The 54,984-nt window shown below is 63.4% G+C and carries 57 protein-coding genes, 2 tRNA genes and 2 pseudogenes (1 of these 61 only partly in view); 38 read left to right on the top strand and 23 right to left on the bottom strand.

Annotated features, from left to right (window positions below; genetic code table 11):
* Both parE and K359_RS53800 read right to left on the bottom strand, forming a co-directional pair.
* A protein-coding gene (gene parE / locus K359_RS0134365; protein WP_029083364.1) for a DNA topoisomerase IV subunit B crosses the window boundary here: on the bottom strand, positions 1-1,813 show its 5' portion. It extends 248 nt beyond the left edge of the window; the window shows 1,813 of its 2,061 coding nt (coding positions 1-1,813); the start codon lies at positions 1,811-1,813; its stop codon lies beyond the left edge, outside the window.
* Between the two features lie 186 nt (positions 1,814-1,999).
* Entirely contained in the window at positions 2,000-2,308 is a 309-nt protein-coding gene (locus K359_RS53800) for a hypothetical protein (protein ID WP_245284808.1), read from the bottom strand.
* A 188-nt stretch (positions 2,309-2,496) separates the two neighbouring features.
* Here K359_RS53800 and K359_RS0134355 point away from each other — a divergent pair, with 188 nt between their 5' ends.
* From K359_RS0134355 to K359_RS53795, 5 genes are all read left to right on the top strand, one after another.
* On the top strand, positions 2,497-3,027 hold the full coding sequence (locus K359_RS0134355) for a DedA family protein (protein ID WP_029083363.1): 531 nt from the start codon (positions 2,497-2,499) through the stop codon (positions 3,025-3,027).
* A 152-nt stretch (positions 3,028-3,179) separates the two neighbouring features.
* On the top strand, positions 3,180-4,169 hold the full coding sequence (locus tag K359_RS0134350; protein WP_029083362.1) for an MBL fold metallo-hydrolase: 990 nt from the start codon (positions 3,180-3,182) through the stop codon (positions 4,167-4,169).
* Between the two features lie 220 nt (positions 4,170-4,389).
* Positions 4,390-5,067 (top strand): FMN-binding negative transcriptional regulator, encoded by a 678-nt coding sequence (locus tag K359_RS0134345; RefSeq protein ID WP_029083361.1) that lies wholly within the window; start codon positions 4,390-4,392, stop codon positions 5,065-5,067.
* Complete coding sequence (gene argC / locus K359_RS0134340) at positions 5,064-6,044, top strand: N-acetyl-gamma-glutamyl-phosphate reductase (protein ID WP_029083360.1); 981 nt, start codon at positions 5,064-5,066, stop codon at positions 6,042-6,044. Before K359_RS0134345 ends, argC begins: the two co-directional genes overlap by 4 nt.
* Before the next feature lie 14 nt (positions 6,045-6,058).
* Positions 6,059-6,676, top strand: coding sequence for a bifunctional 2-polyprenyl-6-hydroxyphenol methylase/3-demethylubiquinol 3-O-methyltransferase UbiG (locus K359_RS53795; RefSeq protein ID WP_051346564.1), 618 nt, complete (start codon positions 6,059-6,061; stop codon positions 6,674-6,676).
* Positions 6,677-6,783: 107 nt separating this feature from the next.
* On the opposite strand, the gene K359_RS0134330 is transcribed toward K359_RS53795, so the two are convergent.
* Positions 6,784-7,182, bottom strand: a complete 399-nt coding sequence (locus K359_RS0134330; RefSeq protein WP_029083359.1) for an MAPEG family protein — start codon at positions 7,180-7,182, stop codon at positions 6,784-6,786.
* 73 nt (positions 7,183-7,255) lie between these two features.
* The gene (locus K359_RS0134325) at positions 7,256-9,055 is read right to left on the bottom strand and encodes an alpha/beta hydrolase (RefSeq protein WP_029083358.1); all 1,800 of its coding nucleotides are present in this window, start codon (positions 9,053-9,055) and stop codon (positions 7,256-7,258) included.
* A gap of 292 nt (positions 9,056-9,347) precedes the next feature.
* On the opposite strand from K359_RS0134325, the gene K359_RS0134320 reads away from it, so the two are divergent.
* The 7 genes from K359_RS0134320 to K359_RS0134290 all read left to right on the top strand — a co-directional run bounded on the left by K359_RS0134320 (position 9,348) and on the right by K359_RS0134290 (position 17,205).
* Complete coding sequence (locus K359_RS0134320; protein ID WP_051346563.1) at positions 9,348-9,659, top strand: hypothetical protein; 312 nt, start codon at positions 9,348-9,350, stop codon at positions 9,657-9,659.
* Between the two features lie 214 nt (positions 9,660-9,873).
* Positions 9,874-11,094 carry an LL-diaminopimelate aminotransferase gene (locus K359_RS0134315; protein ID WP_029083356.1) on the top strand — a complete coding sequence of 407 codons (1,221 nt, stop codon included), beginning with the start codon at positions 9,874-9,876 and terminating at the stop codon, positions 11,092-11,094.
* A 22-nt stretch (positions 11,095-11,116) separates the two neighbouring features.
* Positions 11,117-12,436, top strand: coding sequence for a homoserine dehydrogenase (locus K359_RS0134310; protein WP_029083355.1), 1,320 nt, complete (start codon positions 11,117-11,119; stop codon positions 12,434-12,436).
* A 79-nt stretch (positions 12,437-12,515) separates the two neighbouring features.
* Entirely contained in the window at positions 12,516-13,514 is a 999-nt protein-coding gene (glpX, locus tag K359_RS0134305; RefSeq protein WP_029083354.1) for a class II fructose-bisphosphatase, read from the top strand.
* Positions 13,515-13,657: 143 nt separating this feature from the next.
* Positions 13,658-14,377 (top strand): haloacid dehalogenase type II, encoded by a 720-nt coding sequence (locus K359_RS0134300; protein WP_029083353.1) that lies wholly within the window; start codon positions 13,658-13,660, stop codon positions 14,375-14,377.
* 155 nt (positions 14,378-14,532) lie between these two features.
* Positions 14,533-16,374, top strand: a complete 1,842-nt coding sequence (gene recJ, locus K359_RS0134295) for a single-stranded-DNA-specific exonuclease RecJ (protein WP_029083352.1) — start codon at positions 14,533-14,535, stop codon at positions 16,372-16,374.
* Positions 16,375-16,392: 18 nt separating this feature from the next.
* Complete coding sequence (locus K359_RS0134290) at positions 16,393-17,205, top strand: SDR family NAD(P)-dependent oxidoreductase (protein ID WP_029083351.1); 813 nt, start codon at positions 16,393-16,395, stop codon at positions 17,203-17,205.
* A gap of 101 nt (positions 17,206-17,306) precedes the next feature.
* On the opposite strand, the gene K359_RS0134285 is transcribed toward K359_RS0134290, so the two are convergent.
* Positions 17,307-18,542: a lytic murein transglycosylase gene (locus tag K359_RS0134285; protein WP_029083350.1), complete on the bottom strand. Its 1,236-nt coding sequence runs from the start codon at positions 18,540-18,542 to the stop codon at positions 17,307-17,309.
* A 55-nt stretch (positions 18,543-18,597) separates the two neighbouring features.
* Positions 18,598-19,170, bottom strand: a complete 573-nt coding sequence (locus K359_RS0134280) for a MarR family winged helix-turn-helix transcriptional regulator (protein WP_029083349.1) — start codon at positions 19,168-19,170, stop codon at positions 18,598-18,600.
* A gap of 93 nt (positions 19,171-19,263) precedes the next feature.
* On the opposite strand from K359_RS0134280, the gene K359_RS0134275 reads away from it, so the two are divergent.
* The 3 genes from K359_RS0134275 to K359_RS0134265 all read left to right on the top strand — a co-directional run bounded on the left by K359_RS0134275 (position 19,264) and on the right by K359_RS0134265 (position 21,400).
* Positions 19,264-19,737: a carboxymuconolactone decarboxylase family protein gene (locus K359_RS0134275; RefSeq protein ID WP_029083348.1), complete on the top strand. Its 474-nt coding sequence runs from the start codon at positions 19,264-19,266 to the stop codon at positions 19,735-19,737.
* A gap of 51 nt (positions 19,738-19,788) precedes the next feature.
* A complete protein-coding gene (locus K359_RS0134270) occupies positions 19,789-20,295 on the top strand; it encodes a cupin domain-containing protein (RefSeq protein WP_029083347.1) in 507 nt (168 codons plus the stop codon).
* Between the two features lie 211 nt (positions 20,296-20,506).
* Positions 20,507-21,400 carry a dihydrodipicolinate synthase family protein gene (locus K359_RS0134265; protein ID WP_029083346.1) on the top strand — a complete coding sequence of 298 codons (894 nt, stop codon included), beginning with the start codon at positions 20,507-20,509 and terminating at the stop codon, positions 21,398-21,400.
* Positions 21,401-21,424: 24 nt separating this feature from the next.
* Here the strand turns inward: K359_RS0134265 and K359_RS0134260 are convergent, their stop codons facing one another.
* The 3 genes from K359_RS0134260 to K359_RS0134250 form a co-directional block, all read right to left on the bottom strand.
* Positions 21,425-23,011, bottom strand: a complete 1,587-nt coding sequence (locus K359_RS0134260; RefSeq protein WP_029083345.1) for a peptidoglycan DD-metalloendopeptidase family protein — start codon at positions 23,009-23,011, stop codon at positions 21,425-21,427.
* A 144-nt stretch (positions 23,012-23,155) separates the two neighbouring features.
* Positions 23,156-23,722, bottom strand: a complete 567-nt coding sequence (efp, locus tag K359_RS0134255; RefSeq protein WP_029083344.1) for an elongation factor P — start codon at positions 23,720-23,722, stop codon at positions 23,156-23,158.
* 165 nt (positions 23,723-23,887) lie between these two features.
* The gene (locus tag K359_RS0134250) at positions 23,888-24,613 is read right to left on the bottom strand and encodes a hypothetical protein (protein WP_029083343.1); all 726 of its coding nucleotides are present in this window, start codon (positions 24,611-24,613) and stop codon (positions 23,888-23,890) included.
* A gap of 243 nt (positions 24,614-24,856) precedes the next feature.
* Here K359_RS0134250 and epmA point away from each other — a divergent pair, with 243 nt between their 5' ends.
* From epmA to K359_RS0134230, 4 genes are read left to right on the top strand one after another with little or no spacing between them, the layout of a single operon-like run.
* Complete coding sequence (gene epmA / locus K359_RS0134245) at positions 24,857-25,909, top strand: EF-P lysine aminoacylase EpmA (RefSeq protein WP_029083342.1); 1,053 nt, start codon at positions 24,857-24,859, stop codon at positions 25,907-25,909.
* The gene (locus K359_RS0134240; RefSeq protein WP_029083341.1) at positions 25,906-26,997 is read left to right on the top strand and encodes a lysine-2,3-aminomutase-like protein; all 1,092 of its coding nucleotides are present in this window, start codon (positions 25,906-25,908) and stop codon (positions 26,995-26,997) included. The genes epmA and K359_RS0134240 overlap by 4 nt, the downstream gene beginning before the upstream one ends.
* Positions 26,966-27,217, top strand: a complete 252-nt coding sequence (locus K359_RS0134235) for a hypothetical protein (RefSeq protein WP_245284807.1) — start codon at positions 26,966-26,968, stop codon at positions 27,215-27,217. Before K359_RS0134240 ends, K359_RS0134235 begins: the two co-directional genes overlap by 32 nt.
* Positions 27,218-27,242: 25 nt before the next feature.
* Complete coding sequence (locus K359_RS0134230; RefSeq protein ID WP_029083339.1) at positions 27,243-27,509, top strand: hypothetical protein; 267 nt, start codon at positions 27,243-27,245, stop codon at positions 27,507-27,509.
* A 113-nt stretch (positions 27,510-27,622) separates the two neighbouring features.
* Here the strand turns inward: K359_RS0134230 and K359_RS0134225 are convergent, their stop codons facing one another.
* The 5 genes from K359_RS0134225 to K359_RS0134205 form a co-directional block, all read right to left on the bottom strand.
* Positions 27,623-28,483 (bottom strand): DMT family transporter, encoded by an 861-nt coding sequence (locus tag K359_RS0134225; protein ID WP_029083338.1) that lies wholly within the window; start codon positions 28,481-28,483, stop codon positions 27,623-27,625.
* 70 nt (positions 28,484-28,553) lie between these two features.
* Positions 28,554-29,150, bottom strand: a complete 597-nt coding sequence (locus K359_RS0134220; protein WP_029083337.1) for a TetR/AcrR family transcriptional regulator — start codon at positions 29,148-29,150, stop codon at positions 28,554-28,556.
* 194 nt (positions 29,151-29,344) lie between these two features.
* A complete protein-coding gene (locus tag K359_RS0134215) occupies positions 29,345-30,430 on the bottom strand; it encodes a 3-deoxy-7-phosphoheptulonate synthase (protein ID WP_029083336.1) in 1,086 nt (361 codons plus the stop codon).
* Between the two features lie 239 nt (positions 30,431-30,669).
* Positions 30,670-31,242, bottom strand: coding sequence for an HdeD family acid-resistance protein (locus K359_RS0134210; protein ID WP_029083335.1), 573 nt, complete (start codon positions 31,240-31,242; stop codon positions 30,670-30,672).
* A 50-nt stretch (positions 31,243-31,292) separates the two neighbouring features.
* Positions 31,293-32,330, bottom strand: a complete 1,038-nt coding sequence (locus K359_RS0134205; protein ID WP_029083334.1) for a PrsW family glutamic-type intramembrane protease — start codon at positions 32,328-32,330, stop codon at positions 31,293-31,295.
* Between the two features lie 674 nt (positions 32,331-33,004).
* Between K359_RS0134205 and K359_RS0134195 the strand changes: the two genes are divergently transcribed.
* Entirely contained in the window at positions 33,005-33,889 is an 885-nt protein-coding gene (locus K359_RS0134195; RefSeq protein ID WP_245284806.1) for a sulfite exporter TauE/SafE family protein, read from the top strand.
* Between the two features lie 28 nt (positions 33,890-33,917).
* On the opposite strand, the pseudogene K359_RS53790 reads toward K359_RS0134195, so the two are convergent.
* A pseudogene (locus tag K359_RS53790) lies at positions 33,918-35,150 on the bottom strand (Zn-dependent hydrolase).
* A 163-nt stretch (positions 35,151-35,313) separates the two neighbouring features.
* Between K359_RS53790 and K359_RS0134185 the strand changes: the two are divergent.
* The 4 genes from K359_RS0134185 to K359_RS0134165 all read left to right on the top strand — a co-directional run bounded on the left by K359_RS0134185 (position 35,314) and on the right by K359_RS0134165 (position 36,816).
* Entirely contained in the window at positions 35,314-35,661 is a 348-nt protein-coding gene (locus K359_RS0134185) for a hypothetical protein (protein WP_156928799.1), read from the top strand.
* Between the two features lie 377 nt (positions 35,662-36,038).
* Positions 36,039-36,113, top strand: a tRNA-Glu gene (locus K359_RS0134175).
* 168 nt (positions 36,114-36,281) lie between these two features.
* Complete coding sequence (locus tag K359_RS0134170) at positions 36,282-36,539, top strand: PilZ domain-containing protein (RefSeq protein WP_029083331.1); 258 nt, start codon at positions 36,282-36,284, stop codon at positions 36,537-36,539.
* A gap of 31 nt (positions 36,540-36,570) precedes the next feature.
* Positions 36,571-36,816 carry a hypothetical protein gene (locus tag K359_RS0134165; protein WP_029083330.1) on the top strand — a complete coding sequence of 82 codons (246 nt, stop codon included), beginning with the start codon at positions 36,571-36,573 and terminating at the stop codon, positions 36,814-36,816.
* A 12-nt stretch (positions 36,817-36,828) separates the two neighbouring features.
* Here the strand turns inward: K359_RS0134165 and K359_RS0134160 are convergent, their stop codons facing one another.
* The 3 genes from K359_RS0134160 to K359_RS61805 form a co-directional block, all read right to left on the bottom strand.
* Positions 36,829-37,470 (bottom strand): glutathione S-transferase family protein, encoded by a 642-nt coding sequence (locus K359_RS0134160; protein ID WP_029083329.1) that lies wholly within the window; start codon positions 37,468-37,470, stop codon positions 36,829-36,831.
* Between the two features lie 368 nt (positions 37,471-37,838).
* Positions 37,839-38,291: a VOC family protein gene (locus K359_RS0134155; RefSeq protein ID WP_029083328.1), complete on the bottom strand. Its 453-nt coding sequence runs from the start codon at positions 38,289-38,291 to the stop codon at positions 37,839-37,841.
* An 866-nt stretch (positions 38,292-39,157) separates the two neighbouring features.
* Entirely contained in the window at positions 39,158-39,331 is a 174-nt protein-coding gene (locus K359_RS61805; RefSeq protein WP_156928798.1) for a hypothetical protein, read from the bottom strand.
* Between the two features lie 166 nt (positions 39,332-39,497).
* Here K359_RS61805 and K359_RS0134145 point away from each other — a divergent pair, with 166 nt between their 5' ends.
* The 3 genes from K359_RS0134145 (at position 39,498) to K359_RS0134130 (ending at position 40,864) form a co-directional block, all read left to right on the top strand.
* On the top strand, positions 39,498-39,845 hold the full coding sequence (locus K359_RS0134145; protein WP_029083326.1) for a GrlR family regulatory protein: 348 nt from the start codon (positions 39,498-39,500) through the stop codon (positions 39,843-39,845).
* A gap of 244 nt (positions 39,846-40,089) precedes the next feature.
* The gene (locus K359_RS61800) at positions 40,090-40,275 is read left to right on the top strand and encodes a hypothetical protein (protein WP_035977618.1); all 186 of its coding nucleotides are present in this window, start codon (positions 40,090-40,092) and stop codon (positions 40,273-40,275) included.
* A 313-nt stretch (positions 40,276-40,588) separates the two neighbouring features.
* A complete protein-coding gene (locus tag K359_RS0134130; RefSeq protein WP_029083324.1) occupies positions 40,589-40,864 on the top strand; it encodes a hypothetical protein in 276 nt (91 codons plus the stop codon).
* Positions 40,865-41,009: 145 nt separating this feature from the next.
* Here the strand turns inward: K359_RS0134130 and K359_RS63525 are convergent, their stop codons facing one another.
* A complete protein-coding gene (locus K359_RS63525) occupies positions 41,010-41,171 on the bottom strand; it encodes a hypothetical protein (RefSeq protein ID WP_165123459.1) in 162 nt (53 codons plus the stop codon).
* A gap of 285 nt (positions 41,172-41,456) precedes the next feature.
* Here K359_RS63525 and K359_RS0134115 point away from each other — a divergent pair, with 285 nt between their 5' ends.
* From K359_RS0134115 to K359_RS53785, 6 genes and pseudogenes are all read left to right on the top strand, one after another.
* Positions 41,457-42,218: a Sir2 family NAD-dependent protein deacetylase gene (locus K359_RS0134115; RefSeq protein WP_029083323.1), complete on the top strand. Its 762-nt coding sequence runs from the start codon at positions 41,457-41,459 to the stop codon at positions 42,216-42,218.
* A gap of 211 nt (positions 42,219-42,429) precedes the next feature.
* The gene (locus K359_RS0134110) at positions 42,430-43,095 is read left to right on the top strand and encodes a cold-shock protein (protein ID WP_029083322.1); all 666 of its coding nucleotides are present in this window, start codon (positions 42,430-42,432) and stop codon (positions 43,093-43,095) included.
* A gap of 181 nt (positions 43,096-43,276) precedes the next feature.
* Positions 43,277-43,756 (top strand): DUF192 domain-containing protein, encoded by a 480-nt coding sequence (locus K359_RS0134105; protein WP_029083321.1) that lies wholly within the window; start codon positions 43,277-43,279, stop codon positions 43,754-43,756.
* A gap of 120 nt (positions 43,757-43,876) precedes the next feature.
* Positions 43,877-43,953, top strand: a tRNA-Pro gene (locus K359_RS0134100).
* A gap of 469 nt (positions 43,954-44,422) precedes the next feature.
* Positions 44,423-45,199, top strand: coding sequence for a cyclase family protein (locus K359_RS0134095; RefSeq protein WP_029083320.1), 777 nt, complete (start codon positions 44,423-44,425; stop codon positions 45,197-45,199).
* A gap of 17 nt (positions 45,200-45,216) precedes the next feature.
* Positions 45,217-45,667 (top strand): annotated as a pseudogene (locus tag K359_RS53785) (GNAT family N-acetyltransferase).
* A gap of 819 nt (positions 45,668-46,486) precedes the next feature.
* Here K359_RS53785 and K359_RS53780 read toward each other — a convergent pair.
* Complete coding sequence (locus K359_RS53780) at positions 46,487-48,193, bottom strand: adenylate/guanylate cyclase domain-containing protein (RefSeq protein WP_051346561.1); 1,707 nt, start codon at positions 48,191-48,193, stop codon at positions 46,487-46,489.
* 172 nt (positions 48,194-48,365) lie between these two features.
* Between K359_RS53780 and K359_RS0134080 the strand changes: the two genes are divergently transcribed.
* Positions 48,366-49,316, top strand: a complete 951-nt coding sequence (locus K359_RS0134080; protein ID WP_029083319.1) for a hypothetical protein — start codon at positions 48,366-48,368, stop codon at positions 49,314-49,316.
* Between the two features lie 232 nt (positions 49,317-49,548).
* Here K359_RS0134080 and K359_RS0134070 read toward each other — a convergent pair whose 3' ends face one another.
* The 3 genes from K359_RS0134070 to K359_RS0134060 all read right to left on the bottom strand — a co-directional run bounded on the left by K359_RS0134070 (position 49,549) and on the right by K359_RS0134060 (position 51,735).
* Complete coding sequence (locus K359_RS0134070) at positions 49,549-49,914, bottom strand: hypothetical protein (RefSeq protein WP_029083318.1); 366 nt, start codon at positions 49,912-49,914, stop codon at positions 49,549-49,551.
* The gene (locus K359_RS0134065; protein ID WP_156928796.1) at positions 49,911-50,345 is read right to left on the bottom strand and encodes a hypothetical protein; all 435 of its coding nucleotides are present in this window, start codon (positions 50,343-50,345) and stop codon (positions 49,911-49,913) included. Before K359_RS0134065 ends, K359_RS0134070 begins: the two co-directional genes overlap by 4 nt.
* A gap of 61 nt (positions 50,346-50,406) precedes the next feature.
* A complete protein-coding gene (locus K359_RS0134060; protein ID WP_245284805.1) occupies positions 50,407-51,735 on the bottom strand; it encodes a metallophosphoesterase in 1,329 nt (442 codons plus the stop codon).
* A 345-nt stretch (positions 51,736-52,080) separates the two neighbouring features.
* On the opposite strand from K359_RS0134060, the gene K359_RS0134055 reads away from it, so the two are divergent.
* The 4 genes from K359_RS0134055 to K359_RS53765 all read left to right on the top strand — a co-directional run.
* On the top strand, positions 52,081-52,968 hold the full coding sequence (locus tag K359_RS0134055) for a S9 family peptidase (protein WP_029083315.1): 888 nt from the start codon (positions 52,081-52,083) through the stop codon (positions 52,966-52,968).
* A 91-nt stretch (positions 52,969-53,059) separates the two neighbouring features.
* Complete coding sequence (locus K359_RS53775; protein ID WP_165123497.1) at positions 53,060-53,647, top strand: invasion associated locus B family protein; 588 nt, start codon at positions 53,060-53,062, stop codon at positions 53,645-53,647.
* A gap of 394 nt (positions 53,648-54,041) precedes the next feature.
* Positions 54,042-54,506, top strand: coding sequence for a hypothetical protein (locus K359_RS53770; RefSeq protein ID WP_371261218.1), 465 nt, complete (start codon positions 54,042-54,044; stop codon positions 54,504-54,506).
* A gap of 220 nt (positions 54,507-54,726) precedes the next feature.
* Positions 54,727-54,984, top strand: a 258-nt coding sequence (locus tag K359_RS53765; protein ID WP_035977617.1) for an IS5/IS1182 family transposase, incomplete at its 3' end; no start/stop codon positions are given.

The raw sequence follows: 54,984 nt of genomic DNA, 5'->3' as shown, positions 1-54,984 counted from the left end.
CGCTCTTCAGCAATCGATCTTTATCTGCGTCGTCGCGGGCATAGACGGATCTGGTGCCGTGGGTCAGCTTGTAGAGCGGCGGCACCGCCAGATAGAGATGCCCCTCGTCGATCAGCCGCGGTATCTGCCGGTAGAAGAAGGTGATCAGCAGCGATGCGATGTGCGCGCCGTCGACGTCGGCGTCGGTCATGATGATGATGCGCTGATAGCGGAGATCCTCTTCGCGGTAATGCGCGAGCGTGCCGCAGCCGATCGCCTGCACGAGATCGGAGAGCTGCGCGTTGGCGGTCAGCTTGTCCTTGCCCGCAGACGCGACGTTGAGGATCTTGCCGCGCAGCGGCAGCACGGCCTGCGTCTTGCGATCGCGCGCCTGCTTGGCGCTGCCGCCGGCCGAGTCACCTTCGACGATGAACAGTTCGGAGCCTTCGGTGCCGGCGTCGGAGCAATCGGCGAGCTTGCCGGGCAGACGCAGCTTCTTGCCGGCGGTCTTGCGCGCGGTTTCTTTCTCCTGGCGGCGGCGCAGCCGTTCCTCGGCGCGATCGATCACGAAATCGAGCAGCCGGTTGGCCTGGTTCGGATTGCCTGACAGCCAGTGGTCGAACGGGTCCTTGATCGCCTGTTCGACGATGCGCTGCGCTTCGGCGGTAGCGAGGCGATCCTTGGTCTGACCCTGGAATTCAGGCTCGCGCACGAACACCGAGAGCATGACGGCCGCGCCGACCATCACGTCTTCCGAGGTGATGGAGGCTGCGCGTTTGCCCTGGCCTGCACGTTCGGCATGATCCTTCAAGCCGCGCAGCAGCGCGCTGCGCAGGCCCGATTCATGCGTGCCGCCGTCGGGTGTCGGCACCGTGTTGGTGTAGGACGACAGGAAGCCGTCGGCATCGGCGGTCCAGGCCACCGCCCATTCGCAGGCGCCATGCGCGCCGCTGCGGCCGGACTTGCCGGAGAAGATATCCTGATGCACCAGCGTGTCGGCGTGGATCGCCGCAGCCAGATAATCCTTCAGGCCGCCGGGGAAGTGGAATTTGGCTTCCGCCGGGACGTCTTCGACGCCCTTCAACAGCTCCTGGTCGCAGCGCCAGCGAATCTCGACACCGCCGAACAGATACGCCTTCGAACGCGTCATCTTGAACAGACGTTGCGGCTTGAAGGCCGCCTTGGCGCCGAAGATGTCGGTGTCCGGCTTGAAGCGGATACGGGTGCCGCGGCGGTTGTTGATCTTGCCGAGGTCTTCGAGCTTGCCCTTGGGATGGCCGCGCTCGAAGGTCATGCGGTGCAACTGCCCGCTGCGCGCAACCTCGACCTCGAGCCGCGAGGAGAGCGCGTTGACCACGGAGACGCCGACACCGTGCAGACCGCCAGAGGTCTCGTAGACCTTGGAGTCGAACTTGCCGCCCGAATGCAGCGTACACATGATGACTTCGAGCGCCGACTTCTTCGGGAATTTCTTGTGCGCGTCGACCGGAATGCCGCGGCCATTGTCGGTCACGGTCAGGAAGCCGTCGGCGGTCAGCTCGACCTCGATGAAGGTGGCGTGCCCGGCAAGCGCCTCGTCCATCGAATTGTCGATCACTTCGGCGAACAGGTGATGCAACGCCTTTTCATCGGTGCCGCCGATATACATGCCGGGGCGCCGGCGGACCGGCTCGAGCCCTTCCAGCACCTCGATATCATCAGCGGTATAGCTGGCTTCGGCGCCTGAGGTCGGCCGGGAAGCAGCCTTCGCCGGGGCGCGGCCCTTCGGTTCCGGGGCTCCGAACAGATCTTCAGCGGATTTGCTTTTGGCGTTCGACTTCAATGCTTTGGCCATGGTTCTTCAAGTGGCGCGCCAGTTTTGGCGCAGCGAATCGGTTGCTCTGACTATGCCACGGATGGGCTGCCTATGGGGACGGCCGCACCCCGGGGGCCCGGCCGCCTCTGTAGATAGGAGCCCGCGATTACGCTTTCGAGGTGCGGAACACAACGACCGTGAACAGGGCCATGGCGACAACCACCGTCAGGGATCCGACGATCGGCGCCGCCTCGAACGAGGTCCCCTTGAGCAGCACCGCTGCCACGCTGCCGGGAACAGGATGCCGCCGACGATGTGCAGCCAGCCCTGGATCTTCGCCAGCAGCATGGTGCCCGCGGCCGGCACCAGCCGGTAGTACAGGCCGAACAGGAACAACAGCACGCCGCCCACGAGGTTGAGATGCGCGTGCGCCGGTCCTAACGTGAAGTCGTGCTCGATACCCATGGCAATGCCCGCGAGCATTCCGAACAACAGGACGAGAACGCTCACGCACATCATCAGCGATCCGATCATCCAGGATTTCCTTTTTCTTGTGAGGGGGATGCCAGCCAGCCTGGACCGCAGGGGCCTTACGGGAAATCACGTTCGATCCCCGCCTTTGTGACTTGATGTCACGCAATCGGCCGGCTTACCTGTTCTTAGGCTGCGTGCCGCTACAAAGGTTCATTCGAGGTTCAACGGAGCGGAAGGCACTCGACGAGATGGAAGATATTACGCGGGCCCTGGCCGAATTCGTCCGCCATCACCAGGTCTGGGCCGCTCCGATCGTCATGCTGCTGGCGTTCGCTGAATCGCTCGCCTTCATTTCATTGCTGGTGCCCGCCTGGGGCGCGCTGGTTGCGATCGGCGCGTTGATCGGCGTCAGCGGCATCAGCTTCTGGCCGATCTGGATCGCCGGCGGCATTGGCGCCGCGCTCGGTGACTGGGTCTCCTATTGGTTCGGCTACCGCTACAAGGAGCAGGTCGCGCAGATGTGGCCGTTGTCGCGCTATCCGGAAATCCTGCCGCGCGGCGAGGCCTTCGTGAAGAGCTGGGGCGTGCCCAGCATCTTCATCGGCCGCTTCTTCGGCCCGCTGCGCGCCTCGGTGCCGCTGGCGGCCGGCATTTTCGAGATGTCGTACTGGCAATTCCAGGTCGCCAATTTCGTCTCCGCGCTGGTCTGGTCGGCCGCGCTGCTGCTGTTCGGCGACGTCATTGGCCAAGCTATCGAGTGGATGTGGCGGGCGGTGTAGTGCACCTCGGAATAACGCCCCGATGCAGGGGTTAGGCGGGAGAGCCGCGCTCGCGGTTCTGTCATCGCACGAGCATCGAGACGCTGATACAACTTCACCGCCGCAAGCGCGACATCCACCGATCGCATCACCGTTTCACTGGGAGTCATGATATGGAATTGACACGACGTCACGCTCTCGCCGGCGCTGCCGGCATCGCCGCCGCACCGTTATTATCAGCCGGTCCCGCGGCCGCCACGGCACCCGCCGCCGACAAGCAGGCGCCGAGCTTCTATCGCTACAAGGTCGGCGACATCACGGTCACCGCGGTGTCCGACGGCAAGAACGTCTTCAAGCTGGAAGACGCCTTCATTCCCAATGCGAAGCGGGACGAAATCAACGCGGCGCTGGAGAAGGCGTTCATGCCGCGCGACATGGTGACGATCTGGTTCGCGCCGCTGGTGCTCAACACCGGCGGCAAGCTCGTCGTGATCGACACCGGCAACGGCGCGCTGGCGAAGGCCAGCTCGAAGGGCGCCAACGGCCTGTTCGCCGACAATTTCGTCGCGGCCGGCTTCGACCCCAAGGCTGTCGACATGGTCGTGATCTCGCATTTCCATGGCGACCATGTGAACGGCCTCTTGACCGCCGAAGGCACGCCGGCATTCCCGAATGCCGAAGTGCTGGTGCCGGCGACCGAATGGAAGTTCTGGATGGACGACGGCGAGATGAGCCGGGCGCCGGCCGGCCGCATGCAGGGCCTGTTCAAGAACAACCGCAACATCTTCGAGGCCGGCCTGAAGAAGAAGGTCACGCCCTACGAATGGGGCAAGGAGATCGCGCCGGGCCTGACCTCGGTCGAAACCGTCGGCCATACGCCGGGCCACACCTCCTACGTGCTGGCCTCGGGCCCGGACAAGGTCTTCATCCAGTCCGACGTCACCAACAATCCGCTTTTGTTCGCGACCAATCCTGGCTGGCATGCCTTCTTCGACCAGGACGCCGACGTGGCGGAGAAGACCCGCCGCCGCGTCTACGACATGATCGTTGCGGAGCGGCTGCAGGTGCAAGGCTTCCACTATCCGTTCCCGGGCCTCGGCAACGTGGTGAAGGACGGCATAGGCTACCGGCTCGTGCCGGCGCCGTGGAATCCGGTGATCTGAACGGTTTTTCTTGACGACAAGAGGGCGCGGCCTTATAGCCGCGCCCATGATCAACGCCGCGACCATTATCATTGCCCGCCGCCGCCGCATTCTCGCGGTATGGGCGGTCGCTCGCGTTTAAGACCATCGCCTCTGCCGCCGGATCCTGTCCCGCGGCGCTCTCCTCAAAAAGACACGCGGTTCGATCTGGCGGCTCCTTCGTCATGCAGGAGCTTCGACCATGTATACGCCACCGCCTTTCAAGCCCGACCGTGCCGCAAGCCTCGCCTTTGCGGAAGCGCGCGGTTTTGGCTTGGCCTGCGCGTCGGACGGCACCAAGCCGATCGCCTCCGCGCTGCCGTTCTACCTGAGCTACGCCGCCGACGGCACACCGCGGGCGCTGTTTCATGTTGCCCGTCACAATCCGCTGGTAAAGCTGGCGGGCGGGGCGGCTTGCGAGGTGCCTTGGCTGCTGGCCGTCACCGGCGCGGATGCCTATGTGTCGCCGGACTGGTACGTTTCGCCCGACCAGGTGCCGACCTGGCTCTATCAGGCCGTGCATCTGACCGGGCCGGTGCGGATGTTGTCGGGTGAGGAACTTGCGGTTCAGATCGACGCGCTGAGCGCCAAGTTCGAGGACCGGCTGTTGCCGAAGAAGCCGTGGACGTCGGCTAAGATGACCGCCGCGCGGCTCGATGCCATGAAGAAGGCGATCGTGGGCCTTGAGATGACGGTGGAAGAGGTGGAGGGCAGCTTCAAGCTGAACCAGCACAAGTCCGAGACCGACTATGCGGCGGTCGCGGGCAACCTTGCCGCGCAGGCGAACGCCGGCGCGCAGCAGATCGCGCATCTGATGCGGCAGGCTAGGCCGGATGTCTTTGCTATCAAAACCAACGAGCTCGAAAGGAGCGTGCCATGACCCTCACCGACACCAACCAACCGAAAATCAAGAGCGGTGCGACCAAGGCCACCGTGTTCGTCGATGGCGCATCCGGCACCACTGGTCTCGGCATCCAGGAGCGGCTGCACGCGATCGGCGACGTCGCGGTGAAGCACATCGCCGAGGACAAGCGGAAGGATGCCGGTGCCAAGCGCGCGCTGATGGAGGAGGTGGATCTCGTGATCCTCTGCCTGCCCGACGAGGCCGCCAAGGAGACCGTCGCACTGATCGACACCATGGGCAATTCAGCGCCGAAAGTGCTCGACGCGTCGACGGCCTATCGGGTCGCGCCCGACTGGGCCTATGGCTTCGCCGAGCTCGCGCCTGACCAGGCCGACAAGATTCGCAACGCGAAAAAGGTCTCCAATCCGGGCTGCTATCCGACCGGCGCGATCGCGCTGCTGCGGCCGATCGTCGATGCCGGCCTGCTGCCGGCGGATTACCCCGTCACCGTCAACGCGGTGAGCGGCTATTCGGGCGGCGGCAAGTCGATGATCGCAAGCTTCGAGGACGGCTTGGCGCCGGCCTTCGAGCTCTATGGCCTCGGCTTCGAGCACAAGCACGTGCCGGAGATGCAACTGTATTCGCATCTGACGCGGCGGCCGATCTTCATCCCGTCGGTCGGCAACTACCGGCAGGGCATGCTGGTCTCGGTGCCGCTGCAGCTCGACGCGCTGCCGGGCAAGCCGACCGGTTCTGATCTGCAGGCTGTTTTGGCGAAGTGGTACGCCGGCAGCAAATACGTCTCGGTGATGCCGCTGCAGAACGAGGCCAGCAAGGGCGGAAAGATCGAGCCGGAGGCGCTCAACGAGACCAACCAGCTCGAGCTCTATGTCTTCGCCAGCGACAAGCACCATCAGGCGGTGCTGGTCGCCCGCCTCGACAATCTGGGCAAGGGTGCGTCGGGCGCTGCCGTGCAGAACATGCGGCTGATGCTCGGACTGGCCGACAGCTAACTGCGAGGCGCATCGTGGACGACGCCACGCTGCAATTCTACCGGCGCAATGCCGAGGCCTATGCCGGGTGGGCGAAAGCACCGTCCGCCCGGCTCAAGGGCTTTCTCGGCCTGTTGCCGAGAGGCGGCGCGATCCTCGAACTCGGCTGCGGCGCCGGCAATCATGCCGCGGTCATGCTCGCCGAAGGCTTTGTGCTGCGTGCGACCGATGGTTCACCCGAGATGGCCGAGGTCGCGGCGCGCCGCATCAATCATCCGGTCGAGGCGATGCTGTTCGACCAGCTCGACGATCTGGACGTCTATGACGGCGTCTGGGCCAGCGCGTGCCTGCTGCACGTGCCGCGCGACGAACTGGCCGGCATCATCAGCCGCATCCACCGGGCGCTGAAGTCCGGCGGTATCTTCTACGCGAGCTACAAGATCGGCCATGGCGATGGCCGCGACAGCATCGGCCGCTACTACAATTACCCCGCGGCCGACTGGCTGGCGGCGACCTACGCATCGTCAGGGGCGTGGACCCAAGTCTCGTCCGACACCAGCGAGGTCAAGAGTTTTGACGAGGCGCCCGCGACGATGCTGCATATCGTCGTGCGCAAGGGCTTAAGGAATAGCGCCGGCGCGACTAGAGCATGATCCGGAAAAGTGTGAAGCGGTTTTCCGAAGCGATCATGCTCAAGAAAAGAGTTGAAGCGCGATGACTTCATCGTGCTTCAGCACCGCGGCCGGCGCGAATTGATAGCTCAGACGATCTTGAAGATCGCGAGCGCGAGCACCGCTTGCGCGATGAAGCCGACCGTGAAGGCCAGGGTGCGGAACACCGGCAGGCCGAGCGTGTAGACGACCAGATGCGCGACGCGGGCCCAGAAATAGACGGCGCAGGCGAGCACGGTCCATTTGGTGGAATAGTCGGCGGCGTTGAGGATCAGGACCAGCGGCGCGAAGATCACGAGGTTCTCGACCGCGTTGTCGTGCGCGAACATCAGCCGGTTCGCCCATTCGGCGTGCGGCTTGTCGTTGCGCGAGGGATTGCCCATCGCGCCGGAGAGGCCGCGCACCTGGCAGCGGTTGATGATGTAGGGAACCCACAGCAGCCCGGTCAGGATCACCGTCAGCGACAGCCAGAACAGTTCGCGCGTCATCGTCTCCCCCTCACGTCAATTCGATTCCCGACCGTCGGGATCGCCTGTTTATAGCTGAGCGGGAGACCGCGCGCTACGCGCGGACACGGACATAGCTGCCCGGGGCGTCCTCGAGCGCCGGCATCCCGACCGTGCGCGCCGGCACCGTCTCAGGATCATGGCTCTCCAGCCAGCCGCGCCAATCGGGCCACCACGAGCCCTTGTGCTCCTCGGCGCCCTTTAGCCAGTCGGCGAGCTTGATGTCCTTGATGTTGTCGTTGGTCCAGTACTGGTACTTCTTCGACGCGGGCGGATTGACCACGCCGGCGATATGGCCGGAGCCGGACAGCACATATTTCACCGGGCCGCCGAAGAACTGCGAGCCGTACAGCACCGATTCCGCCGGCGCGATGTGATCTTCGCGTGCGGCGAGGTTGTAGACCGGCACCTTCACCTTCGACAGATCGAGCAGCGTGTTGTCGAGCACCATGGTGCCGGTCGACAGCCGGTTCTCCAGATAGCAGTTGCGCAGATAGTAGGAGTGGTTCGACGACGGCATCCGGGTCGCATCCGAATTCCAGTGCAGCAGGTCGAACGAGGAGGGCGACTGGCCCTTCAAATAGTTGTTCACGACATACGACCAGATCAGGTCGTTCGAGCGCAGCATGTTGAAGGCCATCGCCATCTTGCTGCCCTCGAGCACGCCGGATTCCTGCATGTCGCGTTCCAGCGCCGAGATCTGGTCCTCGTCGACGAATACCAGGAGGTCGCCGGCGTGGCTGAAGTCCACCTGCGCGGCAAAGAACGTCGCCGACGTCACGCGCTGGCGGCGCTTCTCGGCGAGGTAGGCGAGCGTTGAGGCGAGCAGGGTGCCGCCGACGCAATAGCCGGCGGTGTGCACCTTCAGCTCGCCGGTGGCCTTCTCGATCACGTCCATCGCGGTGAGCGGGCCTCCGGTCATGTAGTCGGCCCAGGTCTTCTTGCCGAGTTCCTTGTCCGGATTAACCCAGGAGATCACGAACACCGTGATGCCCTGGTCGACGCACCATTTGATGTAGGATTTCTCAGGGCGCAGATCGAGGATGTAGAACTTGTTGATCCACGGCGGCACGATCAGGAGCGGCGTACGCAGCACGTTCTCGGTCGCCGGCGAATACTGGATCAGCTGCATCAGCTCGTTCTGGTAGATCACCTTGCCCGGCGTCGTCGCCATATTGACGCCGACCTCGAGATTGGCCGAATCGGACTGGCGGATCCGCAGCGTGCCGTGGCCGGCCTCGATATCCTCGGCCAGCATCTTCATGCCGCGCACCAGATTGTCGCCGTTGCTCTCGACGGTGGCGCGCAGCACCTCCGGATTGGTCAGCACGAAATTCGACGGCGCCAGCGCGTTGCTGATCTGCTGGACATAGAACTCCGCCTTCTTGCGGGTATGCGGATCGATCCCGTCGGCGTCGTGAACCAGTTGCTGCGCCCATTTCGCGGTCAGCAGATAGAGCTGCAGGATGAAGTCGAAGAACTGGTTCGACTTCCACTCCGGATCCTGGAACCGCTTGTCGCGCGGTGCCGGCGTGATCGCGGGCTTGGCATCGGCTTCGCCGGCCATGCGGCGCACTGCCGCGCCCCAGAGATCGAGGTAGTCCTTGCCGAGCTGCATCTGCAGCGAAGAGGCGCGCTCCTTGTCGGACAGCCAGTATTCGGCGATCACGCTGAAGGTCTTGATGACCTCACCGAGCTCATTCGGCGGCTTGTCGCGGACTTCCCCGGTCTGGCGCGGCTTGAGATAGGCTGCAAGCGCCTGGCCGCTGCTCTCCATCGCCCGGGCGATGTTCATGGCGAAGGCTTCGGCGTTGAATTTCGGGGCGCCTTGGGTGTCGGTACTGACGTTGCTCATCTGAGGGACAATATCGCGTGGTTTGGAGGGCGTCATCGCGCGGTGCGGCAACGGGAATCGGTCAAAATCCAATGTTTCGCTCTGCTGCAGTGCGATAAAAAATTCTTTGTTCTGACATATTGAAGCCTCAGGGGTCGCATTTCCTGTTCCCGCTTTAAGCGTTTCGGGCGACAATGGTTTGAAACGCTAAAGCCGGGATTAACGCAGCGGGGACGTTGCAAAGCTCATACCAGTGCGACCCGTGTCGGCAACGTGCGACATGCGCGCTAGCTTGTTGGGGACATATCGGCACATGCCGATCGATTGGATGAAAAGGGCGCTCGCTGCAGCAGCGCTGCTCGCGTCGTTGACGGCGCTGAGCGGCTGCTCGAGCACGATTGCCGATATGACCATGCCGGCCGACGCACCGGCGCGGCCGAAGGATGCCACCGGCTACCTCCCGGTCCACGATCTGCCGCCCGACCGCGCCGATCCGACCATCAAGCCGGCGGATCAGGCCAAGATCGAGCAGGAGCTGATCGCCGCGCGCGAGCGCCAGGCGTCGGCGGCAGCCCAGAGCGGGACGGCAGCCCCAAGCGCGACAACAGCCCAGAGCGGGAAGTAGGCGTTCCAGGTGGCCGATCAGCGCTGGCGCCGCCCGGTGTCCGTGCTAAAAGAACCTCAATTCAACCGCATATCCGGCCGTAGCCTTCAGATCGTGCGCCTGAATTCGCTCTAAGTTATTGATTTGGCGCGACTTCCGTAAGAGCCCGAGCAGGCTTCGGCATCGATCCAAAGGGCGTCGATTCTGGCATTGGGGTTGTCGGAGCAAGGGTCCCATGGAAGATTTTTACCGCATTCGCCGTCTGCCGCCTTATGTCTTCGAGAAGGTCAACCAGGCCAAGGCGGCCGCGCGCAACGCCGGGGCCGACATCATCGACATGGGCATGGGGAACCCGGACCTGCCGACCCCGCCGCATGTGATCGAGAAGCTGAAGGAGACGCTGGGCAAGCCGCGGACCGACCGCTACTCGGCCTCGCGCGGAATCAACGGCCTGCGCAAGGCCCAGGCCGCCTATTATGCCCGCCGTTTCGGCGTCAAGCTCAACCCCGATAGCCAGGTCGTGGCCACCCTCGGCTCCAAGGAGGGGTTTGCCAACGTCGCGCAGGCGATCACCGCGCCCGGCGACGTCGTGCTGTGCCCCAATCCGAGCTATCCGATCCATGCCTTCGGCTTCCTGATGGCGGGCGGCGTGATCCGCTCGGTGCCGTCGGAGCCGACGCCGCAGTTCTTCGAGGCGGTCGAGCGGGCCATCATTCATTCGATCCCGAAGCCGATCGCGCTGATCGTCTGCTATCCGTCGAACCCGACCGCCTATGTCGCGGACCTCGACTTCTACAGGGATCTCGTCGCCTTCGCGAAGAAGCACGACATCTTCATCCTGTCCGATCTCGCCTACGCCGAAGTCTATTTCGACGAGAACAATCCGCCGCCATCGGTGCTGCAGGTGCCCGGCGCGATCGATGTCACCGTCGAGTTCACCTCGATGTCGAAGACGTTCTCGATGGCCGGCTGGCGCATGGGCTTTGCGGTCGGCAATGAGCGCATCATCGCAGCACTGGCGCGGGTCAAATCCTATCTCGATTACGGCGCCTTCACGCCGGTCCAGGTGGCGGCGACCGCCGCGCTCAACGGCCCTGACGACTGCATCCGCGAGATGCGCGACACCTACCGCAAGCGCCGCGATGCGCTGGTCGAGTCGTTTGGCCGCGCCGGCTGGGAGATTCCGCCGCCGCAGGCCTCGATGTTCGCCTGGGCGCCGCTGCCCAAGGCGTTCGAGGCGGTCGGCAGCATGCAGTTCGCAACCCTGATGGTGGAGAAATCCGGCGTCGTGGTGTCGCCCGGCGTGGCGTTCGGCGAGCACGGCGAAGGCTATGTCCGCATCGCGATGGTGGAGAACGAGCAGCGTATCCGGCAGGCCGCGCGTGGCGTGCGCCGCTTCCTTGAAAGCGGCATCGAAACGTTGCACAACGTCGTTCCTCTCGCCAACCGGCGTTAATCCTTCCAGGTTGCTTAATCTCATGGTCGCACCCCTGAACGTGGGCATAGCGGGGCTCGGCACCGTCGGTGCCGATGTCGTCCGCCTCATCGAAACGCAAGGACGGGCGCTGGCCGAGCGCAGCGGCCGCGGCATTCGCGTCGTCGCCGTCACGGCGCGCTCGAAGGCCAAGAAGCGCGGCCTCGACCTGCGCGGCATCGCGTGGGCGAAGAGCCCCGAGGCGCTGGCCGAGGATCCCAATATCGACTGCTTCGTCGAATTGATGGGCGGCGCCGGCGATCCCGCGCTCTCGGCGATCGAGACGGCGCTGAAGGCCGGCAAGTCGGTGGTCACCGCCAACAAGGCGCTGATCGCCAAGCACGGCCTGCGTCTCGCCACAGCCGCCGAGAAGCACGGCGGCGCGCTGAATTTCGAGGCGGCGGTCGGTGCGGCGATCCCGGTCATCAAAACGCTGCGCGAGGGCCTCGCCGGAACCAGCGTCAACCGCGTCTATGGCATCCTCAACGGCACCTGCAATTACATCCTGACGCGGATGGAGCAGGAGGGATTGTCGTTCGAGGAATGCCTGAAGGACGCCCAGCGTCTAGGCTATGCCGAAGCCAACCCGTCGTTCGACGTCGATGGTCACGACACCGCGCAGAAGCTGGCGATCCTGGCGAGCCTCGCCTTCGGAACCAAGGTCGCGGAAAGCGCGGTCTATGTCGAAGGCATCTCCTCGATCACGCCGGAAGACCTCAAGGCGGCCGCGGAACTCGGCTACCGGGTCAAGCTGCTCGGCGTCGCCGTGCGCACGGCAAAGGGCATTGAGCAGCGCGTACATCCGACCATGGTGCCGAAATCATCCCCGATCGCGCAGGTGATGGGCGTCACCAATGCGGTTGCGATCGACGGCGAGGGCATTCCGCCGATCACGCTGGTCGGTCCGGGCGCCGGTGGCGGCGCGACCGCCTCGGCCGTGGTCGCCGACATCGCCGACGTGGCGCGCGGCATCCGCGCCAAGCCGTTCGGCCGTCCCGTCGAGCGGTTGCGCGACACCGTCAAGGCGCCGATGGAGCGCCATGAGGGTGGCTATTATATCCGCCTGATGGCGCGCGATCTTGCAGGCACTGCCGCAACAATCGCCACCCGGCTTGCGGAACAGAAGATATCCCTGGAATCCATCGTGCAGCGGCATCCGGATGGCGTCGATGTGAACGGTGCGGCCAAAAAACCTTCACCGGTCCCGGTCATTCTGATTACCTATGCGACCAGCGAGGATGCGGTGCATCGCGCGCTGGCCGCAGTGCAACGCGATAAGGTCATCAGCGGCCGGCCGCAGGTGATCCGGATCGAGAAAAACTAGCGCATGGCCTGAACGGGTCGGGCGTGAGACGATTGATGCGGGCAGGCTGGCCTGTCCCCGAGGCTTAAGGAGTACGCTGATGTCGACCCATATTTCCGTTCCGCCGCAAATGTTGCTTGAGCGCATCCTGACGCTCGAAATCGTGCGGGTGACGGAGCGCGCGGCGGTGTCTGCCGCGCGGCTGCGCGGCCATGGCCAGGAGAAGGCCGCCGACAAGGCCGCGGTCGACGCCATGCGGCGCGAGCTCAACAAGCTGCCGATCGAGGGCACGGTCGTGATCGGCGAGGGCGAGCGCGACGAGGCGCCGATGCTGTTCATCGGCGAGAAGGTCGGCCTCAATGCCGGTCCCAAGGTCGACATCGCGGTCGATCCGCTCGAAGGCACCACGCTGTGCGCCAAGAACATGCCGGGCTCGATCGCCACCATGGCGATGGCCGACGGCGGCACGCTACTGCACGCGCCCGACGTCTATATGCAGAAGATCGCGATCGGTCCCGGCTACGCCAAGAACGTGATCGAGCTCGACGCGCCGCCGGCCGACAATGTCCGCCGCCTCGCCAAGGCCAAGGGCGTCGATCCCACCGCCATCAACGTGCTGGTGCTCGACCGTCCGCGCCATGCCGACATCATCAACAGCGTGCGCTCGACGGGCGCTGCGGTGCAGCTGATCACCGACGGCGACGTCGCCGGCGTCATTCACTGTGCCAAGCCCGATGAGACCGGCGTCGACATGTATATCGGCACCGGCGGCGCGCCCGAGGGCGTGCTCGCGGCGGTCGCGCTGCGCTGCATCGGCGGTCAGATGCAGTGCCGCCTGATCCTCGACACCGAGGAGAAGCGCGAGCGCGCGCACAAGATGGGCGTCATCGATCCGAAGATGATCTACGGCATCGAGGATATGGCCAAGGGCGACTGCCTGTTCGCCGCCACCGGCGTCACCACCGGCTCGCTGCTGACGGGCGTGAAGTTCAAGAAGGACGTGATCGAGACCGAGACGGTCGTGATGCGCTCGGTCACCGGCACCGTGCGCTACATCAAGGCCGAGCATCGGCAGCTGGAGAAATTCCACCTGGATTGAGCAGACACCGTCATTCCGGGATGGTCCGAAGGACCAGACCACAGATGCGCAATTGCGCATCGGGGAATCTCGAGGTTCCGGGTCTGGTGCTTACGCACCATCCCGGAACGACGGGATAAACAACAAGAAAAAGGGAGACGAGCATGTCTGATCTGTCCGGCGTCAAGGCACTGGTGTTCGACGTGTTCGGAACCGTCGTCGACTGGCGCACCAGCCTGATCAACGATTTCACCAAATGGGGCGAGACGCGGGGGATCAAGGCTGACTGGACCGCGCTGGTCGATGGCTGGCGCGCTGTCTATGCGGCCTCGATGGACGAGGTGCGCAAGAACCCGCAGAACGGCTACGTCATCCTCGACGTGCTGCACCGCCGCTCGCTGGAGAAGCTGGTCGCGCAATTCGACGTCAAGGGGCTGACCGAGGCCGACCTGCAGCATTTGACGCTGGGCTGGCATCGCCTGCACGGTTGGCCCGACAGCGTCGCCGGCCTGACCCGGCTGAAGACCAAATACATCATCTCGCCGCTCTCGAATGGCAACGTCGCGCTGCTCACCAACATGGCGAAGTTCGCAGGTCTGCCGTGGGATCTGGTCATGTCCGCCGAGCTGTTCGAGCATTACAAGCCAGATCCGGAAACCTATCTGGGCGCCGCAAAACTGCTCTGCCTGCCGCCGGAGCAGGTGATGATGGTCGCCGCGCACAATTACGATCTGAAGCATGCGCAGAAGCACGGCCTCAAGACTGCCTTCGTGGCGCGGCCGGCCGAATACGGACCCCTGCAGAAATACGATTTCGAGGCCACCGGCGAATGGGACATCGTGGCCAAGGATTTCGGGGAAATCGCCACCCGGATGGGCTGCTAGAACTGGTCTGCGAATCATCGAAGCGCTACGATTCCTGGCTGGAGCGTCGGTTCTGATTTGGGTCGGAACCGGAGCCCTAGATTTGTTTTGACGCGTTTTCTTCACGCGAACCGCTGCCCGCTTCGCTCGAAATCGCTCTGGCTCCAGAAGGGATCATGACGCTGCACGCATCCGCATTGCCCGTCGAGGCGCCGCCGGCGTTCCTCGGCGTGACGCGGTCGTTGACCGGAAAGCTCTGGCGCGACCGGCTGGATGCGCGCGGGGCGGCGCGGGTGCTTGCGATGGTCCAGCGCCACAATCTGCCGGAGATGCTGGCGCGCGTGCTGGCCGGGCGCGACGTCGGGATCGACGATGTCGCCGACTTCCTCGACCCGACCATCCGCAAGCTGATGCCGGATCCCCACACGGTCACCGAGATGGAGCTTGCCGCCAAGCGCATCGCGGATGCCGCGGTACGCGGCGAGAAGGTCGCGATCTTCGGCGACTATGACGTCGACGGCGCGACCTCGGCGGCGCTGCTGACCTGGCATCTGCGCCATTGCGGGCTGGATCCCCTGATCCATATTCCCGACCGCATCTTCGAAGGCTACGGTCCGAACGTCGACGCTGTCCGCGCGCTGGCCGCCAAGGGCGCGACGCTGCTGGTCACGGTCGATTGCGGCACCACCAGCATCGAGCCGCTGGCGGAGGCGAAGAAGCTCGGCATGTCGGTGGTGGTGATCGATCATCACCAGACCGGCGATGAGTTGCCTGAGGTGGACGCGCTGGTGAATCCGAACCGGCCCGACGATCTCTCGGGCCTCGGTCACCTCGCGGCCGTCGGGCTCGTGCTGGTGACATTGGTCGCGGTCAATCGCGAACTGCGCCAGCGCGGCTTCTGGAGCGGCGAAATGCCGGAGCCGGACCTGCTCAGCATGCTGCATCATGTCGCGCTCGGCACCGTCGCCGACGTCGCGCCGCTGATCGGGCTCAACCGCGCCTTCGTCGCCAAGGGCCTGATCGCGATGCGCCGCCGCGACCATGTCGGCCACACCGCGCTGATGGACGTGGCGCGGCTCAACGGCCCGCCGGAGGCCTGGCATCTCGGCTTCATGCTGGGGCCGCGCATCAATGCCGGCGGCCGCATCGGGCGCGCCGATCTCGGCGTGCGGCTGTTGCTCGAGGGCGATGTCTCGGAGGCCGCGCGCATCGCGGCCGAACTCGACCGCCTCAACGCCGAGCGGCGCGTGATCGAGCAGGCCGCCGAGGCGCAGGCCGAAGCCGAGGCTCTGGCCTCGCTCGGGCTCGAGGACAAGGGCGCGGTGATCGTCACCGCCACCGAGGGCTGGCATCCCGGCGTGGTTGGGCTGGTCGCGGCGCGGCTGAAGGAGAAGTTCGCGCGTCCCGCGTTTGCGATCGCGCTTGAGCCGGGCGGCATCGGCACCGGATCGGGCCGCTCGATCGGCGGCGTCGATCTCGGCAAGGCGGTGCGGCAGGCGGTGCATGACGGCCTCTTGATGAAGGGCGGCGGCCACGCGATGGCGGCCGGCGTCACGCTGCGCAAGGAGAAGCTCGCCGAATTCCGCGCCTACATGGAAAGCGCGCTGGCGGCCGACGTCGCCAACTCGCGTCACGAGAACGAGCTGTTCATCGATGGTGCGGTGACGGCGCGCGCGGTGACGCCGGAATTTGCCGCGACGCTCAATCGCGCCGGCCCGTTCGGCAGCGCCAATCCCGAGCCGGTGATCGCGCTGCCGTCGCATCAGCTGGTCTATGCCGACGAGGTCGGGCAGGCGCATTTGCGGCTGCGCTTCAAGTCCGGCGACGGTTCGATCGTCAACGCTATCGCATTCCGCTCCGTCGGACAGAAGCTCGGCAGCGCCTTGACGCAAAATCGCGGCCAGCAATTGCACGTGGCAGGCTCTCTCGCAGTCGACCGTTGGCAAGGCACCGAACGTGTGCAATTCCGTGTGCTCGACGTCGCGGTGCCGGATCAGGGCCCGACGGTGATCCGATAAGAAACGTTGGGAGAGGACATGTCAGGACAGGTTGAAGGCAAGGTCGCGCTGGTGACCGGCGGCGCATCAGGCATCGGCGAGGCGATCGTTGAATTGTTCGCGCAGGAAGGCGCGACCGTTGTTGCGACCGATATCGATGAGTTGCGGGGACCGGAGCTCGCCGCGCGGCTCAAGAAGGCTGGTCGCGAGGTGATCTTTCTGCCGCAGGATGTCACCAGCGAGGAGCGCTGGATCGAGGTCGTCGCCGACATCGGCAAGCGCTATGGCCGCCTGGACATCATGGTGTCGAACGCCGGCATCGGCATCGGCGCGCCCTCGATTGTCGATATGTCGCTCGCTGACTGGCGCCGGCAGACCGCCATCAATATCGACGGCGTGTTCCTGTCGGTGAAGCACTCGCTGCCGCTGATGCGCAAGCATGGCAGCGGCTCCATCATCATGATGTCGTCGCTCGCGGGTCTGCGCGGAGCCGCGAACCTCGCCGGCTACAGCGCGACCAAGGGCGCGGTCCGGCTGTTCGCCAAGTCGATCGCGATGGAGTGCGCGCAGGTGAACGACGGCATCCGCGTCAATTCCGTGCATCCCGGCATCATCGACACGCCGATCTGGGGCAAGATTCCGACCGGAGCGACCGGCGCCGGGCAGAACGCGCCGATCGATCCGGAGGAACGCGCCAAATTCGCCACGCCGCTCGGCCGCGCCGGCCAGGCCATCGAGATCGCGCAGGGCGTGCTCTATCTCGCCTCCGATGCGTCGCGTTACGTCACCGGCACCGAGCTCGTAATCGACGGCGGCATGAACGCCGGCGGCGTGGTGCGGCAGCCGAAATAATCTCCGTCATTGCGAGAAGCGAAGCGACGAAGCAATCCATTGTCCCGCAAGCGCGGAGAGATGGATTGCTTCGCTGCGCTCGCAATGACGGCGAGGGTTACCTAGCCGCCTTGCCGCAGCCGCGCCAGCACCTTCAGCCCGCCGTAACCATCGGCGGGCAACAGGCCCATTTTGACCTGGTAGTCCTTGATCGCCTTCATGGTGTCGTTGCCGACGCGGCCGTCGGTGCCGCCGGTGTCGAAGCCCGCCTTGGTCAGGCGCGTCTGCATCTCCTGCACCTCGGCGAGCGTCAGCGCGCGCTCGGAGCCGGGGAAGGGCTGGATGAAGGGCGGTCCGCCGAGGCAGCGGTCGCCGAGATGGCAGATCGCCAGCGCGTAGTTCATCGAGGGATTGTAGCTCTTCACCGAATTGAAGTTCGGCCCGAGCAGGAAGGCGGGGCCGCCGGCAACCGGGATCCAGAGCTGCGCTGACGCGTTCGGCTGCGGAAATGGCTGGCCGTCGGCTCTGACGACGCCGGCGCTGGCCCAGGCCGCATAGGAGCGGTTGCCGCTGGCACTGCCGCCCGGCGCGCGGACTTCGTAGCCCCAATGCTCGCCGCGGTGCCACTTGCCGCGATTGACCAGGTATTTCGCGGTCGAGCCCAGCGCGTCGTCGGGACGGCCGAACGGCGAGACCTTGCCGTCGCCGTCATAGTCGAAGCCGACATTGAGCCAGACTTCCGGCATCCATTGCGAATGGCCCATCGCGCCGGCCCAGGAGCCGTTCATCTCCTCCGGCGTGCTCCAGCCGCGCTGCACGATCTTCATCGCGTTGATCAGCTCGGTCTCCCAATAGGCCTTGCGGCGCGGCTCGTTCCAGGCGAGCGCCGCCAGCGAGGGAAACACCGGCGTCATATGGTTCTGCTGCACCAGCGGATCGCCATAGGCTGATTCCACGCCCCACAGCGCGAGCAGCGTGCCGCGCTCGACGCCGAAGTCGCGCTCGATCCGGCCGAACAGCGCGTCGTTCTTCTTGAGCGCCTCGCGGCCGTGGATGATCCGCCAGTCGGAGACGCGGCGGTTGATGTACTGCCAGATCTGCTCGTGGAATTCAGGCTGGTTGCGCATCTGCCTGAACACGCTCATGTCGGGCTCGACCCGCCCCATGCAGCGGTTCCAGGTCGCCTCCGAAATGCCCTTTGCCAGTGCGCGGGCGCGGAAATTGTCGCGCCACTGGTCGAAGCCCGCAGGCGCGGCCGCCAGTGCACCGAACGGGTTGGCGAGCGTCACGCCTGCCGCGAGCCCCGCCTTCAGGACGGCGCGGCGGGCAGGGGATTTCAAAGAATCAGGCTGTTTCATCTGGCCAGTGTAGCGGCGCCGATCGGGTGAGCCAAAAGCCACGCCGCCGCAGGGACTAGCTATCCTGCAAATCCGTGGCGATTTTTGACAGCCACTGCCGGACCACCTGTTCCGACCCGGCGTCGAGGCTCGCGGCGAGCCGTCGCTCCTGCGCCTGGGCGATATGGCGGCATTTCTCCAGCAGCGCGGTTCCATGGCTGGTCAGCGTCCACTGCAGCACCCGGCCGTGGACGGGGTGCGGCGTCTTGCGGATCGCGCCGTCGCGTTCGAGGTTGCGGATGATCACGCTGACGGTCTGCGGCGTCAGAAACGCCACCCGCGCCAGATCGGCGCCCGAGAGCCCCGGATAGGCCTTCAGCATCGTCAGCACGACGAATTGCGGCGAGGTGACGCCAAGCTGCGCGAGCGCGCGCTCCATCGACAGCCGCGAGGCCGCGTGCGCCTGGCGCAGCAGATAGGCGAGATAGCCCTGTTCGCCGCGTTTACCTTCGCCGGGCGGCGGGATGGGCGTGGCGAGCAGGGCGTCTGCGGCCGATCCTGCCCCGACAGCAACCCTGCCGGCCGCCGTTTTCCCCGCCGGCCGCCGCTGGGCGGCGCCCGATTTCCCGCGTTTCTGCATTCCCGCCATGTCGTCCGATGCCGCCTTCGCCGATGTCCGCATCTTGCTCAGTATCAGAGCTCTGATAATATCTCAGTACACTGATAACATGAGGCCAGGCCGATGTCACATGCCCGCAAGGAATACACCGACTTCGAGAAGCTCGCGCCCGATGTCTTCGCCGCCGTGCGTGCGCTCGGCCAGTTCGCGGCCAAGGCCGGCCTCGACAAGCAGCTGCTCGAGCTCGTCAAGCTGCGCGCCTCGCAGATCAACGGCTGCGCGTTCTGCGTGCAGTACCACATCCTGCAAGGCGAAAGCCTCGGCGTGCCCGCAGACAAGCTCAACCTCGTCGTGGTGTGGCGCGAGGCGCCGCAGTTCTCGGCCCGCGAGCGCGCGGCGCTGGTCTGGACCGAAGCGCTGACGACCTTGCCGAACGGCGTCAGCGACGAGGTCTATGCGCAAGTCACCGCCGAATTCTCCGAGCAGGAGCTGACTTATCTCACCTCGGCGATCGCATCGATCAATGTCTGGAACCGGTTCGGCGCAGCCTATCGCTGGACGCCGCCGCCACGCAGGCAGAACGCGGCGGCTTCGTGAGCCGGACCGCGCGCGACTAATGAAGCAGCAACTGACAGGGGAGAAGCACCAATGACCTCGATCGCGATGACACCATCTCTTCCATTCGCGCGGCCGCCGCGGCCGGTCTCGCTGGCCGTGATCGCGGGACTGGCCTGCGCCTTCGTGATCGGCAAGGCCTTGCCGACCCCGATGGATGCGATCGCCTCGGTGATCGCGCCGCTGTGCGCGAGCGCGAATGCGGCGTCACCGCTCGACAAGGTCGAGGTCATCACCTCGCATGCGTTGCCGAACGTGGCGGGCAAGCGGGTCACGGTGGTGCGAGTGTTCTACGGTCCCGGCGGGTTCACGCCGCCGCACCGTCATTCGGGTTCGGTGACCGCCTACATCACCAAGGGTGAAATCCGTTCCCAGCTCGGCGGCGGACCGGTCGAGACGTTCAAGGTCGGCCAGTCCTTCTTCGAGCCGCCGGGCTCGACCCACATGGTCTCGGCCAATGCGAGCACCACGGAGCCCGCCGAGCTGATCGCCGTGTTCGTGGCGGATGAAGGCGCGCAGCTGACCACGATGCTCGAATAGCGATCGGCGGGGCGCTGGTCTTGCAAGACGGGCGCACTGGACCAGTTTGGTGCCGAACTCGCATGAAAGTGGACCTTGCGCGCAATCCGATGCGTGGATTGATTGCGCGGCAGGTTGCTGTGCCGGTCGCGACCCAGAGCGTACCAATTGCGTTCCAAGAGCGTTCCGATCGCCGGTGCTCTGGGGGCGACTACCGACGAGGGACAAACCGATGATCAGTCTGAAGGGGCTCTCTGCCTTCCCGATTACGCCCTCGAACCGGGATGGGCGGGTCGATCTGGGAGCTCTTCGCGCAGTGCTCGACCCCGTGATTACGGCGAAGGTGGATTCGATCGGGCTGCTCGGAAGCACCGGTTCATATCCGTATTTCAGTCGCGATGAGCGGCGGCGAGCCGTGCAGGCGGCCGCCGCCTTGGCTGAAGGTCAAATGCCGATTTTGGTCGGCGTCGGCTCGCTGCGCACCGACGACGCGGTGCGGCTGGCCCAGGATGCGCGTGAGGCCGGCGCGACGGCGGGCCTTTTGGCCGCGGTTTCCTATACGCCTTTGACTGACGACGAGGTCTTTGAGCATTTTCAAACCGTGGCCCGCGAGAGCAGGCTGCCGATTTGCATCTACGACAATCCCGGAACGACCCATTTCCGGTTCACGCCGGCACTCATCGGCCGTTTGAGCCGCGTCGAGGGGATCGTCGCGGTCAAAAGTCCTGCGCTGGATGCGGCGGCGGTGTCCGGCCATCTCAGGGAATTGCGGGCTGTCGTTCCGAGCGGGCTCGCGCTCGGTTACAGCGCGGACTGGAATTGCACCGAGGCGCTGTTGGCAGGTGGCGATACCTGGTACAGCGTTCTCGCAGGCATCTTCCCCAGGGTTTGCGTGGATATCGTTCGTGCCGTGACGAGCGGCGATGCGGCCCGGGCGCGGCAGCTCAATGCGACTTTGCAGCCGATGTGGGATCTGTTCAAGACATTCTCGGGTCTGCGCGTTGTCTACGCGATCGCCAATCTCAGAGGTGTCTGTGTGGCCGAGCCGCCGCGTCCGATCTTGCCGCTGCCCGCGGACGCGCAGAGGAGGGTCAAGGAGACGTTGGCTGCGATGGAGATCGACTGATCGCATGCCTGAAGCGCGGCCGCTCTAGTTGCCGCCACCCTCCTGGGTGTCGATGCGATGCACGACATCGTCGGGCAGGGCGTGCGCCACGGCGGACGCAGGTCCGGGCTCGGGTCCGATCTCGTGGCCGCGGCCGCGGATCAGCCGCTCATAGGCCGACACCAGGGTGGTGTAGGGATTAACCCACAGCCAGCCGTCGCGGGTGAACACCTGGACGTCGAAATGCAGATGCCGCGACGTGCCGTTGGGGTGATCGAGATAGTTCGAGACCACGCCGATCTTCTCGCCCTCGCTGACGCGGCGTCCGTTGAGCAAACCATCGGCATCCATCGCCGACGGGTTCATGTGCATGTAGCGGAAGCGGATATGCTCGGTGCGGGTGTTGACCTGTAATGTCGCGGCCTGCTGCTGCGGCGAGCGGATCACGATGCTGTCGCGCACCGCGACCACGCCCTGCTGCTTGGGGTCGCAACCGTCCTTGCTGTCTGCGGGACAGGCGCCTGGCCTGATATCCTGGCCCTGATGGCCAAAGCCGCTGGTGCATTGGCCGACCTCAAAACTGCGGGCCTCGCAGAAATTATCCTGCCAGGGATACACGTCGACCGTCGCGCCCGCCTTGCGCCTGGCGAAGGATTGCGAGTGTGCGAAGGCCGGCGCCTTCTCCAGTGGAAAGCGGATCTGCGAATAGACGGTGAAGTCGGCGTGGCCCCCTTGCTGCCTGTGTCCGCCGCTGCCCGCGACGATGTCGCCGCTCGGGCGGTAGGTGAAGTCAGCCGATGCGGCCGCCGGCCGCTCGGCGATGTCGGAGGCGACGTCGCTGCGCGACCGCGACGGCTGGCCGCCTGCGATGTGCAACGCCTTCAGGAAGCGCTCGGCGACCGGATAGGCCTCACGACAGGCCAGCCGCTTCGGCCGCGGCGCGCTGTCGAGGCACTGGATCGAGACGACATAGGGAATCCCGAAACGGGTGAAGGCGTAGCGGACATAGCCTTCGCGGATGAAGCGGCGGATGTCCGGAAACTGCGCGGCCAGCGTCTTGACCGGCTCGCCCTTGCCGCCGAGCCGGTCGGCGAGGTCGTAGACCAGGATCGACCCCGAGATCTGCACCTCGACCGGTTTGGCAAACGTCCGCGGCGGCATGCCGTCGCCGGCGCCCGGGTCGAGCGAGAACACCACGTCGTAGCCGGACGCGCCGGCATGAAAGACATCGGCAGGGCGGAAATCGGCCTGATAGCGCGCGACCGACAGGCTGTCCGGCGCACCGCTTTTCCGCGCGTCGAGATAGCTTGCGGGGTCGAACGGCAGCAGCACCGGAATCGGGCTGCGCGCGATGCCGGGGAAGAGCGGCGACGTCAGCGCGTTCAGTTGCACCAGTGCGGGGGTCGCGCGCGGATCGGTGGCCGGGACGCGGCGTTGGCCGGCGAAGGCGAAATTGGAGGCAATGGCCGGCCGGGTGCTGATCTCCTGCCGGAGCTGGTCCAGCACCGCGCGCCATTCGACCCGCATGGCCGAGATCGACGGCGTTCGGAATTCGTCGGCATGAGCGCTGGGAGGAGGCGAGAGCAGGACTGCCAGCCAGCAACTGATGAAGCTGACAACCTTGCTGTTCACTGCACCCCCCGGCTCATGTCTGACCGCCGGGGATTCTAAAGCAATATCCGGAAAACTGTGTAGCGGTTTTCCGGAAACTTTATGCTTAAACAACAAGCTGATGCGCGGTGATGATTCATTCTAAATCCCACCGCGCCTCAGCGCTCAGTCCTTGGCGCGTTCAACGTACGAACCGTCCTCGGTCATGACCACGATGCGCGTTCCGGCGGCAACGTGCGGCGGCACGCCGGTGCGCACGCCATTGGACAGGATCGCGGGCTTGTAGGACGAGGAGGCGGTCTGCCCCTTGGTGACGGGCTCGGTCTCGACCACTTCCAGCGTCACGCGCTGGGGCAGCTGGATCGCGACCGGATTGCCCTCGTGCATCGAGAGCTTCACGGTCATGTTCTCCTGCAGATACGGTGAGGAAGAGCCGACGATCTCCTTGGAGACCTGGACCTGATCGTAGTTGTCGTTGTTCATGAAGTGGAAGCCGTCGGCGTCTTCATAAAGGTAGTTGTAGTTGTGGTCTTCGACGGTGGCCTTCTCGACCTGGTCGGTGGTCTTGTAGCGCTCCGAGACCTTCACGCCGTCGCCGATGCGGCGCATTTCGATCTGGCTGACCGGGGTGCCCTTGCCGGGGTGAATGTTCTCGGCGGACAGCACCACATAGAGCCGGCCGTCCTGCTCGATGATGTTGCCCTTGCGGATGGAACTGGCGATGACTTTCAAAGGTGTTTTCCTGAATTTGGGAGGCGGGGGCGCAAACCGGATGGCAGCCCCTCGGCCATGGCGGCGATTTCGGGCTGCAACATACTGATTTGTCCCTGAGATGCCAGCCTTTTGCGGCCGATTTTGGCAGTTTGCCAACCGCTGAAACCGGCCCGGAACAGGCCGTTATGGCTGGTCCTTGCCGGGGATCTTGCGGGCCTTCGCGTTGTGCTCGGCAAAGCTTGCAGGAACCGAAAATGTCCCGGTCTTCAGGTCGTAGACGCAGCGCGAGTCCTCGACCCATGGGAAGGGGGGGTGCTCGCCCTGGATGTCGAAGGACATGCCGAGCACGAGGTAGCGGCTGTCGGGCCATTTCATGCCCAGCCAAGCGTAGTTCTCGTCAAAACCCTTGATCAGGCCGATCTGCATATGGTCGAGCGTATAGGGGTCATCCGGGTCGCGGCGCACGCCTTCGGCGGCCGGCTGGGTGTAGAAGAAGTCCCAGGCGGCCTCGCCAAGCGGCTTTTCGGTCGCCGGCACGAACCGTTCGCCGGTCCGCTTGTAGAGGTAGAGGGTGTGGTAGCCGGCGCCGAGCTTCTGCATCCGCACCAGCCAGCGGCTGTCCGGGCTGAAGCGGAAGCCGGCCTGATAGCCGGCCGCATCGGTGCCTTCGCCCTGGTTCAGCAGCGCGCCGTGCTTGCGGGCACGGTCGAAGGTCCAGAACTGGAACAGGAGACTTTCATCGCCCATGTCCTTTGAATACTGCTCGACGCGGACCGTTCGATCCGGCGAGGTGAAGCTTGCGTCCGCAACCCGCTTGAACTCGCTGCTCGGGCTGTCGGCCATCGCCGGCGTCGCCGAGGCAAAGCCGAGCAACAGCAGCAGTCCAGCACTTCGCAACCAGCCGATCATGGGTGCATCCTGTTTCCGCGCAACTGGCGGTGGGACGCGCGAACCGGTGTTCAGGTTCAGTGGATCGCGAACATGGACAAGGCGGGCGTCTTTCGACATGAAGGGATCAGCTTTGCCGGGTGGCGCGGAGATCAAGGCCGTTTGGAGCATGAAGTCATTTGAAATCAGTCACTTGTTCCCGATTCTTAAGTGGAGGCGGCGGCTTGTTGATGTGGAATCCATGAGATCCGGAGGGCACCGGCAATGACCGGTCATGACCAGACCTCGCCGTGGTGGACGCCGCAGCGCTATGCCGACCGCCGGCCATTCCTGCAGGCGCGGACCGCGATCACGCGGGCGCTCCGCGCCTGGTTCGAAGAGCAGGGATTCGCCGAGGTCGAGACCGCCATCCTGCAGATATCGCCGGGCAACGAGACGCATCTGCACGCGCCGCGCACCGAGTTGACGCAGGCCGACGGTTCGCATGCGACGCGCTATCTGCGCACCTCTCCGGAGTTCGCCTGCAAGAAGCTGCTCGCGGCCGGCGAGCCCAAGATCTACGAGTTCGCGAGGGTGTTCCGCGACCGCGAGCGCGGCGATCTGCATTTGCCGGAATTCACCATGCTGGAATGGTACCGCGCCAATGCCCCCTACGATGCCATCATGGCCGACACGATCGTCGTGATCGCCCACGCGGCGCAGGCGACCGGGATCGGGCGGTTTTCCTTTCGCGGCAGGATGGCTGATCCGTTTGCCGAGCCGGAGCTGCTGACGGTCGCGGCCGGCTTCGAGCGCTTCGCGGGCATCGATCTGCTTGCGACGATTGCGGGCCGCAAGGGCGATCGCGAGGCGCTGGCGTCGGCGGCGAAGGGGCGGGTGCGGATCGCCGACGACGACACCTGGTCGGATATCTTCAGCAAGTTGCTGGTCGAGCACGTCGAGCCCAATCTCGGTCAGGGCCGTCTGACCGTGCTGTTTGAATACCCGTCGCCCGAGGCCGCGCTGGCGCGCACCAAGGCTGGCGAACCACGCGTCGTCGAGCGCTTCGAGGTCTATGCCTGCGGCGTCGAGCTCGCCAACGGCTTTGGCGAGCTGACCGATGCGGTCGAGCAGCGCCATCGTTTCACCGCTGATATGGACGAGAAGGCCCGCCGTTACAGCGAGCGCTATCCGCTCGACGAGGATTTCCTTGCCGCGGTCGGCCAGATGCCGGAGGCCAGCGGGGTTGCGCTCGGGTTCGACCGGCTGGTGATGTTGGCGAGCGGCGCGCCACGAATTGATCAGGTGGTCTGGACACCGCCTGCAGGAGAGACATGAACAGGATCGATCCGAAGATGGCGGCGACCCTGCGCCAGCCGCGCGAACTGGTCGATGCGGGCCTCGCGCCGGCCGATGCGCTTGCCGGGCTCGAGCAGGTGGCCGCGCGCTACGCGGTCGCGGTGACGCCGGAGCTCGTCGCGCTGATCGATCCGGCCGACGCCAATGATCCGATCGCGCGGCAGTTCATCCCGAGCGCCGACGAGCTCATGGAGCAGCCGGGCGAGAACGCCGATCCGATCGGCGACGATGCGCATTCGCCGGTTGCCGGGATCGTGCATCGTTATCCTGATCGGGTTCTGTTCAAGCTCGTGCATGTCTGCGCGGTCTATTGCCGGTTCTGTTTCCGGCGCGAAATGGTCGGGCCGGGAAAGGCCTCGGCCTTGTCCGACGACGCCTATCGCGCGGCGCTGGATTACATTCGGGGCCATCGGGAGATATGGGAAGTCATCCTGACCGGCGGCGATCCGCTGATGCTGGCGCCGCGCCGGGTGACCGATATCATGGCCGATCTCGCTGCCATCGATCATGTGAAGATCATCCGCATCCACACCCGCGTCCCGATCGCCGATCCCGGCCGCATCAATTCCGACATGATCGCGGCGCTGCGGGTCGAGGGGGCGACGACCTGGATTGCTGTTCACGCCAACCATCCGCGTGAACTGGGTGTCAATGCCCGCGCGGCGTGCGCCCGCCTTGCCGATGCCGGCATCCCGCTGGTCAGCCAGTCGGTCCTGCTGCGCGGGGTCAACGACGATGCCGCGACCCTCGAGGCGCTGATGCGCGCCTTCGTCGAATGCCGCATCAAGCCGTATTATCTGCATCATGGCGACCTTGCGCCCGGCACTGCGCATCTGCGCACCACGATCGAAGCGGGGCAGGAGCTGATGCGTGCCTTGCGCGGCCGTGTCTCCGGACTGTGTCAGCCGGACTACGTGCTCGACATCCCCGGCGGCCATGGCAAGGCGCCGATCGGCCCGGCCTATTTGTCGCAGTCGGCTTCGCGCGAACGTGAAGATTCCGCGGAACGGCGCTACCGTATCGTCGATTATTGCGGTGACGTTCATCTTTATCCGCCGCAATCGTGAGCCTGTCATGAGCGGGGCCGGGGACGGACGGCAGGAGCCGCCCGAGGAGGAGGGCAACCGCAGCATCGAAAATGCTGTGATGTTCGGCTTCTTTGCAGTGCTCGTCGCCGCAGGAATCTGGCTCCTTGGCACAATGGCCGATATACGGAAGGTGCAGGATTGCGCAGCGCAGGGACGACGCAATTGTGCTACCGTCGAGGCGCCGGAACGGGCGCGATAGGGTTGAGAAGCAGCGGAGACGCGAGATGCGGAAGACAGTTTTGGTGATGGCTCTGATGATGGTTGCCCTTGGGGCGCCCCAGATCGGCGCACCCCAGGCTTGGGCGCAGCAGCAGGGCGGATCGTCCTCCATGCAGAAGAGCGCGCCGCTGCCGGAGGCGCCGATCGGACATCGTCAGCCACGCCGCAGTGACACTCCCAATGAGAAGAATCTGAGCGATCCGAACAGCGCGGCGAACAAGGAAGACGCGGCGCTCGACAAGAAGATCAAGAACATCTGCCGCGGTTGCTAGAGCGCGTGCTCATCGACCGTGCCCGCTGCGCTTCGATAGCGGTCACGTTTGCGCTGACGTAGCAAATGACGCGATGCACCAGGCTGGAAGTCGCCGCGGCGTGACTTCCGGGTTCAAACTGGTCGAGCGCGTGGTCTTGCTTGGGTCATGGCGACGCCGGAGATCGCGAGCAGTCCACCGACAATCAACTTTGGCGTCATGCGGTCGCCAAGGAACAGCACGCTCGAAATCAAGGCGAACACCGGAAGCAGCAGGCCGAATGGTGCGACGCGGCCCATGGAGCAACGGGCGATCAGCCAGAACCAGAGGCCAAACCCGATAATTCCGCCGATGAAAATTGTGTAGGCGAGTGCCAGCCAACCGCGCCCGTCCGCCGTGACAAGGCTCGCCAGCTGTCCGTATTCGAGCAGCAGCGACATCGCCATGACCTGCGGCACCGTGAGCAGCGACGACCACCCCATCAACATCAGGGGATCGAAAGGGCCATAGCGTTTCGTCAAGACGTTGGATACGGCGAATGCGAAGGCTGCGCCAACCACAAGCAACAGCGGAAGCGGGTTTGCCGACAGGCCAGGCTCCGCTGCCAGCACGACGACGCCGGCGAATGCGAGTACCACTCCGGCTGATGTGATGAGCGACGGCCTCTCAGCGAGCAGCGGCCAGGCCAGCAGGACCGTGAAGGGCGTCGCGAGTTGATAGGCGACGGCCGACAGGCTTCCCGAGCCGAGCCCAAGGCCAACATAGAACAGCCCGAAGTTCAGTCCGCCAAGGAAAAGAGAGATCGCGGCGACAGGGCCGAACTGTTGGCGCGTGGGTCTTTTGACGAACGGAACAAGCAGCAGCGCGATTGCCAGGAAGCGCAGCGCGAGGAAGAACAGCGGCGGAAACTCCGCAACTCCCACCTTGATGGCCACGAACTGATAACCCCAGAGCAAGGGAACGGCCACTGCGCAGACCATCTGAATGGACGACATGGCATCTTTTCTTTCAAGACCGTTCGGTCCAGATTTTGGCGTGCTCACAGCCGGAGTGTCCATGGGGTGCTTACCTGATGAAACGGTCGAGAAGGGCGTCAGCGGTGGCTTGCGATGCGATCCGTGCCGGCGCCGTTTTGCCGACCACCCGTAGCCCCTCGACGAAACAGACGAGAATTCGGGCGGCACTTGAAGGCTCCACTCCATCGGCCAGCTTGCCCGCTGCCTTTGCGCGGGAAAGTGCATCCGCCACCCTGGCCTCCATGACTTTGAAGAAGCCCGCAACGCGACGGCCAATTTCAGCATCCTGGCCGGCCAGTTCCATGGCTGTGGCCACCAGCAGGCATCCGCGCCGGCCATTGGCACCGCTGGTGCGGTCGACGTAGCCGGCAAGGTAGGCCCGCAGGCCGTCGACCGGCTCTCTGCTGGGGGCGAGTTCGATATCCATCCGTTTCACGGCATCGGCGATGTAGCGATCAAGCGCCCGCAGGAACAGCGAGTGCTTGTCGCCGAAAGCGGCGTAAAGGCTGCCACGCGAGAGCTTCGTCGCACGAAGCAGGTCCGGCAGCGCGGTGGCGTGATAGCCGCGCGACCAGAACACACCCATCGCGCGTTCGACCGCGGCGTCCACGTCGAAACTTCGGGGGCGGCCACGGGGCAACTGCATTGGGGGTTGGCGGCTCATCGCCAATATATAGACCGATTGGTCTTTAAATCGCAAGAGACCGCTTCGAGAGTATATTTGACCGCTTCAACGGGGTTGTCGGCTGGTTGATGTCCGCTTGGCCCTGACGGGTCCGCGGGAGACCGGCGGAACGCAACATTGCGTCCCGCCGGCAGCCCTCAATCGGTTCGGCGGCGTCAGGCCGAACGCTCCTTAAGGCCGTCACGCCGCACGTTGCGCCTCGCGTCGACGGCGTCGGCCAGTTGCTTCAGCACATCGGCGGTCGTTGCCAGATCGACGCAGCCGTCCGTGATGCTCTGACCGTAGGTCAGCGCCTTGCCCGGCACGACGTCCTGGCGTCCGGCGACGAGATTGCTCTCGATCATCACGCCGACGATGCGCTGCTCGCCGCTTGCGACCTGCTGTGCGATGCCGGCGGCGACCAACTGCTGGTTCTCCGGCTTCTTGCTGCTGTTGGCGTGGCTGGTGTCGATCATCAGGCGTGCTGCGACACCGGCGTGGCCGAGCTCGGCCGCGGCGGCATCGACGCTTGCGGCATCATAGTTCGGCACCCGGCCGCCGCGCAGGATGACGTGGCAGTCCTCATTGCCGCTGGTAGCGGCGATGGCCGAGCGGCCGCCCTTGGTGACCGCCATGAAGTGATGCGGGTGCGAGGCCGACTTCACCGCGTCCGCCGCGATCCGCACACCACCGTCGGTGCTGTTCTTGAAGCCTACCGGGCAGGACAGGCCGGAAGCCAGCTCGCGATGGATCTGGCTCTCGGTGGTGCGCGCGCCGATCGCCGCCCAGGAGACCAAATCGGCGATGTATTGCGGCGTCGTCATGTCGAGGAATTCGGTGCCGGCCGGCAGGCCGAGATTGTTCACGGCCGACAGCACGCTGCGGGCAAGGCGCAGGCCCTTGTTGATGTCGAAGCTGTTGTCGAGATCGGGGTCGTTGATCAGGCCCTTCCAGCCGACGGTGGTGCGCGGCTTCTCGAAATAGACCCGCATCACGATCTCGAGGCGGTCGGCGAGCTGTTCGCGCAGGCTGGCGAGACGCTCGGCGTAATCGACGGCCGCCGCGGGATCGTGAATGGAGCAGGGGCCGACGACGACCAGCAGGCGGTCATCGGTGCCGTTGAGGATCGCGTGGATGGCGTTGCGGGCGCCCATCACGACGCGTGTCGCGGTCAGGGTGCGCGGAACTTCCCGCATCACCTCTGCGGGCGTATTGAGCTCTTTCAATTCCTTGATGCGAAGATCGTCTGTCGTACTCAACACGGCTGGCTCCTTTGGATTTTTGGGACCTGCCGGCGCATAAAAAAAGCCGCCAGGTCTGGCGGCTTGTTTCGGACGTTTGCTGCAATTCTTCAGATTGAGCGCGATCCTCCTGCCGCCAGCGAGCTGTCGTAGCTAAAGTACCAAAAATAGCTGGTGGCGACGGTGATCATGGGGCGGGTCTATAGCGCAGGGATTTCTGCCTGTCACCCCCCAAATCCGCGGGGGCAGCCGGTTCGGCGTCAGGTGTTGCGCGCCGCCAACGCCATACCTATCAGGGTCGCCCCGCCGAACATCAGATTGAGGCCGACCAGGAGGCCGATCGCCCATTCCGCCGAGCCTGGCAGGCCCGCGATGATGAAGAAGGCGATCACGATGTCCATCAGCCCCGCGATCAAGAGCCAGGACCAGCGTCCTGACAATTCGCGGCGGTGCTCCAGCGCGTACATGATCGTGGCGACGCCCTCGGCGACGAAATAGGCGCCGATGACAATGGTCAGCGTCAGCACGCCCTGCATCGGACGGGCGAGCAGCACCATCCCGGCCAGCACGGCGAGCGCGGCTGAAATCAGCGACCACCAGAAGCCCGGCATGTTGCGCGCCCAGAACGTCACGATCAGCCCGCCGATGCCTGAGATCAGGAACATCCAGCCCAGGAAGATGGTGACGGCGAGGCTCGCGAAGGCCGGCACGATCATCGCCGCGATGCCGAGGATCGCGAGCAGGATGCCTTCGAACAGGACCGCCTTCCAGTGTTGCTTGACCGCGGCCTGCATCTGCGATCGCAGCTTGTCGAGGTCGTTGGACAGGGTCATCGCGGCTCTCCAAATCTGCGAACGAGACGTTTGCGCGCGTGCGGCGTATCCTAGCCCTGGCTTGGCGCTGACGGAAAGCCCTCCGCGGCGGTCCGCATCCGGTTGCGGCCGAACAGGTAGACGGCAGTGGTCGCAATCAACAGCGCCAGCCCGATCAGGATCGAGGTGAAGCCGATCGGGACCAGGATGAACGACGCGTTGCGCTCGGGATTGACGTACCAGTGATGCAGCGAGGTGAGCAGGAAGCAGACGCCGGCAAAGCCGGTGCCGCCGCCGATCAATAGCAGCGCCCACATCCGCCGCAGCTGGCTGAGCCGCTCGCGCGCAACGTCGGTACGCGGCGCATGATGCTTGCCGAGGCGGCGCACCAGACGGATCGCAAAACCGATCGAGGAGAAGCCGATCAGCACGCTGGCCGAACCGAGCAGCAGCCGCGTGGTCGAGCCGAGATCGGGGATGCGCTGCAGCGCGAGCAGCGGAAAATCGAACGCCGCGTGCAGCGCGACCGGCGCGACCAGCACCAGCGCCCAGTTCGTGATGCGCGCCCAGTCGCGGTGGCCGCGGTAGGCGCCGAGCGCGCCGCCCGAGCGAGCGATCGCGAGATAGGCGCCGGCGATGATGCCAAGCGCGCCGTGGAACGGCACGGTGAGCACGCTGCGCAACGCCGCAAGCGCGCGCCACATGTCCTTGTGCTGGACCAGATAGGCGAGGTTCTCATAGGCGGCGAAGCCGAGACCGGCGGCCGCGCCGTAAACCACCGTATCCATCGGATCGGCGAATGCGCGGCGCCGCGTCGAGATCGCGACGATGACGAGAACCTTGACGATCTCCTCCGGCGCCGCGACGCCGAATGCCGCGCGCACCGCCTGGGTCGCCCAGGGATTGTCGGGAATGGCGAGCAGCGCATTGAAGGGAATTCGCGCCAGGCCGAGCAGCGAGATGCTGGCCGCGCCGAGCACGAAGGCGAGCCACACCTTCACCGGCGGTCCGGGGCGCTCGTCGGCGGCGATGACAAGCCACAACACAAGCAATGCGGGGGCAATGGCGGCGGCGCCGATTACCGTTGGAAGCGACTCAAGCAACAACATGAGCCGGACGGGCCCCTTTGATGGCACCAAAGCGATGCGTCCGGAAGAAATGGCAGCAAGTTCAGCGGATTGCAAATCGAGCGATGGGGAGAATCGGTTCGACAGACGCCGTTCTCGTGTCCAAAATGCCACGGTGCCTGTGAAAGCGCGGCGGAAGCGTCGCGTAGTGGGATCTCGGTCAGCTCAAAGCAGAGGGCGGCTACCGGCCGCCGGGCGGGTTCCCGACGGCGCCCCATGCGGCGGTCCAGACGCAGAGCTTCGGCGCCCCGAACCATGATGGGGATGGCGACTTGCGGGGCCAACCGGTTTCGCCTGAATGTCGCGAGCCGCACGGCGTATCGCTGTGAGGTTGGGGGGCGCACCGACAAGGTGGCCCACGACATGGCGACATCACCGATCCGCAGATCGCGGCGAATTTCACGGCGCGCGGCGGAGCGCCACGTGGCGGCGCCGATGGTCTCTCGCGGGCGCAAGTCGCATCTCGGTCAGGCAGACGATGCGTCGGCCTTTTCGCTTGGCGAATGGTGCGCGATCCGCCGTCACGGCGAGCACCGGTCCTTCGCAAAGCACAACCGCCGCAAGTTTTGGCACCGCATGCCTTTCGTTGCGCTATAATGCCGCGGGCAAAGCGACTGATCCGGTAGAAGCCAAAGATGCCTTCGATTGATTCTGCGGTGATCGTTCTTGCCGTGATTGCTCTGTTTGCGGCCTTTGTGAACGGTGCGCTTGGTTACGGGTTTTCCTCTCTCACCGTGCCGGTCGCGCTGGTCTTCTACACCAACCGCGTTCTCAATCCTGCGGTTGTCATCGTCGAAGTCTTCGTCAACCTGTATGTTCTGTGCATCAATCTGAGCGGCGTTCCGGCCGTGTGGCGGCGCGTGCTGCCTATTCTCATCGGCATGCTGCCCGGCATCGCAGTCGGAGCCTTCGCCCTGACGTCGCTGCAGCCCGGCTGGATCAAATTCGCCACCTACTCGATCATTCTGCCGCTTATCTTGCTGCAGGCGGCCGGTTGGCGGAAGCCGATGCAGTCGAAATGGCTCGTCGGTTTGCCCTTTGGCGCGGCGCTCGGAGTCCTGTACTCGGTCACGACCATCTCGGGACCGCCGCTGGCGATCCTTTTCAACAATCAGGGCCTCGTCAAAGATGAGTTTCGGGCCGGTCTCGCGCTGGTTCGGGTGACGGAGTCGAGCTTGACTGCGATCGCATACTACAAGCTCGGTCTGTTCATCGAGGAGAGCCGGAGCATCCTGTTCGTGCTAGTTCCCTGCGTTGTCGTCGGCATACCGCTCGGTGCCTATCTCATCCGGCGGCTGGATGCCGAGACGTTTCGCCGGATCTGCATGAGCTTTGATGCGTGGGTCGTGGGATTCGGCCTGTCGCGTGTGTTGATCGAAGTGAAGCTGATGGAAAGCCCGTGGGCCTACAGCGTCATGGCCGGCACGATCCTGATCGACGTCTGCTTGTTGTACGTCTTCTTCACCGCGCGGAAAGGGACCGCGCAGGGCTCGCACGCGTTGGCTTCGCTGAGATCGGGCAACCAGGGCGGTCCGACCTGATGGCGACAATGCCGTGGGACGGCGTCGGCTAACCTGCCAGCAGGCGCCGGCAGGTTTCGACGAACACCTCGGCGCCGGTGACGATGTCGGCATCGTCGGTGTTCTCGCTCCAGTGATGGCTGATGCCGCCGATCGACGGCACGAACAGCATCGCCGCTGGCATGATGGTAGCGATGACCTGGGCGTCATGGCCGGCGCCGCTCGGCATCCGGATCGATTTGCCGCCGGCGCAGGCTGCGCTCGCGGCCTCGATCGCATCCTGGAAGGCAGGCGTCATCATCGCAGGCACGCCGGTGCGGATGCGCTCGACCTTCACGGCGCAGCGGCCCTGCGCAGTGGCCTCGGCCGCCAGGCGATGCAGGTGCGCCTCGAGACGCGCGATCACCTCGGGATTGTCGTCGCGGATCTGGAACAGCATCTCGGCGCCGCCGGGGATGATGCTCGGTGCGCCCGGGTCCAGCGTGATGCGGCCGGTGGTCCACACCGTGCGCGGTCCGCACAAAGCAGGGAATCTGTCGTCGATCGCGACGCAGAACCGCGCCAGCGCCAGGCCGGCATCCTTGCGCACCGCCATCCGCGTGGTGCCGGCATGGTTCTGCGCGCCGGTGAAGCTGATGCGATACTACCAGATGCCGACAATCGAGGTGACGACGCCGATCTTGAGCCCGCTGCTTTCCAGCGTGTCGCCTTGCTCGATATGGGCCTCGAGATAGCCGATGTGGCGGCGCGGTTCGGCGTTGAGGCGCGGGCGGCCGGCAAAGCCCGCATCGCGCAGCGCCTGTCGCATCGTGCGATCGCTGGAGCGGTCGCGCGCCGCATCGATGTCGGCTTCGGTCACGGCGCCGGCGAAGGACCGGCTACCGAGGAAACTGCCGAAATGGCCTTCCTCGTCGCACCACGCCGCGACTTCGACTGCGCCGTTCGTGCCGGGATCGGTGTTGATGACGCGCGCGGCTTCCAGCGCATAGATCACACCCAGCGGCCCATCGAGCCAGCCGGCGTGGTTCTGGCTCTCGAGATGCGAGCCGGCGAGCAGTTTCGGTCCCGCCTTCGCGCTGCTGCCGAGCACATTGCCGATGCCGTCGATCGTTGCGGTGAGACCAGCGTCGGGCAAATGTCCGGCGAGCCAGTCCAGTGAGCGCAGATGCGGTTCCGAGAATGTCGGCTTGTGCACGCCGGTCTTGTAGGCGCCGATCGCGCGCAACGCATTGAGATCGGCGAGCACGCGCTTGCCGTCGAAGCGACCGTTGATGCCTGGCATGAGTTGGACTCCGGATTTGCGTCTTGATCTTACGCGTTGGCGCCTCAATCCCGTCTTGATGCCGTCGCGGTTGGATGCGACGGAACAATCAGGGCAAACGATTTCTTAGCGGTTCTGCTCTTAGGTCGCAGTACGACAGTACGAATAGCGTGTGAGTGTGATGATGTCTGCATTCCGGAACTGGGCTCGCAAGGCCGCTGTGCTGTTTCTTCCGATCGCGCTCGGCGCCTGCGCGCAATATTCGCAGCAATACAGCATGACCACACCGTCGGCGGGGACCGGGCCGCTGGCCTGGGACGGTGCCGGACAGGACCCCAATCTCCCGCAATCGCGGCGCCATGCCCGCAGTGCGTCACCGGCCGTCGCGGAGACGCCGGATGCGCAGACCTCGGAAGCGGATGCGGACGCACGGCTGGCGCGCAAGCTCGTGATCTGCAGCACCTGCATCAAGCCGACGCCGGTGGCGCAAGCGAACGATCGCCAGGACGTCGCAAGCGCAACCAACCACTAGCAATCGGCGCCCGCAGTTCCCAACGGTCGAGCATGCCCGCGGGCCTTAGTTAGGCCACGATGAGGTTCGAAGCGCAGGGCCATGTCGTTCCGAAGATTCGTTGTTCCCGCCGCTGTCGTCGCGCTCGCCGCCGCGATCCTGATTCATGTGGGCGGTTCGCGGGCCCACGCGCATGTGCCGTCGCATTGCGGCTTCTGGACCTCAATCGAGGCCGGATTGTCGTGCCAGTGACCCCGTGGGCGGGGATCCGGGAAAAGCATTCTCAACGCTTGCCCGTTCGCCCAATCGCCACTATACGTTCGCCCGTCGCAGCCGTTCGCCGGTAGCGGCCAATCTGGCATGTCTCACGTCTAACGTATTGATTTGCCGGGAGTTTTGCTCCCTTCGTCTATCGGTTAGGACGCCACCCTTTCACGGTGGAGAGAGCGGTTCGATTCCGCTAGGGAGCGCCATCGGCGCCAAATCGGAAATCCCGCAAATTCAACGGATTGTCTTCGGGCGGACAGCTTTGCCGCGCCGGCTCGGGCAGATGTGCACAACGCCCCGATCGCTGCAATCCGCCGCGATTTCGCAACCCTTTGTAAAGCCAGCGGCGCTAGGCGTGAGCCTGGGATGATGGAATGGCATTAGGGTCCAAGAAGCGCGAAACGCGCAAATCGCTGCGGCAATCCGGCTGGATCACGCTCGACGGCGGATTCGCCGCGCGTCCCTGCATGGTCGAGGACATCTCCTCGACGGGTGCAAAGATCACTGTCCAGGACAACAACACGCTGCCGGCCAAGCTGCGGCTGGCGTTTGCGCGGGATGCCCGCACCGGGCGTGCCTGCGAGGTGGTCTGGCGCAAGGGCAAGACGTTCGGCGTCAAATTCGTGCGCTAGCCTCATTGGGCGCCGCGCGATAAAAGGCCGGATGCGCAAGATCTGCTTCGCCATCGTCGCCGTCCTGCTTCCCGCCGCTGCGTTTGCGCAAGCCGGCGACCGCCGGAATTTTCAGACGCCCCCCGACGCCGGCAAGACCTTGCCGTCGAAATCCGCGACGAGGAGCAATCCTTGCGCCTCGTACGGACCGGGCTTCGTCAAGGTCGAGGGCTCCGACACCTGTGTGAAGCTCGGTGGCGCCGTCAGTGTCGGGGCCGGGATGTCCAGCGGACGCTAAGCGGCTTGCAGCTCACGACATCGGCGGCGCGACGACGCGCACAAAGGCCGGCCGCTGTGCGATCTCGCCGAACCAGCGTTCGAGATTGGGCAGCTTCGGCTTGGTGACGCCCTCGACACCGAACCAGCGCCGCGCAAAGGCGCCGAGCGCGATGTCGGCGATCGTGAACTGATCGCCCTCGACGAAGCGGCGGGCTGCAAGCTGCGCCTCGACCACGCGCCATACCACGCCTTCGGCATCGGCGTCCTTCTGGATCTGAACCATGTCGCGCTTCTCCGGCGGCGTGCGCACCAGTCCCCAGAACACCGGGCGGTCGACCGGCTGCAGCGTCGACAGCGTCCAGTCGAGCCAGCGGTCGACGGGGGCGCGCGCCTTCGGCGATTGCGGATAGAGCGGCGAACTCTGGCCATAGGCCATGCAGAGATAGCGCATCACCGAATTGGATTCCCACAGCACATAGTCGCCGTCGACCATGGTCGGGACGCGGCCATTCGGATTCATCGCGAGATAATCAGGCTGATCGTTCTTGCCGAACTGCATGCCGGCATCGATGCGCTGATATGGAAGGTCGAGCTCGGCGAGGCACCACAGCACCTTCTGCACATTGACCGAATTGGCCCGGCCCCAGATCGTCAGTTGCGGCTTGCTGTCCATCACGCGTTTCTTCCCGCTGTTGTGCTTTGCGCGCGTTCTTAGCGGAATCGATCCGGAAATGCGCGGGATGATTTGTACCGAGAGCAAAAAAGAACACAAAAAAAGAGGCTCCGCCGCATCGCGGCAGAGCCTCGTTCATACGCGTTGCGCATCAAGACGCAGTCAGTGACCGAACAGCAACCACAGCACTATGATCACCGGGATCGGCACACCCAACAGCCAAAGCAAAACACCTTTTCCCATCTCGTCGCCTCCTCGCATTCGCCATATGGGGAGGCAACGTCAGGGCTCGCGCCATGTTCCTATCGTTTGCTCCGCGTTGGCCACGGGTCAAACGCGGATCGGGAACGGGCACGCAAGCGGGGCGTTTACCAGTGCCCGGTGTTCGGCATCGAGGCCCACGGCTCGGCCGGCGCCTTCGGCTCGCCCTTCTGCAGGATCTCGATCGAGTGCAGGTCGGGCGAACGGACGAACGCCATGTTGCCGTCGCGCGGCGGCCGGTTGACGGTGACGCCCATCTTCATCAGCTTCTCGCAGGTCGCGTAGATGTCGTCGACCTCGTAGGCGAGATGGCCGAAATGCCGGTCCTCGCCGTACTTCTCCTCGTCCCAATTGTAGGTGAGCTCGACCAGCGGCGCGCCGCGGCTTTGCGGCAGCGACTTGAGCAGATGGAGATCCTCCTCCGCGCAGAGAAACACCAGCGTGAAGCGGCCCTTGTCGTTGTCGATGCGGCGCACTTCCTTCAACCCCAGCGCGTCCTGATAGAACTTCATCGCGACGTCGAGATTGCGAACGCGCAGCATGGTGTGCAGATAACGCATTTTTTATCCTCCTGAGGATTCAGCGATTTTGTTTGGTCTCGGGTGAGACGGGGGCAAGAAATAGCAGCAAAATGCGGCGCGGGGCAGGGGCTTGCACGACTTTTGCCGACCCCTCAGGTCCCTCGCATTCTCACGCGTTCGCGAGCTCTCAACGCGTGGCGGTGATCGCACTCTCCGTCGAGAGACCATGCGGTCACTCAGCCTGGTGATAGAGCGCGCGGATGCGGTTGCTCAGAATGCGGTCGACACGAACGACTGGCACAGCGACACGCTTGCACAGGACGAGATACGAGAAAGCCCCGCCCGGCAGCGAGGCCGGAACGGGGCTTTCGTGGTCGAGCCTTGGAGGCGCGGCCTCTATCTCACCAAACGCTCATCACGGCCAATCAAGGACGCGCGAGGTTGGACGTCCTCTAAAAAGAAAAACCCCGCGAGCGGGCTTGCGAGGTCTGATGCCGACCGGCCTTGCGGAGATCGTGCCGGCAACCGGACACATTACGGTGCGCGCGGCGGAAGGTTCCCCCATCCCAAAAAATGGAAAGCCCCGCAGGCTGGATGCGGGGCTTTCCCAGCTGACGGATTGGGGATCTCTCAGGGCGTGAGCCGTCAACTGTTGGGGAGCAAACTTAAGGTTGAATTTGTAAAATGCAACAGCGCCGCGTAGACGGAGTATTTTCGTCCCACAGCGCTGTGCCAGACACTGGGCCCTGAAATCCCCAGTGCCGGTTTGTCTTCGAATTGCGCCGAAGGTTCAAAAGAAAAACCCGTTAGGAGGATTTCGCGCGGGCTTCCAAACGCAGGGGTGCAATCTGCGCGGGTGCGCGTCGCCTACATCTCACGTGCAACCCCGGCGCCGATCGCCGGTCTCACACCTTGATGTCGAGGATGGTCTCGACGGCGTCGCGAACGGCCTGGTTCTTGGCGGCGAAGACGTCAAGCACATCCTCGCTGATGACGCGCGGCTGCGCCTTCGCTGTCTGGTCGACGACGAGCTGCACTCTGGCTTGCGTCACTTCGGCAGGCACGGGGTAAACCAGCATGGCTCTCTCCCTCCGGCTGACGAACCTTGTCAGGGCTTTCTTAACGATTTGTGAGCGCCCGGACCGGGCCCTTTTGGGCGCGAATCGGTGGCGGAACCGGCCGGCCCGCTCGCCTGCGGCGCCGGTTGGGGCCATAATGTGGGCCTTTCGGAACATGGCATGATCGATGAAGAACGGGCTCTATTCGGTCCATCTCCACATGACTGACGGCGTGCAGGGCCGCGACAGCAGCGTCCTTATCCTGCGCGACGGTCTGCTGATCGGCGGCGGGCCGCACTACTGGTCGATCGGGGCCTATACGGTCGGCGAGGGAACGTGGAAGGGCTATCTCAGCACCAACCAGCATACCCCCTTTTCCGATCCGTTCGTCCGGCCACTGTTCGCCGGGCAGGAGGTGACGAGCGGCTTCTCCGGCACGTTCAGCGGTGACGAGGCCGAGGTGTTCGGGACCGCGCTGGTTGGAACCCGCAGCATGAGCTTCCAGGCAACGCTGAAATGGCTGGCGGATGCATGATCGCCGCGAGCCTGTGGACGAGTGCGCAGCAAGATACGCATCTTGTTGGGCAAATGCGCCTGCCGAGGCTGTGGATTTGCTGCGGACAAGGGCGGGATATCGCTGTGGATCAGCGCAGACGGCCGGCGAGGGGGCGTCGTCGGAGACCATACCGGGCCACCGCTAACCCTACCTGGTTAGGTTAAGGGCAGCATCGAGTTGTCACGATCTAGGATTGCATCAAGGATGGCTGCAGGTGACAGCCATGATGCCATCGTTCCACAGCGCTGACCGAGCGACCCACCGGCGAGTGATGGTGGTGGGCTTGCTGTTCTGTTCGGCGTTTGTCGTGATCAGCTTCTGGCTCCGGCCGCAGCCGGACAATGGCAAGGTGCTGGTGAAGGCGGACCGGCTGGTCCGGACCGCGGGAGAGCCACGCAAGTCAAACTAGGACTGGCGAACTCCAATGCCGCCGGCGTTCAATCCGGCGATTTCCCGTTCGGATGCTTGTGATACATCGCGATGCCGATGAAGCCGGCGAAGCCCAGCACATTCAGCAGCAGTTCCATCCACACTGGCATCGATGCCAACCTCTTTCACCATCAAAGATAATCTTTGAGGTTGTGTTTTTGTTCCCGCGCTAACCGATGGTAGCTTTGCGCAATCGCATGGCTGCGGAACCGGAACGCGCCGCGGAACTCAACCCTTTTGCAACCATCCCATCGGGCCGACGTTAGCCTCCGAACCTACGTGAGGAGGTTGCGATGAAAAAGGCATTGGCAGTTTTGGCGACGGTTGCGGCCGTTGGCGCGACGATGGTCAGTGCGCCGGCGCAGGCGCGCGGTATCGGTCCGGGCCTGGCCTTTGGTTTAGCCGCCGGTGCGCTCGCCGCGGGCGCGGCCGGCGCGTATGCGTACGGCCCACACTATTATGGGCCCGGCGATTATTATGGCCCGCGTTACGGCTACTACGGCGATCCCGGCTACGCCTATTATCGCGGTCCGTACTACCGGCACCATTACTACCGCCATTATTGGTAACGGCGATCAGCCCGGAGCACACCGCTCCGGGCTTTCTCCTTTGCGCCTCAAGATGTGATCGCGCCAGCGCGCGCATCTTGTGCAGCTTCCCAACATCGGAATTGAGCGCGCTCGCTTACGCGCGACATCAAGCGCGCTCCTGCGATCAAGCGCTCTTGCGCTGAAATCCGCTCCAGACATTGCCGAGCGTGTTGTCGTAATATTCCTCGCGATCGCGCTCGAACTTCTGCTGGGTCGCCCGGAAGCTGGCAACGCGTGCGACGATCTCCTCGCGCTCGCGCGCGACGGTGTCTTCCTGATCGGTCATTACCCATCCTCTTCGTCGTGGTCCTATCCCCGCCGCGCATTGGCATCAGTGAATTGGGCGTCAATGCGGAGCAGGCTTTGCAGGATTGTGATGAAGCCAAGGCAGCTGGAGAACGACGAAACTGATGCGCCGGCGGAGCAGGTCGCCAACGCAGCCGGCATCGCTGCGGCCTGACGCCGATCGCTCACGTCCTGGTTGAGCTCGCAATCGCTTCGACCATGCTATAGTCGCGGCCGGCCAACCTGATCGTTCCCAGTGATTGCAAAAATAATGATTGCAGAAGAAGTGATTGCAAAAGACCTGCGCAGCGGCGTCAAGCAACTCGGCAACATGATTGCCGAGGCATCATCGATCGTGCCCTTCACCGGGGCGAGCATCTCCACCGAGTGCGGCATTCCGGACTTCCGTTCGCCGGGCGGGTTGTGGACCCGCAACCGGCCGATCCCGTTCGACGAGTTCGTCGCCAGCCAGGAAGCGCGCGACGAGTCATGGCGCCGCCGCTTCGCGATGGAACCGACATTTGCCGCAGCAAAGCCCGGTCGCGGGCATCGCGCGCTTGCGTCGCTCTACCGGGCCGGCAAGGTTCCCGGCATCATCACGCAGAACATCGACAATCTGCATCAGACATCAGGCTTCAAGGCCGACGACGTCATCGAGCTGCACGGCAATACGACCTACGCCCGCTGCATCGGTTGCGGCAAGGACTACGACCTCTCGTGGGTGAAGCTGCACTTCGACAAGACCGGGTGTGCGCCCGACTGCGCGGACTGCGGCGATCCGGTGAAGACCGCGACGATCTCGTTCGGGCAATCGATGCCCGAGGATGCGATGCGCCGCGCGGCGGAACTCTCTCGGCAATGCGATCTGTTCCTGGCGATCGGATCGTCGCTGGTGGTGTGGCCCGCCGCAGGCTTTCCGATGATGGCGAAGGAGAGCGGCGCGCGGCTCGTGATCATCAACAACGAGCCGACCGATCAGGACGACATCGCCGACCTGGTGATCCGCCACGACATCGGCGACACGCTTGGTCCTTTCGTAGGCAATTGATGCCCGATTGATTCGCGGCTGTGCAAGGCTGTTCATAGTTCCCGCAAGAATCAATTTTTAGCTATGCCCGGCAACCGGGAGTGTTATCTTTTGATTGAGAGATTCGCGCAGCGTCCAGATGAGTGTCCAAGTGAGTTGGTCTTGGAGAGCAGCGTGTACAGGGTGCGCCGCAACGACGGCGATTTGCATTTGATGTGTGGGGTCCGGGGTCATGGGGTCGGACGGATTTGAGTCCAAGAAGCTCGGCGGGCCGCCGATAGGCGGAGTTGGGCAAAGTAGAATTGGACAAGGCGAGTATGGCGGCAACGCGCCGCGCGATCCGGCGATGGACGCCTTCTCCGGTCTCGGCGACGCCGCGGCCAACCTCGTCGAAGTCTCCGGCGTCATCAAATGGTTCGACGCCTCGAAGGGATACGGCTTCATCGTTCCCGACAATGGCTGGCCCGACATCCTGCTGCATGTGACGGTGTTGCGCCGCGACGGCTATCAGACCGCCTATGAGGGGGCACGCCTGATCGTTGAATGCGTACAGCGCGCCAAGGGCTACCAAGCCTTCCGCATCGTCTCGATGGACGAGTCGACCGCGATCCATCCGGCGCAGATGCTGCCGCCGCGAACCCATGTCACGGTGACCGCGACCAGCGGGCTCGAGCGCGCGCAGGTCAAGTGGTTTAACCGGCTGCGCGGCTTCGGCTTCGTGACCTGCGGCGAGGGCACGCCCGACATCTTCGTGCACATGGAGACGCTGCGCCGCTTCGGCATGACCGAGCTGCGACCCGGCCAGTATGTGCTGGTGCGGTTCGGGCCGGGCTCCAAGGGCATGATGGCCGCCGAGATCCACCCGGAGACCGGCCCGTCGGCGCTGTCGTCGCACTAAGCATGATCCGGAAAAGTGCGAAGCGGTTTTCCGAAAAGATCATGCTTAAGACAAGAAGCCTCCCCCTGCCGGACGCCCTGACGGAAACGTGAGCCGCCGCCGAGCCTCTTGGGCTCTGGCATTTGCCGCAATCATCGGGTTAGGGTCCGCCGGAAAATCTTCTCGGTGCGGGTATTTGTCGATGAATTTCGATTGTGTTGTAGGGCGGCTTCGCCCGTTGCTGCTGGCCGGCCTCGTCGTCATGTTCGGAGCGCTCTTGGCTCCGGCCGCGCAGGCTGCAAGCGTCCAGCCGCTTGAGATCGTCACCAAGTCAGGGGTGCACGTCTTCGCGGTCGAAATGGCGACCACCGAGCAGGAGAAGGAGACCGGCCTGATGTACCGCAAGGAGCTCGCGGACGGCAAAGGCATGCTGTTCGACTTCTCGCCGGAGCAGGAGGTGTCGATGTGGATGAAGAACACCTACATCTCGCTCGACATGATCTTCATCCGCGCCGACGGGCGCATCCTGCGGATCGCCGAAAATACCGAGCCGCTGTCGACCAAGATCATCCCGTCGCGGGGGCTCGCCAAGGGCGTCCTCGAAGTGATCGGGGGCACCGCGCAGAAATACGGCATCCAGCCCGGCGACCGGGTCGCCCATCCGCTGTTCGGCGGTCGCTAGCTCTCTGTTACTACGTGATTTCCGGCCCGAAACCGGTGCCGATTTCGCTGCAACAAGCCCCGCATCGGCGCCTTGCTGGCGCTGTCTGAAGCGTGTATCCACGGGGCTTCTCGGAAATGTCGGGGTATAGCGCAGCCTGGTAGCGCGGCAGTTTTGGGTACTGCAGGTCGTTGGTTCGAATCCAGCTGCCCCGACCATCCCATCCCAAGGCATCATCCCAAGGCAAGTTGCCAAGAACTTGTCGCCAAGAACGTGCCGCGCTGGCCCTGCGCGCGCGGCGGGAAACCCCGGGTCGAAATTGTATCGCCTGATGCAACAACGCCGCCTGGACGGAATATGCTCGTCCAGACGGCGCCGTCGAATTACTGGGCCCTGAAATCCCCAGTGCCCATGGGTCGCCCCGGCGGCAAATAGGTTCAACGTTGCGGCGCCTCGCCGCTGCGGCAGGCCGCAGGGTGTGAGCAGCATCACGAGCAGATGGGGCCCGGTGGTCGAACGGGATGCGGCAACTTGTCCCGTTCCGGTTGCCTGCTAGTGTCCCGGCGGCGAGAGGGCTTGCTGGATCGCGGTCCGGCGTGTGAGCACCGCCAAATGAATGCAGACGTTCTTAGCGGTATCGATCGGCAGCTAGCCCAGCTCGACAACAACAACCAGAGAGGAACGGCCATGGCGCGCAGACTGATCGATATCTCCGTTCCCCTGCAGAATGACGTTCCGGCCGATCCGCCGGGCAATCACCCGACCATTCAATACATCGACCACCAGCAGGGGCTGCCGCGCATGCTGCAGTTCTTCGATGGGTTGAAGGCGGAGGACCTGCCTGATGGGCAGGGCTGGGCCGTCGAGCAGGTATCGCTCTCTACCCATAACGGCACGCATCTCGACGCGCCCTGGCATTTTCATCCGACCATGAACCGCGGCGAGCGGTCCTGGACCATCGATGAGGTGCCGCTGGACTGGTGCTTCCAGCCGGGCGTGAAGCTCGACTTCCGGCATCTGCCTGATGGCTACGTCGCGACCGCCGGCGATGTCGACGCGGAGCTGAAGCGCATCGGTCACACCCTGTCGCCGCTCGAGATCGTCGTCGTCAACACCAGCGCCGGCGCGAAATACGGCCAGCCCGATTACGTCAATTCGGGCTGCGGCATGGGCTACGAGGCGACGATGTATCTGCTCGAGCGCGGCGTACGGCTGACCGGCATCGACGGCTGGAGCTGGGACGCGCCGTTCGTCTTCACCGCAAAGAAATATGCCGAGACCAGGGACGCCAGCCTGATCTGGGAAGGCCACAAGGCCGGACGCCACATCGGCTATTGCCACATCGAGAAGCTGCACAATCTGGAGCTGTTGCCGTCGACCGGGTTCATGGTGTCGTGCTTCCCGGTGAAGATCGAGCGTGCCTCGGCGGGGTGGACGAGGGCGGTCGCGATCCTCGACGGTTAGCGCGGCGGTCCAGCATTATGACCCAAGCCATCGTCCGCTCTGCGACAGAACACGATCTGCCCGAGGTGCTGAAGCTTTACCGGCACCTTCATCCGCACGATCCCGAGCTGGAGACGGCTGCCGCGGAGCGCGTCTGGTCGAAATTGCTGACGTCCAGCTTCATGACCGTGATCGTCGCGCAAGCCGCCGACCTGCTGGTCTCTTCGTGCACGCTGGCGATCGTGCCCAACCTGTCTCGAGGCGGCCGATCATATGCGGTGATCGAAAACGTCGTCACTCACGCCGACCACCGTCGGCAGGGGCTCGGCCGGCGGGTTCTTGCTCATGCGCTCGATGTTGCCTGGCGGGCCGACTGCTACAAGGTTCTGTTGGCAACGGGTTCGAAGCGGGAAGACCACCCTCCGTTTCTACGAGGAGGCCGGCTTTCATCGTGGGGGCAAAACCTACTTCGAAATACGGCGTCCCTAGCGCGCAGCTACTCGTCAGGCGGATGAGAAGCGGTGCCAACATCGCGGGTGATGTCCGGGCTCAGGCATTCGGTTGCAGGAACGTGCCGTATTGCTTGCTGGTGACGACCGCGGCGGCGGCCTGTGATGCCGATGGCGCCGGCTTTCAGGATCATCGCCGCAGAATTCGCGGCGGCGTCTGCCGTGTGAGCTCACGTTCCAGTTTTGGCCATTTCGGGAACCGGTGGACAAGCCGATAATTCCACCAGGTTGTTGCGGCACGGCTACAGCCTGAGGCAGCCGAATCTGCTTACATGCACGTCGTAGATGCATTGGGTGATCGGGCCGGCGGCTCGTCCTCGCGTCCTGACCTCCGAAGCGTTCTCTCCCGTGACTAGAGCCCCGGCGTCTTCCGGGGCTCTTTCTTGCGCGCGTCAGGTCCGCCATCGCCTCAACGAAAATCATCCCCCCAAAAGCAAATCAGGTGCGCCGGAACCGACACACCCGATCTCAGTCTCTTAATATCGCTGATGTCGGCCGGGCGGTTGTTACCACCGGCAAACGCGAACACCACGCGGGGTCCACCAGCAACGGGGACCACCATATCCATAGCCGCGATAGCCGTAACCGCGTCCGCGGCCCCAGCCGCCGCGATAGCCCCAGCCGCTATGTCCGCGCCATTGCGCCCGCGCCGACGACGTGGTGGCGCCGACCAGGATGGCAGAGGTGCTTGCGACATAGACGAACAACAAAGCGACTGCTGCAAGGCAACGAGTCAGGGTGCAGGGCGTGCGCGAGGAAGGACTCGGAGCGGACAAATGGCTGGTTACGGTCTGCTCTCTTATTTCTCAACGTGACGCCAGACACCGTCCCAGTCCGCGGCCGGAGGCGCGCGGTGCAAATGCGCAATTCGTTCCAGAAAGACGCGCGTCGGACCGTCGTCGGGTATCTTGCACAGGCAGTTTTCGAACGCCGTCCGCGCACCAGACCAGTCCCGGCTGCGATATGCGGCAAGTCCTTGCGCGAACAACCCCCGTAATTCGTCCCGCGCGGATTCGAGCTCGCCGGCGCGACCCATCAACTCATAAATTCGCACCGGCTCGGTTTTGCCGGCGACCGTGATGGTGTCGATTTCGCGCGCTTCAATCGCGCCTTGTGCGAGCCGGAAAGTCTCCTCGCTGATGATGATGAGGGTTCCATAAATCTTGTTCATGCCCTCAAGGCGCGAGGCAAGGTTTACGCTGTCGCCGATAACGGTGTAGGAACGAGCGGAATCCGAGCCAATGGTGCCAATCACGGCTTCGTCGGTGGCAATACCCATCCGGATCACCAGCTCCGGTGCGTTGCGCCGCATTCCAGTGATCTCCGGTACTTGCTCTCGCAGAACGGCAATCGCGTCCTGCTGCTCCAGCGCCGCTCGGCAAGCATCGCTTGCATGTTCGTCTCCGTTTGAAAACGGCGGCACCCAGAACGCCATGACGGCGTCCCCGATGTATTTGTCGATGATCCCACGATGGCCGTGAATGACATTGGCCACCGCGCCGAAATAATTGTTCAGGAGGTGAACGACGGCGCTGGCGGTTAGCTGCTCGCTGATGCCCGTAAACTGCTTGATGTCGGAAAAGAAGATGGTGAGGCTGCGCCGTTCGGCCTGATCCGCGCCACTGGCAATCAGCCGGCTGACGAGCCTGGGATCGACAAATTTTCCGAAGGTGTCCTTGACGCGGTCTCGCGCGCGCAACTCGTCGACCATCCGGTTGAACGAGAGTGCCAGCTCGCCGACCTCGTCGCGGGTGGCTATCAAAACCGGCTCGGCGTCCGTGCCCAGTTCAAGCGCCTTCGTGCTTACGACAAGCTGGCGCAGACCGGAGACCACACGTGTCGATCCGATGGCGCTAACGCCCAGACCGATGCCGCATGCCGCAACGAAAAGGGCAAGGCTCAAATAGGTGTTCAACCGCTGCCTCGCGAGAACCCTGCGGGTCGACCGGTCGGTCAGATCGGCAAGCTCACGTCGAATCTGCGTGAGATCAGGGCCGAACGCCTGGGCGAATTTGGCAAAGCCGAGTGAAATGGTCCGGGCCTCGTCGCGACGTCCCTCCGAGATAGACGCAAGCGTGGCGTCCCCCACGGCGAGGAAGTCTTCCAGACTACGGCTCATGTACTTGAGGACGCCGGCCATGCGAGCTAAGTCAACGCGATCCTCAGTGTCGTAGCCGGGATCGCCGGTTGCTTTGTGGAGCAAGGCGCCACCTGTCTTGACGGTATCACGCAGCTCATCGGCCGTTGCCCGCACTGCGGCCATCGCCGTCCGCTCCGTCCCAGCATCGGCTCGATCGGATATCAGGACACGCAAGACTTGGAGCTCGTATCTATCGGTAAGGACGTCGAATTCAGAAACCTTGCGCGATAGTGGCAGCTCATATTCGGTGATGTTCCCGAGCTGATCGCTGTCGAGCTTTTGCGCGAAGCCGAGAACGCCAACGACGGCGCCGAAAATTGCCAGCAGAATGCCTGCAAGCAGAAAGATTTTCTTACGAATCGTCATGGTTAGCCATCGCCGCCACGGGTGAGCAAAAAGCGAAGACCGGGCGGACATGCGGTCCGCAACTCATCCAACTCTAAAGCAACGCCCTCTGACTACTCAAGGCCCTCTTGAGCTTGTAATATGCTAGTTTGAGCCGGCACGATCCCCCGTTTTTCAGCCCGGACGTTGCACCGTGACCGATGGTCGTCACCCGGCATGGACCGAGGAAAGCCGCTTCCGCGGTGCCCTCGACGATGTGGTTGTCATCCCACTTGTTGTTATCACGCTCGCCACAAACAAGATCCTGCGTTTCGTGCTTTCGATCTTGATGCGGATGCTCGACTACGCCTTCCCTTTTGCAATGCAGATTCTCTGGCTTCCGCTCTTCGTGGCTAAAGTGCTTGGCGATGTCATCGTTACCGTCATAAACGGCACGTTGCGCTTCCTTCCCGTATCCCATGCGAAACGTCGACAATGGAGTAGATCGATTCGCCGGAGCTGGTTGTGGTTGCGGCGGAAGATTAGCTATCGGGCGTTCGAACAAGCTGTACATGATGCCTTTGAAAGCGGCATGGCATGGGTGTTCAGAGAATGCCGGCATCTCACGCCAAACACCGCATTGCTCGTGATCTTGGGCGCGGTACTTTGGCTGCCGATCTCTTTCGGGGCTGCAACGGCGATGCACGCGGTATTGTTTGCCAAGGTCACCTCTTGGCCAGCTTGGATGCAACTCTTGCATCCGCTCGCAACGGTCATAGCGAAGAGCAAGCTTTTGGTGCTACCGGTCTACCCGGCAGCCTGGCCGCAGGCAAAAAAACACCCAATCGTTCAGCACGTGTTCAAGGGCTACGAAACCATCAAGTGCGTGTATGTGATCAGAAAAGTCGGCTTTCGCTATCGGCAGGCAGAGATCGCCGGAATCGCGGCGGTTGAGAGGCTCGAGCGCACCGCCGGCCTCACATCGGCGATGAGGTGGCTGCGCGAGGCGCATGTCGCCGAACATCTCGGGGTCGAGAACCCCACTCGGGAATTGCGTTCGTTCTTCACGCGATGGTCAATCAAGTTCTCAGCTGAATACTACGAAGCGAAGGAACGGCAAGCCTCGGGTGTCCCATCATCAAACAGCACAAGCTGCGAACGCTGAGTTGATCATCAGTCTTAAAATCGCCAACGGCCTCACCGTGCCGCCGTCGCAGCCCGGCCGCGCCGACAAGGTAATCGAATGAGGCGCAATTTGCTGCGATGCATGAGTCCGGTTGTGGCCCTTTTCGGAAGTGCCGCGCTGGCTATCGAAAGTCCGGTGTCGGGGGTGAAGCGGACGTTACGGTTGCGCGTTCCAACTTCCGAGTTTGACCCAATTCGGAAATCGCGCCCAGTCAGAACCGAAACCAGGGAAGTGTGAGATAGACGCACGCGATCATCGAGAGCGCGGGAACCAACCATACCCATCCCCGCCAGATGGTTCGCGTCCACCGCCCGGGTAACAGCGCGGCAACAAAGCCGAGCATCAATGCCCCGAGTGCAGCCGTTGCTGCCCAGCCATACCAGTAGATCGCCGGTGCGAGGAAGCCCATCGCGGGGTCGGCGACTTCTCGTGTATGATGCGTGCCCGCAAGGACAACGCCTAGCGAGGGAAAAACGGTGAATAGCGCAACATCCCTTGCGAGTGCGACCACGTAAAGGATGGCGAATGTCGTCCCGAACGCAAATGCAAAGCGGCGAAACGAGGCCGATGACGTCATGAGCCGAAACCCATGATATTGTTGGCGACGTGGCCGGACAGAAAGCCCCACCAGACAATAAAGGCAAGGATCGAAGTGAGCGCGGTGCGTGTTTGGGCTGGTTCATCGTCAAGCGGCCGTCGCCAGCATACCCAGTAGGCGGGCAGCAACGCCAATCCGATAGCTGCGAAGTGCTCCTTGAGGTCGAAGAAGCCGAGTACGTGCCAGTGACCCGCGCGCTCTAACTCGGGTCTGACATCCACACGGAAATAAAGGTAGATGATCCCACCCAGCAGCGTTGTGGCCACATACAGAGCGACCACAGCGTTTGCAAACAAGGCGGACGGCACGGAACGAAAGCGGCCAAAGAATGAAGGCGGTCGCTTATCCGCCGATGCCCATGCTGCCAAAGTCTGGTGAGTTATCGCGCCAAGTAGTGCGACTGCGATCAATCCGTGAATGATCAGAAGAGCTGTTGCCAGAACCTCACTCCCGTAAACGCCTGCTTCCGGCTCACTTGAAGAGTTCCTCAGCCCCGAATGGCTCTGCCGACCACGGTCTGAACCGATTGAGGGTGAATTTCGTCTTCTGGCCGGGTTGGACATCGACAAGCACGTAATTGTACTCCTCTTTCGGTGCCTGTCCCTTCCAGTAGAGGTCCGGTGGATAGTCAGCGGGTACCTTGATGCTCGTGCGGCCGGGAAGGATTGGGTCCTGTTCCGCGCCGCCACCGCCCAGCATCAGATACTTTACGCCATCTACCTCGTAGATTTCGGTGGTGTGAACGTGCCCGTTCAACACGACCACCTCCATGTCCTTGGCGTACGACGCGATCACCTTGTGCGGATTGTCGGGGGCCGGGATTGGACCTAAGCCAGACCGCGCAAACACAGGATAGTGGAAGACAATAAAGGCCTTACGAATGCCATTGGCCTTGGCTTCGTCCATCCACTTCTGAAGCTGCGTCATCTGTTCGGCATACTTTGGCCGATCGGCGTCCCAAAGCGAAGGCGAACGGTAGTCGTACTTGCCGCTCCAAAGATAGATAAAGCGGGCACCTTTGAAGTCGAATTTGTAAATGAGGTTTTCGGGCGTTACGCCGAATTTCTTCAAATACGGCACGGCCGAGAGAGTGCCCTCAATCTTGGGGTCCGCCCAAACCTCGTGATTGCCCACACTCATGAAAAAGCGCCCGTCCAACCCGGCTGCGCGCATCTCGTCGTCTGGCACGGGCAGCTTCTTCAACATCGTGTCGTTCACCCGCTTCCAGTATGGGCTGTCGTTGACGGTTAGGCCCTGATTGCCCCACCAGACGGCGTCGCCACTATTGACCACGAATTTGGCGCGCCCGGACTGAACGTCCTTCACGATTTCACGTGTCACCCATTCACCGCCCTGAAGCCGGAACATCGTCCGATGCACCCCGGGAAGCAGTTTAGTGTCCTCAACGGACGCCTCGGTGACCCAACCGCTATCCACTGTCAGTGTCATGACTTCCGTCTTCGACGCGAACGGCATGATTACCTTAATCAGCTCTTTGGTGACCGGATCGAAGATCATCTTCACATCCCTCGCCACCACCGCTTCAGCGACCTTTTCCGGCATGACCAACCCGAACATTTCGACGAAGAATTTGTTCAGGTCCGGCTGCCCCTCTTTCAATGGAAGGTACATCATCGGTCGGGTATCGCCGACCGCCGCGAACGAAAACCCGGCCCCAGTGGCGATTGTTGTCTGCGCGACGGCCGTCCGCACACTGGCGACTAGCGGCATAGAAATCATGGGCAGCGCAGCGAGCGTTTGGAGTACGAGGCGGCGGCTTGGGCTGTTGGATGATCGCATGGTCGCTAATCCCTAAATTGAGGAGAGGGAATGACCTTCGCATGTATTCTCGCGCACAACCTATCTCGACGCGCCGCTTAGTTACAGCGCAAAATACGCTTTCATCGGAATTCAGCGGGGCCATTGGTCGCGCTAACGACGTGATCGAAGAAGGGCGGCTCCTATCTGTAAATGGCCCTTTTCGGAAGTGCCGCGCTGGCAATCGAAAGTCCGGTGTCGGGGGTGAAGCGGACGTTACGGTTGCGCGTTCCGACTTCCGAGTTTGACCCAACGCGGACATTCGATGCTTGGATGTCTCCCTTAAAGGTTCTACGCTGTAGTGATACACAGCAGGGGCACGTACCAATGCGGCGGCGGTACCTCGTTGCACTAATTGCTGGCATTGCGGTTTTGCCGCTCGCGGCGCTCGCGCAGCAGGCTGCTCCCTCGATCGCGCCGCAGGTTCACGAGGAGATGTGGGCGATTCCCTCCTCGCCTGTCCCGATGCTCGCCTATTTGATCCGACCCATTGGGGGCGGTCCATTTCCACTTGTCGTGATGAACCATGGAGTTTCGCTTGACGCGACGGGGCGAAGCTACTTTCCCATGATCGAATTCCGTGACGCCGCACTTTGGTTTGCGCGACAGGGCTACGTGGTGGTCGCACCCGTACGCCCTGGATATGGCGCTACGGCGATCGAAATCCCCGAGCGCGGTCTGTTCGGGGTTTTTTTCTCGGGCGTAGGAAAATGTTCGAATGCTGAGTTTCGTGACGCGGGGCTTGCCGTCGCGTCGATTGACAAGTGGGTCATCGACTACATGTCAACGCAGTCATTTATCAAGCGCGATGGGATCATCATTGTTGGCCAATCGGGAGGCGGCTGGGGGTCTATTGCGCTAGGCAGTCAAAATCCGGAATCGGTGCGGGCGATCATCGGGTTCGCAGCCGGCCGCGGTGGTCGTCTCAATGGCAAACCGAACAACAACTGTGCCCCCGACCAGCTGGTCGATGCCGTTGCCGAATTCGGCCGCACGGCGCGCGTTCCAATGTTATGGATCTACACCCGTAACGACAGTTATTTTGGACCTGATCTGTCAAAGCGGATGGCGGAAGCGTTTCGGGTCGCAGGCGGTAATGTCGAATATCGTCTGTTATCCGATTTCGGAGGGGACGGCCATTTTTTGATAGACTCGGCCGATGCCGTTCAACTCTGGGCGCCCATTGTCAGCGAATTCCTGGCCAAACATCCATGAAAGGAATTGCTTTATGGACATTCGGCTTCTGCACTCATCGGCACGATCAGCCCGGTATAGATTCCTGGCGACTGGATCATTTGTGGTGTTCATGACGACCACAGCGATGAAGGTCGACGCGCAACAACTGGTGCCATTTGGCGACGTCCCGGCGACCGAAAATTTTTCTGAGGCAGAGATCGCTACTCGGGGACGACAGCCAGATCGCCCGCTAACGTACGCGCCGTGGCGCAAGGTGTGTTTCAAGGCCACCCAAGAGGCCGGGTCGAAAATGGTTTGTCGCACGACCATCAACGGTAGATGGGACACGGGTCAGATCGCGCTCAGAGTCGATCTGATCGAACGAGAGGGCGATCCTGTTGGACGTCTGCAGATTTTCGTGCCCCCCGGATCATTCCTGCAGCCCGGCATCAAATTGACTGTCGACCAGAGATCGCCCATGCAAATACCCTATGTCATTTGTCTCACTAATGGTTGCGTAGCCGGAAGCGTGGCGAATGCCAGCTTCATTCATGACTTGGAGACAGGCCAGATGCTGGCTTTGGAGGCCGTTAATTCCAATGTCGTGGGTGTGACCACCTCGCTTCCTCTTACGGAGTTTGCCAAAGTTCACCAAGGGGTGCCGGCGCAAGTGTTTGAGCAGAGGCTCGAAGGAGACTGGGAGCAATTGGGTCGATGAAACGTGGTACGTTCAAGTTGCGCCGCTCGGCAAACAGGAAGGCAGGGGAGCTTAGGGTGGAAAGCAGATTCTCCGGATGCTTTGAACCGCTTAATCACAATGGCTGCTATTGCTGACTAGGACCGTTCGATAGTCACCAAGGCCAGGTCCTTTTTTGCGCATGAGTCCGGAAGTGGCCCATCGCGTCAGTTAGCGCAGTGCAGCGAATGTCCGAAGTTGAGGCTACATCGGAAGTAGCTGGCCGACTGGAGAAAACGATGCGATTGACCCATTAGCGGACACAGGCATGAGCCGTGCTCAGACTTGATCTATGTCAAAGTAGACGGCAGTACCGACCCTGAAGGTGATCGCCCTAGGACAGATGATTTCTCAAGGCCAGAGGGAGAAACGGACAATGAAAATTGGACGCTGGCAGGAATCATCGAGTGACGGGCGGCGAGTGGCTTCAAGGAGCGGCTCGCCGCTGAGCTCCAAGCGCAAGGAGGAAGCCATGATAAATCTGAAAGTTCTTGGCGCGGTCGTTATTGCGGCATCCGCCCTGTCCAGTTCTGCTGCACTGGCGCAGGCGGCCCTCTCCAATCCGGACGCGTGCCAAGCTGAATTCGCCAGCTGCACGGGTCTTGGAACCGGGAGTACGCCCACCGGCGGCTATCGATATCGGCAATCAACTCCGCGAACGGCGTATCGCCAGCCGGCGGCGGCGGGCGCTACCGTCGGCGGCTGGGGCAATTCCTACGCTATGTCCGGCGAGACGGGCTGGCACGGGACCTGGAATGCGTATGCTGCGAGCAACGGCATCGTCTGCCGGCCCGGCACCTATTTCAAGGGTGCTGACGGTCTCCAGCATCCCTGCCAATAGGTTCATCCGCTCTGAGGCCAAATCGGACGGCCCCAAAGGGCGGTCTGTTTTATGCCGGAGAGTGGCTCTTGTCCTGAGTGGGCCTGCATGGAGGCAGGCTGGCAGGCGCTCGTCTGCCAGCTGATGACCGCTTCTGGCATATTGTGTTGAAAAACTCGACCGTTGAATCCGAAGGAGATCACTGATTCATTCTGTCGGTGTGGGCGGGAGACTTGAATCGATGATGGGTCCGCGGCAAGTCGATCAGGCGGCGCTGTTCTACGAGTTCTCACTTGAACGACATGTTCCGGCCGCTCACTCGCTGAGGGCGATCGACCGGTTCGTCGATTTGTCAGAGGTTCGGAGCCACTTGGCTCCATTTTACGGCTCGACTGGCCGGCCTTCGATTGATCCCGAACTGCTCGTGCGGATGCTGCTGGTTGGCTACTGCTACGGCATTCGTTCCGAACGGCGGTTATGCGAGGAGGTGCACCTGAAC

Source organism: Bradyrhizobium sp. th-b2 (assembly GCF_000426785.1).
GTDB lineage: Bacteria > Pseudomonadota > Alphaproteobacteria > Rhizobiales > Xanthobacteraceae > Bradyrhizobium > Bradyrhizobium septentrionale.
This window is presented reverse-complemented; position numbering and strand designations above follow the sequence as displayed.

Excerpts from the sequence above, each read along its gene's own strand:
- K359_RS53800 (WP_245284808.1), bottom strand. The coding sequence starts at position 2,308 with ATGATCGGATCGCTGATGATGTGCGTGAGCGTTCTCGTCCTGTTGTTC.
- K359_RS0134355 (WP_029083363.1), top strand. The coding sequence starts at position 2,497 with ATGGAAGATATTACGCGGGCCCTGGCCGAATTCGTCCGCCATCACCAG.
- K359_RS0134350 (WP_029083362.1), top strand. The coding sequence starts at position 3,180 with ATGGAATTGACACGACGTCACGCTCTCGCCGGCGCTGCCGGCATCGCC.
- K359_RS0134345 (WP_029083361.1), top strand. The coding sequence starts at position 4,390 with ATGTATACGCCACCGCCTTTCAAGCCCGACCGTGCCGCAAGCCTCGCC.
- argC (WP_029083360.1), top strand. The coding sequence starts at position 5,064 with ATGACCCTCACCGACACCAACCAACCGAAAATCAAGAGCGGTGCGACC.
- K359_RS0134330 (WP_029083359.1), bottom strand. The coding sequence starts at position 7,182 with ATGACGCGCGAACTGTTCTGGCTGTCGCTGACGGTGATCCTGACCGGG.
- K359_RS0134325 (WP_029083358.1), bottom strand. The coding sequence starts at position 9,055 with ATGAGCAACGTCAGTACCGACACCCAAGGCGCCCCGAAATTCAACGCC.
- K359_RS0134320 (WP_051346563.1), top strand. The coding sequence starts at position 9,348 with ATGCCGATCGATTGGATGAAAAGGGCGCTCGCTGCAGCAGCGCTGCTC.
- K359_RS0134315 (WP_029083356.1), top strand. The coding sequence starts at position 9,874 with ATGGAAGATTTTTACCGCATTCGCCGTCTGCCGCCTTATGTCTTCGAG.
- K359_RS0134310 (WP_029083355.1), top strand. The coding sequence starts at position 11,117 with ATGGTCGCACCCCTGAACGTGGGCATAGCGGGGCTCGGCACCGTCGGT.
- glpX (WP_029083354.1), top strand. The coding sequence starts at position 12,516 with ATGTCGACCCATATTTCCGTTCCGCCGCAAATGTTGCTTGAGCGCATC.
- K359_RS0134300 (WP_029083353.1), top strand. The coding sequence starts at position 13,658 with ATGTCTGATCTGTCCGGCGTCAAGGCACTGGTGTTCGACGTGTTCGGA.
- recJ (WP_029083352.1), top strand. The coding sequence starts at position 14,533 with ATGACGCTGCACGCATCCGCATTGCCCGTCGAGGCGCCGCCGGCGTTC.
- K359_RS0134290 (WP_029083351.1), top strand. The coding sequence starts at position 16,393 with ATGTCAGGACAGGTTGAAGGCAAGGTCGCGCTGGTGACCGGCGGCGCA.
- K359_RS0134285 (WP_029083350.1), bottom strand. The coding sequence starts at position 18,542 with ATGAAACAGCCTGATTCTTTGAAATCCCCTGCCCGCCGCGCCGTCCTG.
- K359_RS0134280 (WP_029083349.1), bottom strand. The coding sequence starts at position 19,170 with ATGGCGGGAATGCAGAAACGCGGGAAATCGGGCGCCGCCCAGCGGCGG.
- K359_RS0134275 (WP_029083348.1), top strand. The coding sequence starts at position 19,264 with ATGTCACATGCCCGCAAGGAATACACCGACTTCGAGAAGCTCGCGCCC.
- K359_RS0134270 (WP_029083347.1), top strand. The coding sequence starts at position 19,789 with ATGACCTCGATCGCGATGACACCATCTCTTCCATTCGCGCGGCCGCCG.
- K359_RS0134265 (WP_029083346.1), top strand. The coding sequence starts at position 20,507 with ATGATCAGTCTGAAGGGGCTCTCTGCCTTCCCGATTACGCCCTCGAAC.
- K359_RS0134250 (WP_029083343.1), bottom strand. The coding sequence starts at position 24,613 with ATGATCGGCTGGTTGCGAAGTGCTGGACTGCTGCTGTTGCTCGGCTTT.
- epmA (WP_029083342.1), top strand. The coding sequence starts at position 24,857 with ATGACCGGTCATGACCAGACCTCGCCGTGGTGGACGCCGCAGCGCTAT.
- K359_RS0134240 (WP_029083341.1), top strand. The coding sequence starts at position 25,906 with ATGAACAGGATCGATCCGAAGATGGCGGCGACCCTGCGCCAGCCGCGC.
- K359_RS0134230 (WP_029083339.1), top strand. The coding sequence starts at position 27,243 with ATGCGGAAGACAGTTTTGGTGATGGCTCTGATGATGGTTGCCCTTGGG.
- K359_RS0134225 (WP_029083338.1), bottom strand. The coding sequence starts at position 28,483 with ATGTCGTCCATTCAGATGGTCTGCGCAGTGGCCGTTCCCTTGCTCTGG.
- K359_RS0134220 (WP_029083337.1), bottom strand. The coding sequence starts at position 29,150 with ATGCAGTTGCCCCGTGGCCGCCCCCGAAGTTTCGACGTGGACGCCGCG.
- K359_RS0134210 (WP_029083335.1), bottom strand. The coding sequence starts at position 31,242 with ATGACCCTGTCCAACGACCTCGACAAGCTGCGATCGCAGATGCAGGCC.
- K359_RS0134205 (WP_029083334.1), bottom strand. The coding sequence starts at position 32,330 with ATGTTGTTGCTTGAGTCGCTTCCAACGGTAATCGGCGCCGCCGCCATT.
- K359_RS0134185 (WP_156928799.1), top strand. The coding sequence starts at position 35,314 with ATGTCTGCATTCCGGAACTGGGCTCGCAAGGCCGCTGTGCTGTTTCTT.
- K359_RS0134170 (WP_029083331.1), top strand. The coding sequence starts at position 36,282 with ATGGCATTAGGGTCCAAGAAGCGCGAAACGCGCAAATCGCTGCGGCAA.
- K359_RS0134165 (WP_029083330.1), top strand. The coding sequence starts at position 36,571 with ATGCGCAAGATCTGCTTCGCCATCGTCGCCGTCCTGCTTCCCGCCGCT.
- K359_RS0134160 (WP_029083329.1), bottom strand. The coding sequence starts at position 37,470 with ATGGACAGCAAGCCGCAACTGACGATCTGGGGCCGGGCCAATTCGGTC.
- K359_RS0134155 (WP_029083328.1), bottom strand. The coding sequence starts at position 38,291 with ATGCGTTATCTGCACACCATGCTGCGCGTTCGCAATCTCGACGTCGCG.
- K359_RS61805 (WP_156928798.1), bottom strand. The coding sequence starts at position 39,331 with ATGCTGGTTTACCCCGTGCCTGCCGAAGTGACGCAAGCCAGAGTGCAG.
- K359_RS0134145 (WP_029083326.1), top strand. The coding sequence starts at position 39,498 with ATGAAGAACGGGCTCTATTCGGTCCATCTCCACATGACTGACGGCGTG.
- K359_RS61800 (WP_035977618.1), top strand. The coding sequence starts at position 40,090 with ATGATGCCATCGTTCCACAGCGCTGACCGAGCGACCCACCGGCGAGTG.
- K359_RS0134130 (WP_029083324.1), top strand. The coding sequence starts at position 40,589 with ATGAAAAAGGCATTGGCAGTTTTGGCGACGGTTGCGGCCGTTGGCGCG.
- K359_RS63525 (WP_165123459.1), bottom strand. The coding sequence starts at position 41,171 with ATGACCGATCAGGAAGACACCGTCGCGCGCGAGCGCGAGGAGATCGTC.
- K359_RS0134110 (WP_029083322.1), top strand. The coding sequence starts at position 42,430 with ATGGGGTCGGACGGATTTGAGTCCAAGAAGCTCGGCGGGCCGCCGATA.
- K359_RS0134105 (WP_029083321.1), top strand. The coding sequence starts at position 43,277 with ATGAATTTCGATTGTGTTGTAGGGCGGCTTCGCCCGTTGCTGCTGGCC.
- K359_RS0134095 (WP_029083320.1), top strand. The coding sequence starts at position 44,423 with ATGGCGCGCAGACTGATCGATATCTCCGTTCCCCTGCAGAATGACGTT.
- K359_RS53780 (WP_051346561.1), bottom strand. The coding sequence starts at position 48,193 with ATGACGATTCGTAAGAAAATCTTTCTGCTTGCAGGCATTCTGCTGGCA.
- K359_RS0134070 (WP_029083318.1), bottom strand. The coding sequence starts at position 49,914 with ATGACGTCATCGGCCTCGTTTCGCCGCTTTGCATTTGCGTTCGGGACG.
- K359_RS0134060 (WP_245284805.1), bottom strand. The coding sequence starts at position 51,735 with ATGCGATCATCCAACAGCCCAAGCCGCCGCCTCGTACTCCAAACGCTC.
- K359_RS0134055 (WP_029083315.1), top strand. The coding sequence starts at position 52,081 with ATGCGGCGGCGGTACCTCGTTGCACTAATTGCTGGCATTGCGGTTTTG.
- K359_RS53775 (WP_165123497.1), top strand. The coding sequence starts at position 53,060 with ATGACGACCACAGCGATGAAGGTCGACGCGCAACAACTGGTGCCATTT.
- K359_RS53770 (WP_371261218.1), top strand. The coding sequence starts at position 54,042 with ATGAAAATTGGACGCTGGCAGGAATCATCGAGTGACGGGCGGCGAGTG.